The sequence below is a fragment of the Vibrio sp. YT-18 genome (assembly GCF_033337345.1).
In the GTDB taxonomy this organism is placed as follows: domain Bacteria; phylum Pseudomonadota; class Gammaproteobacteria; order Enterobacterales; family Vibrionaceae; genus Vibrio; species Vibrio alginolyticus.
In genome coordinates, this window is record NZ_JAWOQO010000001.1 from 168,938 (window position 1) to 226,608 (window position 57,671).

The 57,671-nt window shown below is 42.9% G+C and carries 42 protein-coding genes and 3 pseudogenes (1 of these 45 cut by a window edge); 40 read left to right on the forward strand and 5 right to left on the reverse strand.

Going from position 1 to position 57,671, the window contains the following annotated elements; genetic code table 11:
* The 13 genes and pseudogenes from R7M72_RS00690 to R7M72_RS00755 all read left to right on the forward strand — a co-directional run.
* Positions 1–1,233 (forward strand): tandem large repeat (locus R7M72_RS00690; RefSeq protein WP_318055980.1); only part of this gene is annotated, 1,233 nt, incomplete at its 5' end.
* Between the two features lie 768 nt (positions 1,234–2,001).
* Positions 2,002–3,715, forward strand: a pseudogene (locus R7M72_RS00695) (hypothetical protein).
* 3 nt (positions 3,716–3,718) lie between these two features.
* Positions 3,719–4,798 (forward strand): hypothetical protein, encoded by a 1,080-nt coding sequence (locus tag R7M72_RS00700; protein WP_225472972.1) that lies wholly within the window; start codon positions 3,719–3,721, stop codon positions 4,796–4,798.
* A 740-nt stretch (positions 4,799–5,538) separates the two neighbouring features.
* A complete protein-coding gene (locus R7M72_RS00705; RefSeq protein ID WP_017635776.1) occupies positions 5,539–5,967 on the forward strand; it encodes a hypothetical protein in 429 nt (142 codons plus the stop codon).
* Between the two features lie 325 nt (positions 5,968–6,292).
* Entirely contained in the window at positions 6,293–7,537 is a 1,245-nt protein-coding gene (locus tag R7M72_RS00710; RefSeq protein WP_017635775.1) for a tetratricopeptide repeat protein, read from the forward strand.
* Positions 7,537–8,961 carry a toxin-antitoxin system YwqK family antitoxin gene (locus R7M72_RS00715; RefSeq protein ID WP_053304432.1) on the forward strand — a complete coding sequence of 475 codons (1,425 nt, stop codon included), beginning with the start codon at positions 7,537–7,539 and terminating at the stop codon, positions 8,959–8,961. The genes R7M72_RS00710 and R7M72_RS00715 overlap by 1 nt, the downstream gene beginning before the upstream one ends.
* 56 nt (positions 8,962–9,017) lie before the next feature.
* Entirely contained in the window at positions 9,018–9,995 is a 978-nt protein-coding gene (locus tag R7M72_RS00720) for a toxin-antitoxin system YwqK family antitoxin (protein ID WP_225472974.1), read from the forward strand.
* A gap of 443 nt (positions 9,996–10,438) precedes the next feature.
* Positions 10,439–11,104: pseudogene (locus R7M72_RS00730) on the forward strand (hypothetical protein); the annotation flags it as partial.
* Positions 11,105–11,107: 3 nt separating this feature from the next.
* Positions 11,108–12,544 (forward strand): hypothetical protein, encoded by a 1,437-nt coding sequence (locus R7M72_RS00735; RefSeq protein WP_318055981.1) that lies wholly within the window; start codon positions 11,108–11,110, stop codon positions 12,542–12,544.
* Between the two features lie 12 nt (positions 12,545–12,556).
* Positions 12,557–12,739: a hypothetical protein gene (locus R7M72_RS00740; RefSeq protein ID WP_318055982.1), complete on the forward strand. Its 183-nt coding sequence runs from the start codon at positions 12,557–12,559 to the stop codon at positions 12,737–12,739.
* Between the two features lie 204 nt (positions 12,740–12,943).
* The gene (locus tag R7M72_RS00745; RefSeq protein ID WP_318055983.1) at positions 12,944–14,611 is read left to right on the forward strand and encodes a hypothetical protein; all 1,668 of its coding nucleotides are present in this window, start codon (positions 12,944–12,946) and stop codon (positions 14,609–14,611) included.
* Positions 14,612–14,614: 3 nt separating this feature from the next.
* Entirely contained in the window at positions 14,615–16,057 is a 1,443-nt protein-coding gene (locus R7M72_RS00750) for a hypothetical protein (protein WP_318055984.1), read from the forward strand.
* 12 nt (positions 16,058–16,069) lie between these two features.
* Positions 16,070–20,695: an OmpA family protein gene (locus tag R7M72_RS00755; RefSeq protein ID WP_318055985.1), complete on the forward strand. Its 4,626-nt coding sequence runs from the start codon at positions 16,070–16,072 to the stop codon at positions 20,693–20,695.
* A gap of 70 nt (positions 20,696–20,765) precedes the next feature.
* Here the strand turns inward: R7M72_RS00755 and R7M72_RS00760 are convergent, their stop codons facing one another.
* The gene (locus tag R7M72_RS00760; protein ID WP_318055986.1) at positions 20,766–22,397 is read right to left on the reverse strand and encodes a sigma-54-dependent Fis family transcriptional regulator; all 1,632 of its coding nucleotides are present in this window, start codon (positions 22,395–22,397) and stop codon (positions 20,766–20,768) included.
* The gene (gene tssH / locus R7M72_RS00765) at positions 22,384–25,062 is read right to left on the reverse strand and encodes a type VI secretion system ATPase TssH (RefSeq protein WP_021035954.1); all 2,679 of its coding nucleotides are present in this window, start codon (positions 25,060–25,062) and stop codon (positions 22,384–22,386) included. The genes R7M72_RS00760 and tssH overlap by 14 nt, the downstream gene beginning before the upstream one ends.
* A 456-nt stretch (positions 25,063–25,518) precedes the next feature.
* On the opposite strand from tssH, the gene R7M72_RS00770 reads away from it, so the two are divergent.
* The 13 genes from R7M72_RS00770 to tssG all read left to right on the forward strand — a co-directional run bounded on the left by R7M72_RS00770 (position 25,519) and on the right by tssG (position 41,045).
* Complete coding sequence (locus tag R7M72_RS00770; RefSeq protein ID WP_005373415.1) at positions 25,519–26,037, forward strand: Hcp family type VI secretion system effector; 519 nt, start codon at positions 25,519–25,521, stop codon at positions 26,035–26,037.
* A gap of 72 nt (positions 26,038–26,109) precedes the next feature.
* Positions 26,110–28,188, forward strand: coding sequence for a type VI secretion system tip protein VgrG (gene tssI / locus R7M72_RS00775; protein WP_042523523.1), 2,079 nt, complete (start codon positions 26,110–26,112; stop codon positions 28,186–28,188).
* Between the two features lie 2 nt (positions 28,189–28,190).
* Complete coding sequence (locus R7M72_RS00780; RefSeq protein ID WP_025767908.1) at positions 28,191–28,673, forward strand: hypothetical protein; 483 nt, start codon at positions 28,191–28,193, stop codon at positions 28,671–28,673.
* Positions 28,674–28,767: 94 nt separating this feature from the next.
* Positions 28,768–30,093 (forward strand): hypothetical protein, encoded by a 1,326-nt coding sequence (locus R7M72_RS00785; protein WP_262629861.1) that lies wholly within the window; start codon positions 28,768–28,770, stop codon positions 30,091–30,093.
* On the forward strand, positions 30,074–31,066 hold the full coding sequence (locus R7M72_RS00790) for a DUF2169 domain-containing protein (protein ID WP_262629862.1): 993 nt from the start codon (positions 30,074–30,076) through the stop codon (positions 31,064–31,066). The genes R7M72_RS00785 and R7M72_RS00790 overlap by 20 nt, the downstream gene beginning before the upstream one ends.
* A complete protein-coding gene (locus R7M72_RS00795; protein WP_017633759.1) occupies positions 31,059–32,003 on the forward strand; it encodes a hypothetical protein in 945 nt (314 codons plus the stop codon). The genes R7M72_RS00790 and R7M72_RS00795 overlap by 8 nt, the downstream gene beginning before the upstream one ends.
* A 237-nt stretch (positions 32,004–32,240) precedes the next feature.
* Positions 32,241–34,241 carry a serine/threonine protein kinase gene (locus R7M72_RS00800; RefSeq protein ID WP_053307564.1) on the forward strand — a complete coding sequence of 667 codons (2,001 nt, stop codon included), beginning with the start codon at positions 32,241–32,243 and terminating at the stop codon, positions 34,239–34,241.
* On the forward strand, positions 34,228–35,802 hold the full coding sequence (gene tssA / locus R7M72_RS00805) for a type VI secretion system protein TssA (protein WP_137282738.1): 1,575 nt from the start codon (positions 34,228–34,230) through the stop codon (positions 35,800–35,802). The genes R7M72_RS00800 and tssA overlap by 14 nt, the downstream gene beginning before the upstream one ends.
* A gap of 26 nt (positions 35,803–35,828) precedes the next feature.
* Positions 35,829–36,335, forward strand: coding sequence for a type VI secretion system contractile sheath small subunit (tssB, locus tag R7M72_RS00810; protein ID WP_318055987.1), 507 nt, complete (start codon positions 35,829–35,831; stop codon positions 36,333–36,335).
* Between the two features lie 8 nt (positions 36,336–36,343).
* Positions 36,344–37,819, forward strand: coding sequence for a type VI secretion system contractile sheath large subunit (gene tssC, locus R7M72_RS00815; RefSeq protein WP_005373378.1), 1,476 nt, complete (start codon positions 36,344–36,346; stop codon positions 37,817–37,819).
* Positions 37,820–37,880: 61 nt separating this feature from the next.
* A complete protein-coding gene (tssE, locus tag R7M72_RS00820) occupies positions 37,881–38,291 on the forward strand; it encodes a type VI secretion system baseplate subunit TssE (RefSeq protein WP_005373376.1) in 411 nt (136 codons plus the stop codon).
* A 10-nt stretch (positions 38,292–38,301) separates the two neighbouring features.
* Positions 38,302–40,050 (forward strand): type VI secretion system baseplate subunit TssF, encoded by a 1,749-nt coding sequence (gene tssF, locus R7M72_RS00825; protein ID WP_017820373.1) that lies wholly within the window; start codon positions 38,302–38,304, stop codon positions 40,048–40,050.
* Complete coding sequence (gene tssG, locus R7M72_RS00830) at positions 40,047–41,045, forward strand: type VI secretion system baseplate subunit TssG (protein WP_017820372.1); 999 nt, start codon at positions 40,047–40,049, stop codon at positions 41,043–41,045. Before tssF ends, tssG begins: the two co-directional genes overlap by 4 nt.
* A 54-nt stretch (positions 41,046–41,099) precedes the next feature.
* Here the strand turns inward: tssG and R7M72_RS00835 are convergent, their stop codons facing one another.
* The 3 genes from R7M72_RS00835 to R7M72_RS00845 are packed head-to-tail and all read right to left on the reverse strand — an operon-like array spanning position 41,100 to position 46,314.
* Positions 41,100–41,552 (reverse strand): Lrp/AsnC family transcriptional regulator, encoded by a 453-nt coding sequence (locus R7M72_RS00835; RefSeq protein ID WP_005373369.1) that lies wholly within the window; start codon positions 41,550–41,552, stop codon positions 41,100–41,102.
* Positions 41,553–41,583: 31 nt separating this feature from the next.
* Positions 41,584–44,973: a type VI secretion system membrane subunit TssM gene (gene tssM / locus R7M72_RS00840; RefSeq protein ID WP_318055988.1), complete on the reverse strand. Its 3,390-nt coding sequence runs from the start codon at positions 44,971–44,973 to the stop codon at positions 41,584–41,586.
* Between the two features lie 27 nt (positions 44,974–45,000).
* Positions 45,001–46,314, reverse strand: coding sequence for a type VI secretion system ImpA family N-terminal domain-containing protein (locus R7M72_RS00845; RefSeq protein ID WP_172563743.1), 1,314 nt, complete (start codon positions 46,312–46,314; stop codon positions 45,001–45,003).
* A gap of 503 nt (positions 46,315–46,817) precedes the next feature.
* Here R7M72_RS00845 and R7M72_RS00850 point away from each other — a divergent pair.
* The 14 genes and pseudogenes from R7M72_RS00850 to R7M72_RS00910 all read left to right on the forward strand — a co-directional run.
* Positions 46,818–47,417 carry a hypothetical protein gene (locus R7M72_RS00850; RefSeq protein WP_017633753.1) on the forward strand — a complete coding sequence of 200 codons (600 nt, stop codon included), beginning with the start codon at positions 46,818–46,820 and terminating at the stop codon, positions 47,415–47,417.
* A gap of 9 nt (positions 47,418–47,426) precedes the next feature.
* A complete protein-coding gene (locus tag R7M72_RS00855; RefSeq protein ID WP_318055989.1) occupies positions 47,427–48,920 on the forward strand; it encodes a type VI secretion system-associated FHA domain protein in 1,494 nt (497 codons plus the stop codon).
* Complete coding sequence (gene tssJ, locus R7M72_RS00860) at positions 48,913–49,413, forward strand: type VI secretion system lipoprotein TssJ (RefSeq protein WP_005386118.1); 501 nt, start codon at positions 48,913–48,915, stop codon at positions 49,411–49,413. The genes R7M72_RS00855 and tssJ overlap by 8 nt, the downstream gene beginning before the upstream one ends.
* A gap of 11 nt (positions 49,414–49,424) precedes the next feature.
* On the forward strand, positions 49,425–50,750 hold the full coding sequence (gene tssK, locus R7M72_RS00865) for a type VI secretion system baseplate subunit TssK (protein ID WP_054576088.1): 1,326 nt from the start codon (positions 49,425–49,427) through the stop codon (positions 50,748–50,750).
* Positions 50,747–51,538: a type IVB secretion system protein IcmH/DotU gene (icmH, locus tag R7M72_RS00870; RefSeq protein WP_005373354.1), complete on the forward strand. Its 792-nt coding sequence runs from the start codon at positions 50,747–50,749 to the stop codon at positions 51,536–51,538. The genes tssK and icmH overlap by 4 nt, the downstream gene beginning before the upstream one ends.
* Positions 51,539–51,685: 147 nt before the next feature.
* On the forward strand, positions 51,686–53,173 hold the full coding sequence (locus R7M72_RS00875; RefSeq protein ID WP_258457347.1) for a PAAR-like domain-containing protein: 1,488 nt from the start codon (positions 51,686–51,688) through the stop codon (positions 53,171–53,173).
* Positions 53,174–53,187: 14 nt separating this feature from the next.
* On the forward strand, positions 53,188–53,994 hold the full coding sequence (locus R7M72_RS00880; RefSeq protein WP_017633750.1) for an AHH domain-containing protein: 807 nt from the start codon (positions 53,188–53,190) through the stop codon (positions 53,992–53,994).
* Positions 53,991–54,560 carry a hypothetical protein gene (locus R7M72_RS00885; protein ID WP_053304698.1) on the forward strand — a complete coding sequence of 190 codons (570 nt, stop codon included), beginning with the start codon at positions 53,991–53,993 and terminating at the stop codon, positions 54,558–54,560. The genes R7M72_RS00880 and R7M72_RS00885 overlap by 4 nt, the downstream gene beginning before the upstream one ends.
* Before the next feature lie 50 nt (positions 54,561–54,610).
* A complete protein-coding gene (locus R7M72_RS00890) occupies positions 54,611–55,027 on the forward strand; it encodes a hypothetical protein (protein WP_158173438.1) in 417 nt (138 codons plus the stop codon).
* A 116-nt stretch (positions 55,028–55,143) separates the two neighbouring features.
* The gene (locus R7M72_RS00895) at positions 55,144–55,296 is read left to right on the forward strand and encodes a hypothetical protein (RefSeq protein ID WP_157632379.1); all 153 of its coding nucleotides are present in this window, start codon (positions 55,144–55,146) and stop codon (positions 55,294–55,296) included.
* An 88-nt stretch (positions 55,297–55,384) separates the two neighbouring features.
* Positions 55,385–55,932, forward strand: a pseudogene (locus R7M72_RS26285) (hypothetical protein).
* A 9-nt stretch (positions 55,933–55,941) separates the two neighbouring features.
* Entirely contained in the window at positions 55,942–56,433 is a 492-nt protein-coding gene (locus R7M72_RS00900) for a hypothetical protein (protein ID WP_130546333.1), read from the forward strand.
* A gap of 295 nt (positions 56,434–56,728) precedes the next feature.
* Entirely contained in the window at positions 56,729–57,289 is a 561-nt protein-coding gene (locus R7M72_RS00905) for a hypothetical protein (protein ID WP_158173439.1), read from the forward strand.
* On the forward strand, positions 57,270–57,671 hold the 5' portion of the coding sequence (locus tag R7M72_RS00910) for a hypothetical protein (protein WP_228010135.1). The gene runs 36 nt beyond the window's last position; the window shows 402 of its 438 coding nt (coding positions 1–402); the start codon lies at positions 57,270–57,272; the stop codon falls past the right edge of the window. Before R7M72_RS00905 ends, R7M72_RS00910 begins: the two co-directional genes overlap by 20 nt.

The following is a 57,671-nucleotide window of genomic DNA, read 5'->3' on the forward strand; positions in this document are numbered from 1 at the left end:
CTGGCGCAGTCTCTGCCAACGCTGACTAACGTGACGTTTACGCCTGAGCACCAAGCCATCGGCCAAAGCGTGACGGTAACGCTGGAATTCGATAAAGAGCTGCAATCCGCAGCGGCGGAGTTAGGTGGCACGACGATCACCTCATTAATGGCAACCGCGGACCCAAGTGTTTGGACTGGTGATGTGATGGTACCAAGCACGTCGGATCTCAAATTGGGGTTGCTTGTTCGTGACTACCAAGACTTCTCAGGGAATACCGGAAGTCAGAACACGGCTTACTCCATGCCGATCACGCCGACCTTAGCCATCACGCCAGTGGGCAGTGTGGATGAAACGCTTGCCGCCACGCTACAATTCGAAGGCACGTCGACACGTTTTGACGGTCAGTCCTTGCGTCTTGAAGTGAAAGCACAAGGCAGCGCGACGGTATTGAAAAGCAGCAGTGCGACGGTACAAGCTGGTGGCACTTGGACCAGTGACGCGATGGATATGAGTCACCAAACCAACGGCACTTATACCGTGATTGTGACAGGGACGAACTCAGCCGGCATTGAAGTAAGTGAAAGTCAGAGCTTTACACTCGAGCAGTCTCTGCCAACGCTGACTAACGTGACGTTTACGCCTGAGCACCAAGCCATCGGCCAAAGCGTGACGGTAACGCTGGAATTCGATAAAAATCTGCAATCCGCCGCAGCAGAGTTAGGTGGTACGACGATCACTTCATTAGTGGCAACCGCGGACCCAAGTGTTTGGACTGGTGATGTAGTGGTACCAAGCACGTCAGAGCTGAATGTGGCGTTGCTTGTTCGTGACTACCAAGACTTATCAGGAAATACCGGTAGTCAGAACACGGCTTACTCCATGCCAATTACACCGACAATACACCTAGACGTTATCAACGATGTTACTGGAGTGGAAAGCGTGACAGTAAGTGGTAGCAGTGAACGATTTGAAGATGGTGAGTTCATAGATATCAAAGCAGTCGACGCTGATGGTACAGAAGCCACAGGCATGGCAACCGTGCTTTCAGACTCATGGACAACTGATTTAGATCTTTCAGGACTGAAGGAGGGGGTAGTGACGATTTATGTAAATGGTACCAACAAGCTTTCCGCCTCTGCCGAAGAGGCTCAAGCAACATTTAACTATGATCGTTTCGCAAGTACAGCCTCCTTAGGTGCTGTTTACAACCGATATTTTAGTGATAACAAAACTTTAAAAAATGCGGCATAAATAAAGCGAGCGTTTAGCTCGCTTTATTTCTTTTGGACTTTTTGTGATATTTATCAAAATAATTGCCTTTATTGATAAGTTACTCGAATTAATTAATCGTCTTAATACAAGGCTGAATAACTATAATAACTAGGCCAATGTTGCTTTTAGGTGTGTATGACGTGATTGTGATGGTCACTCGGCAGGAGCTGTGGTGAATGTGTCGCGTTGAAAATCTTTTTAAATATTATATATTTACGCTCGTTTCTATACTCTGAGTATAGTGTTCTGCATGAGGTCGATGGGTAATACCTCACCTCTTTAACTCGCGATGAAGCAAATTTAATCCTAGCAAGCTTCAGAGCAGTTACTTTTGTGAGTGCGTAATGCGCTCACCTTTTTATTTAAACTTCCTCAGTAACAGTCAATTTGTTGTTTGTTGCTGAGGAGGGCACCTCATAAACTTCTGAATTTCCTCGTGCTTACCTGAAGCGCACGTTACTACGATTTTTGTTAACTTCAGTCCATAAATTAAATTTTTTTAGATAGTAAGATTTTACCATTTTGACAGAGTGGGTGATGTTACTGGCTTTTATTGTGGTCAAATCGCATGTTTTAATAGTAAAAATCACCATTTTTTTTGGTGTTTTTGATTTCGGGCGATTTTTCTATCTCGTTGAAAATAAATGGCTAAGTAAGTAGGATACGCAGACCAAATCGTACTTGTAAGCCTTATCAGCTTAATTGTCACCGCAGCCATATTTACGATGTTGGTTGTGGAGAATTCAAATGCATTTAGTTTGCAAATTTATACCTAGCTCGAAGCTATCCTCCAACGAGCTATCTTATGTTCTTACACCGGACGAGTGTATAGGGCAGCTTTCGCGTTTGCGAAATTCAGATGACATCCTTAGAAACCTCCCTAAAGAATTGGCGCAAAAGATTTCCATCTCTGCCAAAAAAAACGACCAGCGCATTGCTAGCTGCTATAAGAATCGAATTGGGAAAAGGCAATTGGGTGTCATTATCTACCGTTGCTCGTCGGTCGCCATTGACGGACTCTCAGCTGCAAAGCTTCCCTAGACTTAAATCACTCGTTGACTCTGTATCTGCTTCGGATGAAAGCAAAGCTTTTAAAGCGGGTTATAAGCAGGTTACTGACGATGTTGCTTTAGTTCGTAGTTACACGCATGTCCCCTCTGAGCCAAGCCCAGATCAAAAAATCGTTGTCGAGTTTGCAGGGAAATGGTCTAGCAACGCGGCATGTTTGATGTTGGGAAAAACGGAAACTCAAAAAGAAAAAGTGACTGTAGGCAAGGCTGATACAGAAAACAAACACCGCAGCCTCGCGACATTTAAAGATCTCGAAGCTGAGGGCAAAACGCTCTATATCAAAATCCCTTGCATTGACCCGCCTCAGCCAATCCTGCTTAAACTCGCCGAAGACCTGCAACCCGTTGATAAAGAAACTCAGATGGATGAGTGGGATAACGTGTTAGTGCCTGTGCTACCTATGCTAGAGGGCACAAATGGACATGAGTTGGTTGCAGAAGGTTATTTCTATGTAATCTGGAATAACAAAGTTTGGCGAGAGGTTGAAGTTACAACAAAAGGCTACTTTGCTGATGTCGATTTAGAGTACTACAGAAATAATGATCCTGAATCCTCGATGAAAACACGACATGTCAACATTGATGGGGCAAACCTTGTACCAGACTACTATATTGGCGAAGAACCATTTGAGATTTATCAATCCGGTCAGAAAGTGTATTCGGGACATCTAAGCCTTGATCAAGGTGCTAGGGTATTCCGCCTTGTAGATGAGGAAGTAGATGTTGTTTTTCCAGAATTAGATATTGATCCTATCACTGTTAAAACGGCGCTAAGCCCTTATAAAGCTGGCAAAGATGGTTTGCGTATTGCACAAGGTGTTCCTCTACCGCATATTTGGGTGCCATATAAAGTCGCGGGAGAAGTACAAGAATGTTATATCCATTATTCCGAGTTGGCTTTGACAAACACGGAACTGTCTGAGCTAGAGAGTGATCCTGCTTCAATTGCTAAGTCTCTTTCAGAGTTGCAAATATACTCCTCATCCCAAAGCTTTGATAATGCGGGTGAGAATATTATTCCAGTTTCCGGTACCGCATCGACAGGGACTGGCAGTGGAATCATCAACGAACATAAAGAAAGCAATATCGCGGGGCTTAAGTTGGCTCCAAGAGGCGCTTTGCCTTCTATACGTTACCTTCACGAGCCTTTGACAGATCAACCGGACGATTTCTTTGGGCTTCGTAACATAGAACACGATTGGATTCACAAATCGTACTTTCGTTCAGCGATGAAAGACGACGATGGTTATATGACGCTGCGTTTTGCATTCCCGCCGGCAGAGGTCAAGAACGTCGATATTGTTCGAGGTGTTCATTCGAGCCTCTCCACCGGTAGCCAACGTCTTGTTGTTGTAGAAGAAAATGTACCCATTTCAGAATTGCTAGGTTAAACCATGAAAAAAATACTATTACTGTTACTTACTGCTTTATCGATAGCGGGTTGTAAAGATGACGGCCGCACTTACGTGGGTGAACATAACTACTACACCATGGAGCAGAGCAAGGTCCGTAAATCTGGCTCTGCGACTTATCAACAACGTGACTTTCCTCGTTACTTTATCCATCGTGCCAAAGAATGGCCAAGGGAAGATTTAAACGACGCGAGTTCTTACGATTTGCCACGCGTTCAGTTTACTTGGGCAAACTTATCAGACGATCAAGGATATGGACCAGACCCAATGTACGATGAGTACGAAGGGCGTGTAAAAGTTTGGAGTATGAAGACCGATGGTACGGACCTGCGTTTGGTGACAGATTTACCCTATCTTGGAAAGGCATCCAGCACTCGATACAAAACCAGTCGCTCACCAAATAATCGTTACGTTGCACTGAACTCCGGACCTGACATACATCTTTTTGATTTAAAAGAGCAAAAATTAATTGACTTGCCGCATCGTTTAGCTGGTATTCCGGGTTTCCTGTGGGCGGAAGATAGCAGCTACGTTTATTACCGCACGGGTAAGGTGGGGCGTGTGGTGTATAAGTGGGATATTGCTAAAGGTGAGGCGGAAAAAACGGATTTACAAATATTCGGTACAGGATTTATAAAAGGCGGGTTGATTTATGAGGTGGGAGATGTTGGAGCTGGAATCATTGATGAAAAGACTCATGAGCTTGTAAAATTGGTTCAATGGGGGAAAAAGTTACCTGTTAATAAAGCAAAAGCGCATTATACGGCGATCAGTCCAGAAGGGGACATCGTTTGGGCGGCTAATCGCAACTATCACAATGTGTTTGTTGTTGATCTAGCAAATGGTCAACAGATTGAGCGTGATGGGGCAATGCAATATGCCATCGGTCTAAAAAATCGTTTTTCTTTGACGAATTATAACGCGATGCTGATGTCAGTACAGAACAACCAGACAAAACAAGCGTGGAGTTGGTCTCCGTTGGGTTACAGCCGCACGTTAGACCCCGCCATTGTGTATAACCTCTCTGCAAATCATGGCAACTGGTTTAAGGAGGCTAAATAATGGCCAGAACCTACGATGATGAAATCTACTTATTTGGCGCTTTATTCTACAGCTACAATACGGATGAAGGTCGAATATTTGATTGGCATACAAAAGCTGGGTTTGGCGTAAATTTTTGATTTAAAGGCGAAAACTTCAGTTTCGCTAGCTCTGGTAAGGTTGGGTACTTTAGTGTCTGAAACGAATTGATGGCAATATAGATAGCTGAGCCGTTACGTTAGATTACAATAGCTCTAAAGGATTTACCCTGCAAACCGTTTTACGTTACCGAAGCTTTATGAAAGTCAAAAATAAAAGTGATCGATTCAGTGTATATCACCGTTTGCCCCCGTATAACAGTCGTCGAGCGTGAAAGACGGATAGGGTGGCAATGGTATATTCTACTTACTGGCGAAATAGGCATTGACTTCAATATAAGTTTGTATGTTGGGCTATCGAATGATGGCTTATGATTTAGTGGAGCAACATAGCTTGTCACCAAAGGACCTGTATCTCAAGTTACTATTGTGCTTCCGTAGTTAGCTGTAGAGTGTTGCAAGCACCTACTGAAGGCAGTCTTTTCTGGCTCCAGTGAGGCTTTATTACCTAGGCTCAGACGCAGACGTTTGTCTTCCATATAGAATATTCGAGCAAGATCACGGAAGTCCGGAAAGCGACTTATTCGCTAATATTTTAGTAAAACTGAAAGCTGAATCGTCAACTGATATAACGTAAAGTGTCTCATTTTTATGGGAGTACTAATGAATAGTTACGTTATTTTACATCGGGATAAGATTGCGGTGGCGATTGACCTAATGAGTGCAACATCGTCATCTGATATCAATAGGCTAAAAACGGAAGGCTTTTTCGTTGAAGAAGAAATGATTGATGCAAAGACAGATAGTGAGGCTATCAGAGTGTTTCAGTCTAGTGAAAGATGTCCGTGGAAGACTCTCCCTAGAAATAAAGTTCAATTGTGGTTGTTATACCTCTTTATTGCCCTTGGCGTGGTTATTAACGCCGCTGTTGGTGATTATTCTGAATTAAGAGAGGCTTGGGGCAGTACTGAGGTGTTACTTTACACCCAATTAAGTCTATTGGCTGCTATAGCGATGTGTCTAATTTATATGATTTCTAGATGTCTGAGAATACTGAAGGGACAAAATGATAAGGTCCTTTTAACTGATTAACCTCAAATTTTTGTCAACCATTCTTTGTCTGCGTCCCACAAGTCAGAGCTGGGAAATATACTCATATTTTTTAATCTGTTGGGGGCGTATTTGCCATGGCAACCCAATTAAAGAATGGATTAAGAATGAAAAAGAAAATATTACTCAGCTTGGGTTTGACGATTATAGTTGTCTCCGCTGTCGGCTACACCGCAACAAAATCCAACTTTGATGGAGCAATTTGTCGGACTAACTGGAGAAGCAATAATAGCTAGTTGTAACAAACGAATCGATAGCATTCCTTAAAAGTTACTTCCAGTAAATAAGATTTTAAAACAGAGTTCAAATGAATAATACATCAATCAAGCTTGCATGCCTTGCTTTTGCAGCAAGTTCATATGTCTATGCTCAAAATGAGCCGTTTGTTTATACCGATATTAAAGAGAAACGTGTATCCAGTGACACTGAAGGCATTGTCACCCATGGTTATACACCTGATGCGAGCATTTATTACGCATCTACGGTTGAAGAAGATGATAATGGTAACGTGCAAGTTCAAGGCGCGAGCTATATCGGAGACCCGGAATTCGACTGGGAAGTTGCAGACGGTTTCTATGCTTTTTGTGATGGCCATAAAGTGCAATTTGGTATCAACAAGTCATACATGGATTTCTACCTTAAAAATAGTGATTATTTGTTCACCTTTGGAGATGGAACTCGTCATTACTACCGTGTTGAGCATGGCGAAAATGCAGACCAGTACGCACCAACTATTGCTGCTAACAGACAATTTTTTCAACCTAAAGCGGCGTTCATTGATGCACTCAAAAGCAACAGTGCTGTGCATGTTGAGATCAATACTAAAGGTCAACTCAGCCAGATGACTAACGACTTTGACGATGATTTCCCTGTTAGTGGTCTCGCTGAAATGCTAACCCGCGTAATGAATCATTGCTCTGAAACTGCGCCTGAACTAGATATCACTTCATTGAGTAAGTCAAAGCAGTTGGTTGCCAAAGCTAAAGCGTTGACCAACACACGCTATTACGATGAGGCGAAAGCGTTACTAATTAAGGCATCTGAGATGGGGGACGGTGAAGCAAGTGCACTATTAGGCGATCACTATCAACTTTATGAAGAGGGCGATGCGCGCTGGAAATTGGCGCGTGAAGCAAGACGGTTGGGCGCAAAACAAGGTGACCCAGGCGCAATGTGCGCAGCGGGCGTTGACTATGTTCGCCTTGAACACAAGGACAGTGCCAATGGTGAGAAAGGCTTAGCTTTGTTACGACAAGCCGAGGCTAAGGGGGAAAGCTGTGCGTATTACAACTTAGGTTACATGTATTTAGAAGGCATGGTAGTTGAGAAAGATCGGGAGCGAGGGATTGAGTATCTTAAACTTGTTGCGAAAGAATCCGCATCAGCGCTGAACATGTTAGTTCAAGTGTACCAATACATGCCAAAAGAGCGTGATGCGGAAGTGTATCCTTGGGTCAAACTCATGATCGAAAAATATGATTTTGATATGAATATGAAGCCCATCATCTGTAACCGTAGCCCTGAAGTTTGTAACGAAGAGGATAAACGATAATGCTGTTATTAGGCTCGCCTTATAAAAAAGCCTTGTCATTAAGCATGACAATAGCACTAATGAGTCAGTGCTTACTGTTTTCATTGTCGGTATCGGCGACTCCATTCAATGACCTTGAGTTTGAACGTAATATACGTAATCGAAACGATGTGACGGCGCTACTAAAGGTAGATAAGAGCCCTTATACCGGGGTTGCAGAGTCTTTTTATGATAATGGGACTAAGCGTGCTGAGGCTTATTACTTAAATGGAAAGCAGCATGGACCAAGCTTTAGTTGGTTTGAAGATGGTCGCTTAGAATCAAAAAGCCATTGGCTTAATGGTAAGAAACACGGTACTGAACAAGAGTGGAAAATAGATCGTTCTGTTAAGAATGACCAAGGCCAGCCAAGCTATTACCTCGAAGAGCTCAATACCTATCAGTATGGTATTTATAACGGCAAACAGAAGTTTTGGCGTGAAGGTCGTCTTTATCGCGAGGTGCAGTATGTAAATAACAAATACCAAGGTGATAAAAAGCAATGGGATATTGATAAACAAGGCAATCGATATCTTTCTAGCGACGAACAATACGTTGACGGTACCAGAGCGGGGTTAAGTCGCAGCTACTTTGCTGATCATCGCCTCAAAGGAGAAGAGTATTTCAATCGCGGAAGGGAAGACGGCATGGTGCTCGATTATGATATCGACATGATTGATGGTGTTGCGCGATACAATGAGAGGTCTTTTTATTTTAGAGAAGACGGCAAATACGAAGGGATTAAGTGGGAACATTACAAAGGTAAGATTCGTTCGATATACAGTACCCGTGATGGGCAGAACTATGGTTTTATCCAAAGTTATAATCCTCAGGGTATATTACTGAGTATGAGACCGACGCTGACTGGCAAGTGGCTTCGATATCATCGAAACACGAACTTACTTTCTAGTGAGAAGTATACCTTTGGTGGTCACTTTGATGATTTGCAATATACCTGGTATGACTCAGGCAGTATTGAAACGATAGACCGCCTTGATATAAATAAAAAGGGACCTTATAAATCAGCTTATATTGGTATGGCTGAATGGTATAAAAATGGTAATCAAAAACATGAGATAAAAGCGACTAAGAATCCGGAGAGGTATTCAAAAACATCTTGGTACGGTAACGGGCAGATTAAAACACAAGGTATTATCGTTCGTGATGGCGAAATTGGTACACATAAGGCGTGGTACAAGGATGGCCAACTAAAGAGTGAACTAAGTTACGTTATTGAAAAGAATAGGTGGGGTAATCGGAGTGTATTGAATGGTGAAGCAAAGCAATGGTACAGCAATGGTCAACTGAAAGAGCAAGCTCACTATGTTAAAGGTCAGCTCGTTGGCAAGCAGACAAAATGGTTGGATGACGGAACGTTGCATTCAGAAAAATCATGGAGTCTGTAATCATAATGGATCTAATACAGAGTATTAAAAGCGTTTATATGTTGGAAGAGACAAGTATGTACGATGAAGCACGCCATTTTATTAAACATGGATTGCTGGCCTTGTGTTTAATTCCGCTGGTTGCTAATGCAGCTATTCTTGAATTTAAAGGTGAAAAAGAAATGCTTGCTTATGAGCGAGGTCATACAACACCTTTCACGGGCACTGACTTACAGTACTTTATGGATAAAGATGAGCCTGAGCAATCTTTGAATAAGCTTAGTGAAATCACCTATGTTGACGGTAAAAAGCACGGTGAAGAGAAGTTTTGGACTTATTCTGGTCGCCCTAAAATGTTGAATACTTATGAGCATGGTGTGTTGAATGGGCGCGCTGCTATCTGGTACACACACCTGATTAATCAGATGGCATGGGAAGGTCAGTATCTCAATGGTAAAAAACACGGATTAACCAAATACTGGGACACATATGGCCGTAAGCAATGGTTCATCAATATGAATCAAGGTGAGCGTCATGGGTTAACACAGGGTTGGGACGGTAATGGTACGCTGATATTCAGCGGTGAGTTCGTAAATAACCGACAGCAAGGTACGCAAACTTGGTATTACAGCAATGGCAAGCTGAAACAGCGAACTACGTTTACTGTCGGTGAATATAACGGTAAACATGAACACTGGTTTGAAAATGGCAACATTGCTGTCCAAGCCAAATATGTTAGTGGGAAGCTTGAAGGTCGGGAACGTTATTGGTATCCGAATGGTCAACTGAAAAGTGACGTGACATACAAAGACGGTCTTAAGCAGGGCAAAGAGTCAATTTGGTATAAAAATGGGCAATTAATGCGCACTGCTGAGTATCAAGCTGGTTTGAAACAAGGCAAGCAACAAACTTGGTACAAGAATGGTAAACCGCAGTCAACCAGCCACTTTACCCAAGGTGAGCTTAATGGTGAAGAACTACTTTGGACTGAAAACGGTGTAAAAACTCAGTTCATCTACAAAGATGGAGAAGTCACTGAGTTTACAATGCTATAAACGATTTGAGTTTGTAAGTTTGAATGGGAAGGCTCCTCAGTTTTTACGCTTTTTAGTAGTAGGGACGGGTAAATAAACATCCTGTTTTTACTTCGATTGGATGTGTGATTTATAAACACCCTTTCAACTATACTGGTTGCTTATTGGAGTTTTGTTGCTTAAATCGATGGAATTAAATCAATAAGCTGCGATCTGAACGAATTCCAAGGGTCGTCGTAGATTAATGCTTAAACCTCGAAACAAAACAGTTATATGGGACCAGTGTAATACAGCCCTAATCAACCTTTGCTCTCTGATCTTTTGGATTGATGAGAGCCATAGTCGAATGGAAGAAAAACAAAGAAGGAAAGTACTCTAGGCCCAATTGATTCAATGATTTAGCTATTGTTACGGTATTAATGTTCAATTACATCAAAAACTCAATTTACGACTAGCCTGAGCCGATCAAGGTCATCCTCTCACCAAAGCAAAAGCGCTTTGCTCAAATTGAAGCATTAGAATCGGATGCTGCTTTGCTAGATAAATCCAGCACGCCATTAGATGAATTAAGCAGTTACAGTGACGGGCAGTCATTCAGTGCACAAGAATTCACCCCCGATGTAGACAGTGCAGTCATCCACAAAGTTACTGAAGACGACATGCCATGGCTGAGTGACCAACAAGCCATAGTTCGCAGCTATGACCAAAGCAACACCGTGATTGCCTATGTGGATGGAAAAAACAGTGGTTTTCAATTGTCAGTTGAAACCGGGCTGATCGATTTTAATACCCCTGTCACTCATTATGCGGTGATATCTGATAGTGAAAGTGATTGGGTCTCGAGTGAAGCGCTTCAATATGACCAAGAAAACCCACATTTTGCGACGGCGCAGCTCGGTGGTTTTCCCCAAAAAGGAAAATTTACTTTACAGATCACCTCTCCAGGTTATACCCATCACTCGGAACTTGTTTTTCAAGACTTAACTCTTGAGCAAGTACAGAATTGGTCGACTCCGAGCCAAATGGCCGAAAGGGTAGAACCCGAGCCAGAGCGTAGCGAACAAGAGCTGAATGCAGAAGATAATCTCAGCCAATATATGTCGCTGTGGAAACAAGAATTAGGAATGTAAGTTATGAATAAAAAAGTCTTATTTGGCTTGTCCGCATTTGCTATTGCGGGCGTCGGGGTAGGCAGCGCCTTTAGCCCACAAGTTCAGCAATGGTTAGATGAAAGAGCTGCTGCACAAGCGGAGCAAGAAAAATATAACAAGGCGTTAAACACGGTTGTTTCCTCGATGGGGCTCTTTGTTGATAGGACGTCAGAGCGAGCTGATTGGATATTGGAAGTCGCAGACCCACGCACCGCGCCGTTGGCTCAGTGGGACAATCCCGGAGACAAGCCGCAAATCATCACGCAGATTTATCGTGCTGAAAACCGCAAACAAGCTGGTTTATACACCATGAATTTAGACGGCAGCAACCTGCAAACCTTGTTGACTCCAGAAGAAGTTGGCAGCCTAGTTGGGTTTACCAAAAACTTGCGCCCGCAGCGCTCACCAAATGGTCGCTTCTTATTTTTTAACATGGGGTTATTCGCATCGTTAAAAGGTTGTGCCGTTGCAGACCTTAAAACCCGCCAAATCGAACGCTTCGGGGGTGATTGTAACTTTGGTGGCTGGTTGCCTGACAGCAGTAAAGCTTACATGTCGAAACTCGGTAAGGCGTATGAATTTGATACCAACAGCATGGTTATGAGTGATCTGCCGTTGGCTTTACCTAATCCAGATTCTCCTGAACTGAGAAAGAAATGGCTGGATGGTAACGAGCATGCTTATGATGAACCTATAAGAGTGCAACTTTTGAATCAAGGAACACAGCTACTAGTAACAGCAAGAACTTCCCATAACAAAATTGTATTAGGTAGGGCCGATGAGGAAACCAATCTTGCCTATCAAGTTGGCGACTGGCAACATTACAAGGAGGAGCGTTATTACCCTAAGGAATGTTATTTAGCCGAAGAGCGGAGAAAGTACAATGCCGTTGCAGATTATATCTACTGGCGGGAGGATGGTGGTGCGTTTACTTGCAACACCAAGGATGGTTATCGTTCATTTAATACTCGAGCAACCGACAAAGCCATACCTTTAGCTAACAAAGACAGTCGCTACACGTTGCAACTCGGCGTATTAAGTGGCGATGATGCGCCTACCCCGAGATTGTATAGAGCGCGTCAGGCAGATGAGAGCTCACCGATTGATGAACTCGCTTACCAGTATAAACTGCCTGAAGACGGCGATAGTGTTAATGGCTTCTCCCTTTATGTTCCAGCGAGTTTGCAGCCTGACTTTTCTGATTATGATTTACGTCAGGAATTCCCTGCCTTACCAGACCACGCTCAATACAAACAAGCTTTCGCCCGTTATCAGGAAGCACAGCAAGAAAAATGTAAAGAAATAGATTATGGAAAATGGACATCACTTGAAATCCGACGTTGTGAGCGCACATGCCAAATTGAAAGACAAGGCGATCATTTTGTGACGGCACACTGTCACTCAAATAAAGCTAAATAAGGAGTAAACTTCATGGCGAAATTAAACCTTAAAGTCAGTGGTGTTTACCTCCTGGGGCAACTTTTTGATGACAAGGGACCAGTACCAAATAGTCGATATTTCCCCCTGCGTAATAATGAATTTGTTAACTTCTGCTCAAAAGTAAAAAAAACTGTTTTTCTTAAAGCCTTCTTTTTGAATAAGTGCGGTAGGTAATATGTCCAAATTTCCAGTTAAAGTGACTTTGTTGGCTGTTAATCTGTCGGCTTGGGGCGTTTGGGGTTTTTCTGCAGATTTTTCTATCTCGTTGAAAATAAATGGCTAAGTAAGTAGGATACGCAGACCAAATCGTACTTGTAAGCCTTATCAGCTTAATTGTCACCGCAGCCATATTTACGATGTTGGTTGTGGAGAATTCAAATGCATTTAGTTTGCAAATTTATACCTAGCTCGAAGCTATCCTCCAACGAGCTATCTTATGTTCTTACACCGGACGAGTGTATAGGGCAGCTTTCGCGTTTGCGAAATTCAGATGACATCCTTAGAAACCTCCCTAAAGAATTGGCGCAAAAGATTTCCATCTCTGCCAAAAAAACGACCAGCGCATTACTAGCTGCTATAAGAATCGAATTGGGAAAAGGCAATTGGGTGTCATTATCTACCGTTGCACGTCGGTCGCCATTGACGGACTCTCAGCTGCAAAGCTTCCCTAGACTTAAATCACTCGTTGACTCTGTACCTGCTTCGAATGAAAGCAAAGTTTTTAAAGCGGGTTACAAGCAGGTTACTGACGATGTTGCTCTAGTTCGCAGTTACACGCATGTACCTTCTGAGCCAAGCCCAGACCAAAAAATTGTTGTCGAGTTTGCAGGGCAGTGGTCTAGCAACGCGGCATGTTTGATGTTGGGAAAAACGGAAACTCAAAAAGAAAAAGTGACTGTAGGCAAGGCCGATACAGAAAATAAACACCGCAGCCTAGCGATATTTAAAGATCTCGAAGCTGAGGGCAAAACGCTCTATATCAAGATCCCTTGCACTGACCAGCCTCAGCCAATTTTGCTTAAACTCGCCGAAGACCTGCAACCCGTTGATAAAGAGACTCAGATGGATGAGTGGGATAACGTGTTGGTGCCTGTGAGACCATTGGCTTACTTAGATGGCAGCAAAGACAAAGCAAAAGCTTCTGACCTCCGCGGTGGTTTCCTTTATGTGTTTTGGAAAGGGAAGCTTTGGCGAGAGATGGCCATAAACGAGAAAGGTTATTACCAAGATGTTGACGTCGAGTATTACCGTACCCTAGAGCAAGAAGAAAAGAAAAAGGACACGCCTCAGGTAATACAAAGAAGCGCAAGCGGCTTTGCCATGGCACATTTCTGGGCACCTTACAAAATATCGGGTGAAGTCCAACAGGGAGAAAATGGACTCAAGATCATTTTCTCACCAAAGCAAAAGCGCTTTGCTCAAATTGAAGCATTAGAATCGGATGCTGCTTTGCTAGATAAATCCAGCACGCCATTAGATGAATTAAGCAGTTACAGTGACGCACAGTCATTCAGTGCAAAAGAATATACTTCCGATATAGACAGCGCAACCATCCACAAAGTTACCGAAGACGACATGCCATGGCTGAGTGACCAACAAGCCATAGTACGCAGTTACGACCAGAGTAATACGGTCATTGCTTATGTGGATGGAAAAAACAGTGGTTTTCAATTGTCAGTTGAAACTGGGCTGATCGATTTTAATACCCCTGTCGTTCATTATGCGGTGATATCTGATAGTGAAAGTGATTGGGTACTGAGTGAAGCGCTTCAATATGACCAAGAAAACCCACATTTTGCGTCGGCGCAGCTCGGTGGTTTTCCCCAAAAAGGAAAATTCACTTTACAGATCACCTCTCCAGGTTATACCCATCACTCGGAACTGGTTTTTCAAGACTTAACTCTTGAGCAAATACAGAATTGGTCGACTCCGACTCAAATGGCGGAAAGGGTAGAGCCAGAGCCAGAGCGTAGCGAACAAGAGCTGAATGCAGAAGAGAATCTCAGCCAATATATGTCGCTGTGGAAACAAGAATTAGGAATGTAAGTTATGAACAAAAAAGTCGTATTTGGCTTGTCTGCATTAGCTATTGCAGGCGTTGGGGTAGGCAGTGCCTTTAGCCCACAAGTTCAGCAATGGTTAGATGAAAGAGCGATTGCACTGGCGGAGCAAGAAAAATATAACAAAGCGTTAAACACGGTAGTCTCTTACCTAGGGCTAGCTGTTGGTGAAAAATCAGAGAAAACTGATTGGATATTAGAGGTTGCAGACCCACGCACCGCGCCGTTGGCTCAGTGGGACAACCCCGGAGACAAGCCGCAAATAATCACGCAGATTTATCGTTCTGAAAACCGCAAACAAGCTGGTTTATACACCATGAATTTAGACGGCAGCAACCTACAAACCTTATTGACCCCAGAAGAGGTTGGCAGCCTAGTTGGGTTTACCAAAAACTTGCGCCCACAGCGCTCACCAAATGGCCGCTTTTTGTTTTTTAATATGGGCTTATTCGCTTCATTAAAAGGTTGCGTCGTTGCAGACCTTAAAACCCGCCAAATTGAACGCTTTGGCGGCGGTTGTAACTTTGGTGGCTGGCTGCCTGACAGCAGTAAAGCTTATATGTCGAAACTCGGTAAGGCGTATGAATTTGATACCAACAACATGGTTATGAGTGAGCTGCCGTTGGCTTTACCTAACCCAGATTCTCCTGAACTGAGAAAGAAATGGCTTGAAGGTAATTGGGGGGATCTTGCCTATGACAAAATTAAAAGAGTTAGGCTGTTAAATGATGGGAAAGAGCTTCTGGTTAAGACAAGTACCTCACGTAGCAAAAAAGTTTTAGGTAAAGCCGATAAGGAAACTAATCTCATCTATCAAGTTGGCGAGTGGCAACATTACACTGTGGAGCGCTATTACCCTAATGAATGTTATTTACTCGAAGAGCGGAGAAAGTACAATGCAGTTGCAGATTATATCTATTGGCGGGAGGATGGTGGTGCGTTTACTTGCAACACCAAGGACGGTTATCGTTCATTTAATACTCGAGCAACCGACAAAGCCATACCTTTGGCTAGTAAAGACAGCCGCTACACGTTGCAACTCGGCGTATTAAGTGGCATGGATGCGCCTACCCCGAGACTGTATAGAGCGCGTCAGGCAGATGAGAGCTCGCCGATTGATGTACTCGCTTACCAGTATAAACCGCCTGTGGAAGGCGATAGTGTTAATGGCTTTTCCCTTTTTGTTCCAGCGAGTCTGCAGCCTCATTTTTCTGATTATGATTTACGTCAGGAATTCCCAGCCTTGCCAAGTCATTCTCAGTTTAAAGATGCCTATGCTCGCTACCTCGCATCTCAGGAACAAAAGTGCAAAAAAGTAACTTACGAAAATTCTTCTGGTGAAGATATCTTTCGATGTGAACGTACATGTCAAATTGAAAAACAAGGCAATGTTTTTGTGACAACACATTGCGACTCAAATAAGGTCAAATAAGGAGTAAACTACGTGGCGAAATCAAACCTTAAAGTCAGTGGTGTTTATCTCCTAGGGCAACTTTTTGATGACAGGGGACCAGTTCCAAATAGTCGATATTTTCCCCTACGCAATGTGTGCTTCGCGCATAAAGACGACAGTGAAGGCAGGACTGTCAGTTATGATGGCAAAGGTCACCAAACTCAAACACCACCAAAAGCGGCGCTACTGTACAGTGATGCACTCGGAAAAATTACCTATTTTAACGCGCCTGAATCATTAGATTTGGGGCAAAATTTGCCATTGCAAGGTAATCCTGCATCCGCAACAACGTTTGCCTCTGGCCACTCTCGTTTACTATTTTTTCCGCCTTATTTAGCGCCAATTCACCTTATGAGTGAAGAGGGCAAAGACGGTAAATGGCTGGCGAATCTGTATAATTCGCTTATCTCGGGAGCAGAAACTAAGCCTTTAGAAAATTATTATCAAGTTTCTGAACAAAGTGATTATTCCATCTCTGAACTATTACCAAGTAAAGAGGTCGGTGATAAACACTATGCTGCTGCTATCGGTAAACTTGAGGACTCGATAGAGAAAAAGCAGCTGAGTACGCTAAAAGCCATTGTATTACCTCAGAAATATACGATTGTGGTCCACTTCTCTGATGCCAACTTCGTTCGCGCGACGGTTACGCTGTCGAATTTTCCTTCACAGTTGCGAATTACAGGGGATGCAGGTGGCAGTAATTTAACCGCTGTGAGCACTGTTAAAGAAGTCAAATTCAAAGATATCGACGGCCAAGAAAAGAACATTTATAGCGCTACGTTCTGGGTAAGTTCTGATTCGATATTTAAACTCGACGAGGCGAGCCAGCATTGCCGTTTTGATATTGATCTCTCTACTGTGGACAGAAATGCAACAGCTTATTGGTTAAGGAAAGACTTTCAAAAAAAATACAGTTTTTGCGAACGAGTATTGCACTTACCAATCTCAACCCCGCTTGGGCGCAGTGCTTTGGTGAACGGTAATCCCATCTCGGTAGAGGAAGCACTGTTCAATCAAGCCTCTCACCTTTACCCCAACTTACTGGAAAAACTGAAACAAAGCCCAACTGATTTGCCTGAAAAACTCGCCAGTGAGTCAAAAAACGCAATTGCTCCTCAGATATGGCACAGTGTACAAAGCAATAAAGCGTACATTGAAAGTGCAGCCCAAACGATGCAACACAAGTTAAGTTGGCAAACCGTTGCCAAGGTTGCTGCGGCTTCTGTTGGTGGCAGTGCTGATAGCGAAATGAGAAATATTGCGGGTGCGACAGAGGCTTGTTTGTCCGTTATAAGTAAAGCTAATGATCTTTCAGCGAATACGGCTGCATTTGGCCAGAGTCAAATCGATATGATTAAGTTGTTCGGTGACAAAGGCAATATCTTATTTGACAAGTTGAAAGATAAGATCAATTTGATTGAAGTGCCTTCGCAGTGGCGTCAGTTATTACAAGATACTCAAATAGCGGAAAAAATCGGTAAAGGTTTCACTTTGGCTGATGTCATCATTAAAGGTGGAAACTTAGTCGAGGCTTACAACAAAGACGATAAGGCGAGCAAAAGGCTTGATTCTGTTGTGCTTGAGTACCTTGCGACTGTACAGCAGCCTGGAATGAAATCTTTGGCTAGTATTGGTGATAAGGCACTTTTGGACGCAGAGACTAAGGCACTTGAACAACTCAAAAACCTACTGCCCAAGCTTGGAGACAACGATGAGCTTTCATTAAATACCGAGGTTAAAAAAGGGCGACACATATTCGAATTAAGAAGCACGACGTTTGCTTTTGACCGTAGCGACTCAAATAACCCTAAAGCTAGAGCCAACTTAATTGAATTAGGGGGGATACTATCGCAAATACATCGCCCGATTCCAATTACGATAAAAGGTCACACTTGTTCGCGTGGGTCGATCGAATACAACCAGACTTTATCAGAAGAGCGAGCGAGTTATATACGAGAATGTATATTAGAAGGGATTACGTCTAACCAGGCCGTTTGGAAAACGTGCATACGTGCCATTGGTCTAGGTGAGCGAGAACCGCTTGTCCCCAATGATTCTGAAGATCAACGCCGACGCAATCGTCGCGTCGACTTACTGCTTCATTTTGAAGCAATCTTAGATTACCCAGTTTCTCGCGGTGGACTAACTGTCGTCGAAAAATCCCGTCAAATGATGATTGCTAATGAGATGCAGCTTGACGCGGCCACTTTAGATGCAATAGAACTTGCCCTTGATACTGCCCTTGATGTGGCTTCAGTAACGCCTTTGGGAGCGACTGCTAACTTTATTTATACGGTGGGCAAGGCAGGTTCTTCGCTGTTCTCAAATCTTTATGATTTTATTACTGAAGAAGCAGACACTTTAAAGCTACGAAATAATCTTGAAAAAATACAATACCAAAATATTGTCTCTCAAGAACAAATATTGTCATTTGGTTCAGAAAGTCTCTCTGACGAGATGAAGTCAAGTTATTACAAACGTGCTCACGCGCTGAATGGCTTGAGTCGATTATTGCTTGAACGAAACTATCAAGAAATGTCAGGCGACCATAGCAACGTTTCGATAGAAAATATTAATGATTACATTAAACTTTTTTTGCTCAACGATCAGTGGCAACTTAATGAAAATGGTTTTGGTATGGTCCACCTTGATGAGTTCTTTATGGATTCAGACTATGCACAAGCAGAGCTATCACTCCTAAAAGCCAGCACTTATTCTGCTTACGCACAGCTAGGGGCAAGTATTGCGGGCAGACAGTTGAGCGATTGGTACTCCGACGCTGAGGATAGTGAAAGCCCAAGACCATTTATGGAATACAGCCCAATTCACTACATGGCATCCGCTAATACTCAAGCGCTTGTCAAAATGTTTGAAGTTCCCTTTAAAACTGAAGATCTGGAAGCGCTGTACAAAGGAGCTAAACAGTCAATATCTGTTAAAACGGCTCGTGATGGAGCACCAAAAAAATGGATAGCAATGGATGAGTTCCTAGCAGAATATGGGTCTTTGTCACCGTTTGATGAGGTTAGGATTATCGTCGTCTTAGCTAAAGAAGCGGTCGAGTCATTAGAGCCAGAAAAGCGCCGCTTTTTACATCGAGTGGGAATTGAGGTTCAAGCTCGCTGGAATTGGTCGAATTACTCAACTAAGACAGATGCGGTGATGGAAGGGTCCAAAATCGTCAATAAAAGCTCAGAGTACCTGCGAGATATTAAGCCGATAGTTGATAATTTAAATTTGACTTCTAAAGAACAAGCGCTGTTTAACCAGAAATCTGATGATGAAACTTGGGGCGTGATTATCGAACCGTCTTTTGTTTTTGGAGTCAACAAAATTAAGGGAACAAGACCGTGGATTCCGTCCGATTCGCCGAAAAACATATATTTGAACCGCTTGTTTGAAGAAGAAAATAGAGAATTACGCACCGGTGAGTTACCTCTACAGTATGAGTACCTGGCGGGCATCAAAGGGGTTAATGATTCATTTGAACCTATTAATTATGATTTTTGGGCTGCATGGGGGATTTCTACATTCGATCTTTCATTGAGTCCCTCTCGACTTTATCAATTTGGTAAAAATAAAGACATTAAACATGCTGATCATTTATTAGTTTCAGAAAGCTTCCTGTCAGCGCCAAAACCGGATGCAGATCAAGGTAGTTTCCCTAAAGTGTTTGATGATCCGACTGTTGAACTCCACATAATGCAGCAAGGTCTTGAAGGTAAATACTCTGATTTTGCGCGGTACTACAAGGAGGAGGTTGAGGATTTTGATTGGAGTAAGTGGGTCAATTGCCTAGCGGTCGTTAAGACTAAACACTGTCCTGATACACATTTCAGTAACCTAGGATTTGCGCCTGGTAAAGTGATAGGTGTTGAGGCCAAATTGCGAGCGGTTGAGCTTACCAATAGTATTGATTTTCTACCTGTTGTGTCAGGTGGAACTCACTTCACTTTGGGTAAAGGGGAGTTATATCGAATAGGTACCATCGTTGAAAAAGATAATGAATGGCAGTTTGACGTAATGACCTCACAAAAGCATGGAGCACCATTAAAAACTGAGCTCTCCACTCAGCTTGAGAGCTTACGTCAATCTTTTTCAAGAATGAGTTCGAATGAACTTAAAAGTCATGCTATCACCAACTTTGTTGGATTGCGTCAGAAGACGGATATCTATGCACAGATTTTCAAGCCTGAATATGTCAATGTATTAGGTTCAAAAGTAGCTGGGCTTAAACCATTTAAGAGAGTTGAGAAGCTAGTTGATAATTTTCACGAATATATTGACCTTCAACTTGAACTTATTGGGCCTATTGGATCAGGTTTACATGCGCAATCAGAAAAGTTAAAGCTTAATATACATGCCGTTGACCGTGAAGACATTCCAGTAACTTGGTACAAATGTAAGGATGAGCTCATCAAAGGAGCCGAAGAAATTCTGAAAATAGAGGACAAAAGAGACTTATTTTCGAAACGAGAAATAGCAAAGCGCTACGGAAAAACCTACTCTGATATTTCACCTATTTTAGAATGGTTGGCAGCAGGCGAAGCTAAGCCAAGTAGGCTAAGTGATCGCCAAATTATATTGATAAACAAATGGATTTTAAGTAAATAAAAAAACCGCCTTCGGGCGGTTTTTCTTTTCTTACCAATGGAAACTGAAGTAAGGTTTTCTCGCTTCTCGCTTAACCCGCTGCAGAAATATCGTATTTCTTCATCTTATGGTTGAGGGTACTCATTGGCAGCGCCAATTGCTCGGCAGCTTTCTTGGTGTGCCAATTGCAGGCATTTAAGCAATCGATGATTACTGTACGCTCGTATTGGCTGACAACGTCCTTAAGGCTCTTTGAAACGTCTTCTAAATCCGCTTGTGCTTGCTGCTCGTAAGCAGGTTGCTCTGGGGTAGGTGAAGCTGCTTTCATGTCGATACTTGGTACATCTTCTGGGATTTGTTCGCCAAACTCAATGTGAGTAATGGTTTCAAAATCGGACAGTAGCACCGAGCGCTCAATGATGTTCTTAAGCTCACGCACGTTCCCTGGGTATTGGTAGGCAAGCAGCTGTTTACGTACGTTGGCACTTAACCCTGGCGCTTGCGGCAAACCTAGCGTGTTGGTGGTGTGTTGCACGAAATGTTCGGCAAGGGGAATAATGTCTGACTTGCGAGCTCTCAATGGTGGTAATGTAATAGGGAACACATTCAAACGATAGAACAAATCGGCACGGAATCCGCCATCTTTGATTTGCTGCATAAGATTACAGTGGGTTGCGGCGATAACGCGAACGTCGACTTCAATCTCTTTGCTGGTACCGATAGGGCGAACTTTGCGTTCTTGTAGTACACGCAGTAACTTTGCCTGCAGTAGCATTGGCATATCGCCAATTTCATCTAGGAAAAGCGTGCCGCCGTTGGCTGCTTCAAACAAACCGACTTTGTCTTTGTCCGCGCCAGTGAATGAGCCTTTCTTATGGCCAAAGAGTTCCGACTCTAATAACTGCTCTGGGATTGCGGCACAGTTCTGTACGATCAAAGGCTGTTCTGAACGGTTAGAGTTTTCGTGAATGTATTTCGCGATCACCTCTTTACCAGCGCCCGTTTCACCACGCAATAGAACGTCTACAGGGAGAGATAACACCTTATCAAGACGATTCAAGACATTGAGCATTTCTTCGCTCTCTGCAATAGGACCCTGATAGGTTTTTTGGGTACGCTTTTTGAGTTGAGTGTTCTCACGCATTAGGGCGTGATTGTCTGCATTGAGATTTTTAATCACTTGCCCGTATTGCTCTAACCACACAGCTTGGCGAATATTACTCGCGGCCATACGACAAAACTCAGTCAAGGCTGCCTCGTTGTCGATGACGTTCAAATCGAGTAAGACTAACAGTCCAATGGTTTTGCTTTCGCTATCAATCAAAGGCCAAGCCAATAAGTTCTCGCTTTTTAATCCCAGTGTCTGCTCAGTTTGATAGATGCTTTCGCAGTCATAGCCGTTGTACTTATACAACTCGTTAATCAACACCACTTCACCATTACGAATGGCAAAGTTGAATGGATCGTTCTCACTGGCTGAGTCTAACTGTAATGCTTCCCAAGGGTGGGAAACGATAGTTTTATCGTTATGGTGAGCGGTACTTGGAATCAACGCCTGCCCAGTCTGGTCCAAAACATAAATGATGCCGTGCTTTGCGAGGGTCATTTGTCTCGCAGCGGTCAACACGGCATCCAAGGTTTGGGTAAGCTGGCTGCGATCAGCCAAAGACTGACTGATCGCAAGTAGGGCGTTACTAAGTTCGCTATGGTTAGCTGAACGCATAGGTTAGTGTTCCTTGCTCATCGACAGACACTTCGATTTGCGTATGTGAATCATCCTTGTCATGCACTAGTAGCTGAGTCGAGAGCTGAGGCAGTAACTGACGGTTGATAACCGCGTCGATGTTACGCGCGCCCGTTTCAGCAAGGCGACAGTTACCTAGTACGAACTCAACCAAACTTTCTTCGTAGCTCAGAGACAATTTGTGATGGCTCTGTAGACGCTGAGAAACTTTGTTCAGCTTGTGGTGAATAATTTCTGTCATTGCTTCATCAGACAGCGGAACAAATGGTAGTACTGACATACGTGCCAACAGCGCCGGCTTGAAGTGTTGGTTCAAAGTAGGGCGAATAGCTTCTGCGATGATGTTCGCATCGATGTCTTTTGATTGATGAACCAAAGATTCGATCTCATGCGTCGCAAGGTTACTGGTCATGATGATCAGCGTGTTCTTGAAGTCGATTGTGCGGCCTTCGCCGTCGTTCAGCGTGCCTTTGTCGAACACTTGGTAGAACAGGTTCAATACTTCAGGGTCGGCTTTTTCCACTTCATCAAGAAGAACAACAGAGTATGGACGTTGACGAACCGCTTCTGTCAGCATGCCGCCTTCACCGTAACCTACGTAACCCGGAGGTGAACCAATTAGGCGTGATACCGTGTGCTTCTCTTGGAACTCAGACATGTTAATGGTCGTCATAAAGCGCTCACCACCAAACATTTGATCTGCGATCGCACGGGCCGTTTCGGTTTTACCCACGCCACTTGGGCCAACCAGCAGGAATACGCCTGTTGGTGCGTCTGGGTTACCTAGACCAGCTTTCGCAGTTTGAATGCCTTCAGACAGTGCATCGATAGCGTATTCTTGGCCTTTGATGCTTTGTGTTAGGCTTTCTTTCAGTTTTAGCGTGGTTTCTGCTTCGTCTTGAAGCATCTTACCCATAGGAATACCAGTCCAGTCCGAGATGACGTGGCTAACTTCATCTGGGCCCACTTCAAAGTGAACCAGTGGGTTGCCATTGCGGATTACATCTAGCTGTTCTTGGCAGGCCGAAATGGCAATGCGAACGGCTTCTTCATCCATTTCTGCATATGGAGAAACGTCTTGCTCTTGTTCTGAATCTTCGTCTGCAACAAGCTCTTCTTCATTTGTTTCTCCAAAGACCAGTTCATGTAAGCGAGAGCGTAGAGCAATCATCTCTTGGATCTGCTCTTTTTCTTTGTGCCATTGCGCTTCTTGTTCTGCTAGCTCTTCTTTCGTTGTTTCCATTGCCAGTTTTAGGTCTGGAATGTTAGCAAGGCTGTGCTTGTCGCCAGTTTGCTGCAGAGCATCACGCTCAAGTGCTTCAAGCTCGCGCTGTTGAGCTGCAAGTTCTTGTTGCAGAGTCTCAACAGAAGCAGGAATGGCATTAAGGCTGATGTTCACTCGTGCACACGCCGTATCTAGTACATCGATCGCTTTGTCTGGCAGTTGACGACCAGAGATGTAACGAGCAGAAAGTGCTGCCGCAGCAGTGATAGCATCGTCACGCACGTAAACGTTATGTGACTTCTCGTATGCTGGGCGCAGACCACGAATGATCAATGCTGCTTGCTCAGGAGACGGTTCGTCGAGTTTCACCAATTGGAAACGACGCGCAAGAGCAGGATCTTTCTCGAAGTACTTCTTGTATTCCGACCATGTTGTCGCAGCGATGGTTTTCACTTCACCACGCGCTAGGGCTGGTTTTAGCAAGTTTGCCGCGTCGCTGCCGCCCGCTTGGTTACCACCGCCAACAAGGGTGTGTGCTTCATCGATGAAAAGAATGATAGGGGTTGGCGAGTTTTTCACTTCATCCAATACTGCGTTTAGGCGTTTTTCGAATTCGCCTTTTACGCTTGCACCAGCTTGCAGAAGACCCATGTCCAGGCCGTAAAGCTCAACACCTTTGAGGTTGTCTGGTACGTCACCTTGTACAATCTTAAGTGCCAAGCCTTCTACTACTGCGGTTTTACCAACGCCCGGTTCACCAACAGCAATAGGGTTGTTTTTACGGCGACGAGCAAGAATGTCCACGATTTGGCGGATTTCTTGGTCACGGCAGAAAACAGGATCGATTTCGCCTTTGCGTGCTTTACCAGTGAAGTCTGTCGTGAACTTGCTCAGTGCTGAGCCATCCTCACGAGCTTGTGTTTTCTCTGAATTAGCAACTTGCGCCTCAATAGAGTGGCTTGTTAGTTCTGCAAAGTTACGCTTAAGGCTGTCAGGATTTACCGCCTCAAGGATAGAGGCATAACCATGTTGGCCGTAACGGAGAGGATTGCTAACAAGAGTAAGGAGCAGGGCGCCAGAGCGGATTTGTGTTTCGGATAGATCTAAAGAAGAAACCAGCCAGCTTTCTTGCAACCATTCGATTAATAAAGCAGAAAAAACAGGTTTGCTGCCATTTCCTTTGGCGTTGGTGTCGAGTGTGGATCGAACCGATTGTCTTAATAAGTTCTCAGAACAATCAAAATGACTTAATAAGACGTCAAAATCACTATTTGGCCTTTCTAATAGACTCAGTAAATAATGCTCAATTTGAACTTCGTTTGCTTTTTCAGAGACTGCAAGTGCAGCGGCGTCTTCTAATGCTACTTTTGCAATCGGGTGTAGACGCTGAATTAATGAAGAAAGGTTTATATTTATCATAGCCATTTTATTCTTTAGAGGAAAAGAGGTAGCGGCTATTATACTAAAAGTGATTGCGTTCTTTTTTTATCAAGATATTTTGACTATCGTTTGTTGGTTATTTTTAATGATTATTGTGACATTAATGTTTGTGGTTATTTTAATGGCGTTGTTATTCTAAATTAATTGATAGTAAAAGTGTCGGATTTATTAGTTTTAATGACTTTATTTACACGGTTTTATATGGTTATTTTCACTTTTTAAAGTTAGAACAATTTATTATTATCTTAATCCAACTTTTTGGTTTTTTATCCAATAAATTGTACTCAAGATATTAGTGAATAATGTCTTTATTTGTTTAAATTGTTGTTTTTATTGCATTTTTAAAGTTGGCACGGACTTTGATTATACCAAGTAGTCGCGGTGATAAGCGATTTGGTGATTTAAACAAAACAGATTTTAGAAAAGGAAATAGCGATGCCAACTCCAGCATATATGTCTATCCAAGGTGAGACTCAAGGCCATATTACTAAAGATACTTACTCTGCAGATTCAGTAGGTAACACATGGCAAGAAGCTCACGTTGATGAGTTCCTAGTACAAGAACTTGATCACGTGCTAACTGTTCCACGTGATCCACAAAGTGGTCAGCCAACTGGTCAACGTGTACACCGTCCACTTGTTGTAACTAAAGTTCAAGATCGCTCATCTCCACTACTATTCAACGCACTAGTATCTGGCGAAAAACTTCCTGAGTGTGTGATCCGCTTCTACCGTACTTCAGTTCAAGGTAAACAAGAGCACTACTATTCAATCAAATTGATTGATGCGCTACTTGTCGATATCCAAACTCGTATGAACCACTGTCAAGACGCAGCAACAGCTGACCGCGTGACAGAAGAAGTGCTTAAGTTCACTTACCGTGCGATCGAAGTAACTCACGAAAACTGTGGTACTGCGGGTAACGACGACTGGCGTGCTCCACGCGAAGCTTAATTGCTCGTCGCGTAAAGATTCAGGGCCAACGATTGTTGGCCCTAATTCGATTATTTGTATCAGGTAAAAGATATGGTGAATGACGTAGAATTTAAATTTGAAGTGCCTGGATGTGGGCATGAATTTCGGGTTGAGAGCTTTCATGTTCATGAAGAGTTATCTAAGCCTTTCCACATCAATCTCTCATTACTTTCACTTGATCCAGATATCTCGTTCGATGAGTTAATACGTAAAGCAGGAACATTGACACTTTACGGACAAGGTGTTGGGGCTGCGCGTGTGTTCAACGGCGTGGTGAATGAAGTTCGTTACTTAGGGACTGGACGTCGTTTTTCTCGTTATCAATTAGTCTTGGTTCCTCAAGCTTGGTTCTTATCTCAGCGCCAAGATTGTCGTATTTTCCAGCAAAAGTCAGCGCAAGACATCATCACAGAAGTACTCGATGATGGGGCAGTCACCGATTACCGATTTGAAGTGTCGGGTACTTATCCTCCAAAAGAATACGTTCTGCAATACCGTGAGTCTGACTTGCACTTCGTGCAGCGTATGATGGCTGAACACGGTATGTGGTATTACTTTGACCATAGCGATTCAAATCATACGATGGTCATTGTCGACAGTAATGACGCGATTGCACCTTTGATAAGCTCGCCACTAAATGCTTCTTACATTGGGCCGATTGTTTATCATGCCGATGGTGGCGGTGTTGCCGATCGCGAACATATCTCTGATCTCGAGTTAGTTAACCGCGTTAGAACGGGACAGGTTACGTACACAGATTACAACTACGAACACCCTAAAATTCCACAAGAGATGACACAGGCTGGCGAGCTAGACCAAGATCTCAAGCAGTTTGATTATCCTGGACGATACGTCGACCCGCTGATGGGTCAGGTGAGAACCACGGAGTGGATGTCGGAACACATAGTCGATAATCAACAAGTGGAAGCAACGAGTGACGTAATGCGCTTAGCATCTGGTTACAGCTTTAACGTCAGTGACCACCCGCGTTCTGAGATTAACCGCGATTACCTCATGTTGTCTGTAATGCACACAGGTCAAGATCCGCAAGTGCATGAAGATGAAGCGAGTGGTATGCCAACCACTTACTACAACCAGTTCTCATGTATTCCACGTGATGTGGTATTTAAAGCGCCTAAACTAGCAGCACCAGTGGTTGATGGCCCTCAAACGGCGGTTGTTGTAGGACCAGAAGGTGAAGAGATTTACACCGACAAGCTTGGTCGAGTGAAAGTACAGTTCCATTGGGATCGCTACGGTGATAACAACGAACATTCAAGCTGTTGGATTCGTGTAAGCCAATCCATGGCGGCGCCAACATGGGGCGCAGTTTATTTGCCGCGTATTGGCCATGAAGTCGTAGTGACTTTCCTTGAGGGGGATCCAGATCGTCCGTTAGTTACGGGCGCAGTTTACAACGGTTTGCATTTCCCACCGTACTCTTTGCCAGAAAACAAAACTCGTACCACGTTCCGTACGCAAACGCACAAAGGAACAGGTTACAACGAGTTGAGTTTTGAAGACGAAGCGAACCAAGAAGAAGTCTATATTCACGCTCAAAAAGACATGTCGACCAAGGTGCTCAACAACCGTTACCGTGATATCGGTCAAGATGAATTCTTGAAGGTTGCACGTCACCAAACGAATGAAGTTCATGGTGACCATAAAGAAACCATTCATGGACATAAAACGACACAAGTAAACAGTACGTTTACCGAGACAGTCGAGCAAGACGTTACCGTCACATACAACGCGAACGAAGCCCAGTATGTGAAAAACAATTCTGACTTAGAAATTGGTGATAACCGTACGACTAAGATCGGTAAAAATGATGACTTAGATATTGGCGAAAACAGTAACCTTACTATCGGTGCGTCTAAGAGTTCAGATATTGGTGCGGATGATAACCAGACGATTGGTGGCAACTTAACGGTATCAGTGAAAGGGAACACCGCTTATAAAGCTGATGGTGCAACGCAAATTATCAGTGGCGACAAGATTGTATTGAAAACGGGTGGTTCCTCTTTAGTGATGAACAGTGATGGTTCAATAAAGTTATCAGGCTCGGCTATTACGATCGAAGGCAGTGACAAAGTCGTCGTGAAAGGTGGCAACGTAGTGGTTAACTAACAATGGAAAAACAACCTCTTACAACAGAAGTAATATCAGAGCAGCAAGCCGAATCAACGGCTTGCTTTTCGCGTTTTGGAAGAATAGTGGCTATCAATGAGTCTACGGGCAGTGTGCGAGTTGATTTTGATGGTAACCCATTTAAGCAGCCACTCACTGCGAGACTAGGACGTGGCTTTCGTCGTTCTGAGCTGCAAATGGCTATCGATAATCGATTAAGTTGTCGAGTTGAATTTTTGAACGACGACTTAAGCTTGCCTCTTGTGACGGACATTTTCTTCTCCATTCTGGATGACTCTGACGAGTTTGTATTGCGAGCGAAGAAGATGGTTATCGAGACAGAACAAGAGTTGGTAGTCAAAAGTGGTGAGACAGAAACTCGCTATAGCGGGCGCGATGGACGAATTACCACTAAAGCGAAGTACGTCACCTCTCAAGCAGAAAAAGCACAAAAAATTCAAGGCGGAACGATCGCAATTAACTAATTACCTAGCATTAGCTAATTTACGTCGAGTTAGCTAATTACTTTGTATTAACTAATTGCAATCGCGTTATGGCACGCTAATAACGGATAACTAGATGCGACAAAGAATCGGTGTCGAGCACCTAAAGGCACCCATAACCAATCAAGAAGTCGAAGGCGCGTTAGCAAAAGCTGAGCGCGCTGTGAACGACCTTTCCCAATTGCCAGTAACATGGCTGGATTTCTGTAATGAAAAGCTGTCCATTGCTTCTGAAAGTATCGGTTTTTTAATCAGGCAGCGAGTTCAAATTCACAAAAGGGGTTATCCAAGTCGTGAGTTGGCGTATCTCAAGCTGATTGAACGCCAAATTGAAGAACTGAAGCAGGTGTACTTGTCGTTTTATCGGTTAGCACCGGGGTTGATTCATCAATTAAGAAGCAAAGAGCCAGAAATCTACAGCTGGCTGATGCTACAAGGCGAGTTGGGCTCAGCGTTGGATAACCTTTTGTGCGGCTTGAGTTTACTCGAAGATATTGACGCTAAAACCGCAATGGTCATTGCCGTACAATCTCCGGTTGAATCTATGGATAGCACGCTTTCGGAGCTTATTGAGGGTAATGCGACATCCAGTGCGTTTTACTTTGAATGCTTACGTGTACGTCAAACATTAAGTGTTTCTCTCATCAAGCGCTGGCACAAAGCCAGCATCATTAGCTCTCATGTTGCTTTGCCACTGCTCGCTTTACAAGACGTGAAAGAGGGGATTGATTGGCTCAATGACAATGCAGGCAGCGAACAATATCTATTTGAACGTTTGATTACCAAACGTGACAGAGGCACTTGGTTCCGTCAGTGCTTTGGCATCGAACCAAATGGATTACCATCAGCGCAAGTGCTCACTTATGCCAAGTTACTTGAGTTAAAAGAGTTTGAGGCGTTTGATATCTCTTCTTCATTAGCACCTGTTGATTTTGCGCTGGGTGGTGATTGGAAACTGGTACCCCAAATCATCGAGCACTTGGAAAGTCTGGAGGAAGGTGAAGCTGAGGGTGAAATTTGGCTTCAAGCCTTGTATGTCGTCTACGGAAAGCTTCTTCCTCTGAATCCGCAAGATGTTGGTGTCGAGTATGAATGGGAAGAGATCTTCGATCTGCTCAATGAGTGGGTGGAAGATGAAAAATATATCCAAAATCTACCAAGCCGCTTGGGTTACGCATTGAGCTTCGAGTCTACGTTAGCTGCGATGCAAGAATCTAACGTTGATGTGCTGTTCCGCGATTGGCTATGGCGTCAACTCTGTATTCAATCCAGAGCCTACGTGCCTTGGGATATGGCAATGCCGATTCATCAACAAGACTGGAACTTCAACAATTTAAAGGCCGCACCTTCTGCGAGCGAACGATTCAACTTAAGGAATAGCAATGCAGTTATGGGATATTGAGACGCACCCTGAGCTATCACTTAAAGGTCGTTTTCAACGTGACGAAAACGGCGATGAAGTGTGGGTTGTCGTTGCCAAACGCACATGGCAATTCGATGGTGTGGTTTGGCACGAATTAGGTGAAAGTGAAATCTTCGATGATCCCCAATATTTGGGCGAAGAAGGCTTCTCTGCGATGAAAGTTGACCACGAGTTCGCGTATACCAAAGACAATACAGATGTACTTGTTTACGGTAAAGCGCGCAGTTACGCGAAAAAGCCAGTGACATACCAAGAGTGTCGCGTGTTGATTGATGGTCATATCGATAAGACTCTCGCTATTCACGGGGAACGCGTATGGGTTGAGCATGCTGGTAGTATCACGCTGAGCAATCCAGTTCCATTTATTGCAAAAGACATTGATTACACTTGCGCGGTAGGCGGTGATTTACGTAACCGAATAGGCGGTGGTGTTGCCGATTCCAACAAAGAATTGCTTGAACAGAAAGCACCTTCGGTTTTTTATCCTCGTGAAGACTGGAGTGCCGCCGCGAAAAAACTACGCGTTGCGGGGTTCGGGCCAGTGCCTCCGTTCTTTGAGTCGCGCCAGAAGCTGGCCGGCACGTTCGATGACGATTGGATTGAGAATCGCAAGCCAATGTTGCCACTCGATTTTGATAAGCGGTTCTTCCAAAGCGCGCCTATTGATCAACAGTGCAAAGGCTTTCTTCGTGGGGGGGAGCGTTTGATGATGAGTGGTTTTTGTCATGATGACACGCTTTCATTTCGAATTCCTAAAGAAAAATACCGTGCGATCGCGACGTTCAAAGATCAAAGCTATCAAGCTGATATGGCGATGTACACCTTATTCGTTGATGCGGAAAAGAAAACTATATCAATCAGTTACACCGCTGCGTTTCCTTGTCAGGGCAAGGAGCATTTGTTGGTGTCGACATCGATCACTAAGCTGGAAGAGGTAAGCGAGCATGCATAATTCAACAGGCCGTTACGTGCTAGGGATGGAAGTGATGACGCCAACCGGTATGAATTTAGATATTGCTAGTGCAGTTTCGTATGCTGATTTAGGAAGATTTGATCAATGTGTAGGGGATGATGGTATCGAGCGTTTTACTTACGCCAAAATCGAATACACCAAAGAAAGTGAGCAGTTTGAGAAAACGTGTGAGTTAATCACCCACTTGCTTGATTCATTGTTAGCGCAGTTACCACGTTCATTGAGACCAATACCTTTGCTTATAGCGGTGCCTGTGTCTGTTTCACTAGTAAAGGTGCAAGAATGGCTTGGTGAAAGTAACTATGCTGAATTTCTCTCTGTGGTGAATGCTGTTCATGCCAGTGGGCCCAGTTTCGTTCTCCAGGCCATGAAATCATTGGATAAATATGATGCTATGATGTGTATCAGTGTCGATTCCTTGGTGAGTTCGATGCAAACACTCATCGACGATGCGATGGTAATGAGTACCAATAATCCATGGGGCGTTATTCCGAGCGAGGGTGGGGCGGGTTTAATTCTTTGTCGAAAAAACACCGTAGAAACATTGAAACTTAAGCCTCAAGCGCAGCTTGGCTACATTGATACGGAATTAAACACTTCAGACCGAAGAGGCATGTTTCGACTTGTTCAACGTGCGAGTAAAAAGCTCGATTCATTTGGTGAAGTGTATTCCGATATGACGAACCTGCGCATGCATTCGGAAGATTACGGTTTTGCTCTGGGGGCTAAAGCAGAACGATTCACGAACCCAGAACAACCGCAGCTTATTAATGAGTTGTGGGGCACAATGGGCAGTTGTTCTTCTCTCGCTTTAATTGCCTTTGCGGTCAGAGAGCACCACTTTAAGCAACCAACTACGTTGTTAATGTTCGACTTTCATGGTGACAAAGGAGTTCTCCAATTACTGCAATGTTAGTGAGCACTCATCGATCAAATGGCAATGAAAGTATACTCATATTATTAGGTTGAAGTTTGTAACACGAAAAAGCGTATAACTCATGCAGTGAAAGCGTAAGTAAAAAGGTCTAATAAGTTAGTAATAATAACTAAAATAATAGGCTTACTGTTTGTTTTAAATACCAACCTTGATACAAGTACGTTCAAGAAAATATTATTCAACTCTAATAATATTTATTCTATGAAAGAGTACTAAGTGTCTAATAATCAGAGTACAGCCAAAGGATATATCGATCAGTTGGTTGTTAAAGCTATTGAAAAAAAGAAACTGAATGAGCAAAGGCTAGCAGAAAAAAATAAGCCGAAGCTTGAGTACGTGCTTTTTTCACAGTTCGATGTATTAGACAAGCTTCCTTCTAAAAATGGTAAGACAACGGTTTACCATCTTGCAAAAAAAGGGCAGCCAGAGAAGCAAATCTGTTGCAAAGTTATCAATGATGACTCGCCAGAATTTGCGAGCAAAATGTTGATTAACGAAGCGAGCAGGCTGGAGCTTTCTCAACACCCTAGCGTGGCTAACTTTGTAAAAATCGGCAACGAATTCGAACGCCCATATTTGATGTACGAGTGGATCCAAGGTGAGTCACTGGCAGAAAAAATGGAGCGTCATTCTTCTAAAGGCTTCCGCCACGACCACATCGCTTGGTTGGTGTATCAACTCGCTGGCGCTCTAGAGTTTATGCATACAAGAGGTATCTGCCATCTTGATATTAAACCATCTAACGTATTAGTGAGTGAAGGCGATTACGTTAAGCTCATTGATTTCGGCGCTGCTCGTTACATTGGAGAGACAGAACCTTACGCAGAAGCAAGCTTGAGCTACGCTTCCCCTCTTTATATAGAAACTGGCATCGCGGAACCGCAAGATGATGTTTACTCTCTCGCTTTGCTCGCTGGACATCTATTTTTAGGCTCAATATTTGGTGATGCTTGGAATAAGCAGTTAAAAGACCGAAAGCGTCCGGCTTTGATCCCGGTTCATATTTGGAAATTGCTGAAAGAAGTCATCAACAAACCAAGAGGGCATGGCTATACCGCTATTTCTTTTGCTCAACAGTTAGCGCGAATCGATACGCAATCAATTAGCTCAAATTCTAACGCACCAATTTTCAGTAGCTTGCGTAACGCGGACTTGCTGCTTACACACTGTAAGCCAAATGATAAAACGGCGTATGGTCGCTTTAAAATATTAGAGGCGAGCTTAGTGTTGAGTGTGCTGGCAACAGCAGGAAGTTATTTGTATCAACAGAATAAAGATCAATTGGATGCCATTTTTTCCCGAGGTGTCACTACTGTAACTCACGTTATTACGCCCTCTGAAACGGCTTCTTTTTTGGCTCAGCCTCCATGGAAAATCAAAGAAGAATTGTCTCAAGCTACTCAGAGTATTGATATGACAGTAGCTTATCGAACAGCATATCAAGCTCAGCAGTTAAGCCTCTCGAATTTATATGAAGAAAAACAGGCTCAGTTAACGTCGTATCAATCGTTAGCGGATGGCTTACCAATGGCATTAGTCGAATTACGTAAGGAGCTTGTCACCTTGCGAGAAACCCTTGTTCGTGACGGTGCCCTGTTTCCATATGCGGATGAGGCGTTGACTAAAGTGATGTCTGGATTAAATGTCGCGTCTATCGATTCCATGAAAGTATCTGCCATAGCTGGCAGTCGAGATAAGCAGATTGCTCGCTTAATTTTAGATGGTGAAGCTAAGCTCGCAGAAAATGAAATGAAAGAGGCATGGTTGTTAAACCAGTCACAAGCCTATTTCTACAACCAAATCTTACCAAAGGCTGTGATGGAAAATATTAATGACTCCATCGATAAACATGCAGAGGCGCACTTTTACACCAAAGCAATTGAAGAAGCTGAATTAGCCAAAGCCTACTTCGGTAATACGCCAGAACTAGACAAAAAAATAAAGGATTTAATCGTCGCAAGAAGCGAATTTATTTTGTTTAGCACCGTGATGGAGCAATCCGTTTACGACAAACAAAAGCTACATGAATCCCTTGCCGATTTAGAACGGAATGCACCAAGTAAATTTACAGAAATCACGAAAATTCTAGATAGCATGGCGTCGGATGCGATAGAGCAGAGCCATCGATTATCTAAGCCAGCAAATGGCGCAATTGCGGTAGCGCGTGCGTTGAGAGATTACTTGACTGAAGGAGACGTGAATTTTGTCCAACATTGATATCGACCGTCTGCTTAATCCTATTTCTGATGAATCTCCAGTGGGAAACGATGCCCGTTACGAGTTTTGCTATGAAATGATGGAGTCCGAAGTGAAGAAATTCGGTTCCTTGTTTGGCGAAACAGTAGATTGGAGCGTGGTAAAAACGCACGCGACCGAAGTTCTAGAGCACCACAGCAAAGACTTAAAAGCCATTTGTTACCTCGTTCGCGCGCTAACAGAAGAGTTTGGTCTGCAAGGCTTTGAACAAGGTCTAAAGCTGCTTAGTGAGGCGTTAAGTCGCTTTGGCGTTGAATTGTATCCTTCCCGAAAGCGGGGTCGAGATGGCGCGGTCGAATGGTTGAACCATCAGTTTAAACTGGTCAGCAGCAAGTTAGCGGAAAGCGCTCAGTCATGGGATTTGGTATCAAACTGCATTTCGACTATTGAAGAAGTGCAGCGTCAATACGACGAGGTTTATCAAGACTCAGAAGCGGATTTCTTTGAGATTCGCACTCAACTCAATGTTTTATCTCAACAAGCGGCGGCTGATGAGCAGAGCGATGATGCAGTCGTTAACGTCGAACAAGCGGCGCCTGCACCAGCTACGCAGCCTGCTGCCGCAGAAACGCCAGCGCAGAGTGAAGTGCAAACCGCACCGGTGAAGGCGGTTCCGCCGGCCCCTAAACCTGCGCCAGTTAAGAAAGCGGTAGCAAAAGAAGTCGATGTCGATACGGACTTCTCTTCGCCGACGGCTTCTAAGCGCACCTTGAAGAAGGTTGCGGAAGTCATGCTTCATGCGAACCCAAGTGATCCGCTGGCTTACCGGATTTATCGTCATCTGACTTGGGATGACATTGATGGTCTACCCGACCACCAAAATAATCAAACGCCTTTGAGCTTGGCAGTGTCGTCCGATCAACAAGCAGAATACCGAGATAAAGCTGACCAAGAAAGCGACATCGACACCATTAAGCGTTTGGAGCGCACATTAACGGATGCGCCGTTTTGGCTGACGGGCCATTACTTCGTGTATTCGATGCTTAATAACTTGGGTTTTGATGATGCAGCGCTTGCTGTGAAACAAGAAGTGACGCGTTTTGTTGACTCACTAGAGGGCATAGAGCACCTCTCATTTAAGAATTCTATACCATTTGCAGATGAAGCGACCTTGAGCTGGTTATCGACTCAAGATACTACTTCTTCGACTTCTCAACCCGTTGTTCAAACGGTTGTGATTTCGCAGGAAGACTCGCTGCCAATGGAGGATATCACTCTAGAAAATCTAGGGGAATGTGCCGCAGAGCTTGCCCGTAAACTTGAGCTGGATAGCTCGGGACGTGGGCAGTTCATGCTGTATTTACAATTGATAGCAGCTTACCAGTCTGTTGGATTATACCCGTTGTGTTTGCCGTATCTTGAGAAGGGGTGGGAAGTACAAAAAGCGTTTAATCTCGCGAGCTGGGAACCCCACTTATCGTCACAGTTAGAAGACCTAATTCGAAAAACACTCCATCGGTTATTTGGAAGCAAGGATCTTCTACCTGAGAAGTATGAAGAGTGGAAAGCAATTTACGACTAATTAAAGAGTTAGATAAGGAACGAATTATGTCACGTGACGGCTCGGTGGCTCCTAAAGAGCGAATTAATATCCGTTATGTTCCAGCAACTGGCGATACGCAAGAAGACGTAGAGCTGCCGCTAAGCATGATGGTAGTTGGCGACTTTACTGCGCGTGCAGATGAGACACCAATTGAAGAACGTACTCCAATTAACATCGACAAAGACAACTTTAACGAAGTGCTAGAGGGCATGTCTCCAAACGTTAAAGTCAACGTTGAAAACCGTCTTTCTGATGAAGAAGGCGGCCAGATTGGTGTTGATCTGACGTTCCAAAACATGAAGGACTTCTCTCCTGAAGCGATCGCGAAAAGTGTACCTGAACTAAACAGCCTACTTGAGCTTCGCGAAGCCTTGGTTGCACTTAAAGGTCCTCTAGGAAATGTTCCTGCGTTCCGTAAGAAGATCGCATCGGTTCTTCAAGATAAAGAAGCGAGAAAGAAACTGTTGGATGAACTAAGCATTGGCAACGACCAAGACGCGAAAGAAGAGTAAGGGATATCATGTCTGCAGAAGCACAAGCGCCAGAACAAGAAGCAGCCTTAGTTGAATCAGGCTCACTTCTGGATAGCATTCTTAACGAAACACGTTTAAAGCCAAGTGATGAAGGTTTTGACGTTGCAAAACGCGGCGTAGAAGCATTCATCAGTGAGCTACTAAGCAGTTCGAACACAGAGAAAGTCGACCAATCTCTGGTTGATCTGATGATCTCTGAAATCGACCAAAAATTGTCTAAGCAAGTTGATGCAATTCTTCACAACGAAGAAGTTCAAGCGATTGAATCAACGTGGCGTGGCCTTAAGTACCTGGTTGATCACACTGACTTCCGCGAGAACATTCAAATCGAACTGATCTCTGCGAAGAAAGACGAAGTTCTTGATGACTTCGAAGACGCTCCAGAGGTGGTGAAGTCTGGCCTGTACAAGCAAATCTACACACGTGAATACGGCCAGTTCGGTGGTAAACCTGTTGGCGCCGTCATTTGTGATTACGCTATGTCAGCTTCGTCGCCTGACATCAAATTGATGGAATACATGGCTAACGTAGGTGCAATGTCTCACGCACCATTCATCACGTCTGCATCGGCTAAATTCTTTGGCCTAGACAGCTACGAAGAGCTGCCAAACCTAAAAGATCTGAAGTCTGTATTCGAAGGCCCACAGTACGCGAAATGGCGTGGTCTGCGTGAGCACGAAGATGCACGTTACCTAGGTCTATGTACGTCTCGCTTTATGCTACGTACGCCTTACTCTGTTGAAGATAACCCAATCAAGGCGTTTGACTACGATGAGCAAGTGACAGACAGCCATGATAACTACCTATGGGGCAACTCAGCGTACGCGATGGCGTCCAAGATCAGTGAATCATTTGCTAAGTACCGTTGGTGTCCGAACATTATTGGTCCTCAAAGCGGTGGTACTGTACAAGATCTACCGGTTTACAACTTTGAAGCTATGGGTCAAATCGAGACTAAGATCCCAACCGAGATCCTGGTTTCTGACCGTCGTGAGTATGAGCTAGCAGAAGAAGGTTTCATTGCGCTAACCATGCGTAAAGGTTCTGACAACGCGGCGTTCTTCTCTGCAAACTCTGTTCAAAAACCAAAAGTGTTTGCGAACACGCCTGAAGGCAAACAAGCCGAGATGAACTACAAGCTAGGTACTCAGCTTCCTTACATGTTCATTATCAACCGTTTAGCGCACTACATAAAAGTGCTACAGCGTGAGCAAATTGGTTCTTGGAAAGAGCGTTCTGACCTAGAAATCGAATTGAACAAGTGGATTCGTCAATACGTTTCTGACCAAGAGAACCCGCCAGCGGAAGTTCGTGGTCGCCGCCCACTTCGCGCTGCGAAGGTTGAAGTATCAGACGTAGAAGGCGATCCAGGCTGGTACAAAGTATCGATGTCTGTACGTCCTCACTTCAAGTACATGGGCGCAAGCTTCGACTTGTCTCTAGTTGGTAAGCTAGACCAATAACCCATTACTGAAACCATCAAGCAGCCAGTGAAGACTGGCTGCTTTTTTCGTAGGATCGCATATGGAAAAAGGTTACCGTCTTTTAGAGCGGATCGAGCTAGGAGAACCAAAAAACTGCTACGAGAAAGTGGTGTCTCATAAGCATTTGATTGAATCCATTCACTCGCATCTCGCTGACTTGTTGAATACGCATTCCGGCAACGCAATGATCGACAATGAGTATGGTCTGCCAGATTTTAACGACGTACTTTCTAACAACACGAACCTCGTTCGCCATATTCAAAAAAACATCACGTCAACCATAGAGCGCTTTGAGCCCCGACTGCTGAATGTCGAGGTTCATTACCGTGAAGACCACCATAATCCATTACAACTCGGCTTTGGTATTCGCGGCGAAGTTTCCCATAACGGCGGTAAAGTCCCAATGTCGATCGATGTCTACATGGGAACCGACGGCCAATTTAACGTTTAGTAGGTGCCACTTGAGTAACAGTAAATACTTTCAAGATGAACTCACGTATTTACGCGAGTCGGGTAGTGAGTTTGCCAAATATCATCCGAAGTTAACTCACTTTCTCTCTGAAGGAACTTTTGATCCAGATGTCGAACGATTGCTGGAAGGTTTTGCTTTTTTGACCGGACGCATCCGCGAAAAGATTGACGATGAACTGCCTGAGCTTACGCAATCTCTGATGACTTTGCTGTGGCCACATTACATGCGTTCGATTCCGTCTTTGTGTATTAGCGAACTAAAACCGCATACCGGAAGTGTTACTGAGAAAACCGTGGTGAAACGTGGTGCGGAAATGGCCAGCGAGCAGGTAGAAGGCACGCAGTGTTTGTTCCGTACTTGTTATGACGTCAATCTATACCCAATTACGATTACTAACATCGAACAAACTAACAGCCGCACCAGCTCGATGATTGATGTGACGTTATCGACGGAGCATGGCCTTGAGCTGTCTCGGATAGGTTTAGACACGCTGCGATTGCACCTGCATGGTGAGATTCATATTACTCGCACTGTCTTCTTATGGCTGTTCCGTTATCTAGATCACGTCGAGTTGGATGTTGGTGGCGGCTACAAACATCGTTTAGGGCCAGAATACGTTAAGCCAGTCGGGCATGAAGAGGACGAGGCGCTGTTGCCTTACAGCAAAAATTCCTTTGCAGGCTACCGTTTGCTGCAAGAATTCTTCTCTTTGCCAGATAAGTTCATGTTTTTCGACATTAAAGGCTTAGAGTGGCTAAAAGGCATTCCACAGCGCAGTACGGTCAAAATCAAATTCCACTTTAAGCGTGCTTTGCCTTCAGAGGTGGTGCTTAAAGATAAACACTTAAGGTTGCACTGCACACCTGCCGTTAACTTGTTTGAAAAAGACGGCGATCCAATCCGTTTAGAGCATCGACGAAACGAGTACAAGGTGCGTCCACAAAGTAACACTCAAGAGCATTACGAGGTTTATTCCATTGAGCAAGTGGAGAGCTGGAGTAAAGACGAGCGTCGCCGAAAACCACTGATTGAATTTGAATCGTTTGAGCACCAAATCAACCAGCGTGATAAGCGAGAGTTCTACAAATCCAAAGTGGGCGAGCGAGTAAGCGGAAGAGGGTTAGAGCGCTATATCTCATTCCATACTCACAATGGCGACATCGCGGATTTAGGGACTGAAACCGTATTGATGAAACTGCAATGCAGTAACGCAGACTTAGCGGAGCGCCTGTCAGTAGGAGATATCACGTACGCGACGCACAAATCGCCAACGTATGCGACGTTTAAAAACATTACTAAGCCAACACAGTCAGTAAGTCCTCAGGTTAATGGTGAACTTCAATGGCAGTTGATTGCCAACATGTCGCTTAACTACTTGTCTTTAGCGAATATCGATGTGTTGAAAGTGTTGCTCTCGACTTACGACTTCCATTCTCGTGTTGATAGACAAGCCCACCGCGCGTCGATTCATCGACTTGATGGCATTATTTCTTCAGAGATGAAACCAATCGATCGCGTATTTCGTGGTGTATCTGTGCGTGGTAACCAATTCAAGCTCGTGACGGACTCTAAGTTCTTCGTAAATGAAGGCGATATGTTCCTTATGGCCACGGTATTGAATGAATTTATCCGTTTGTATTCGAGTGTGAACTCCTTTACCGAACTAGAGGTGTTCGATGAAGCGACGGGCGAGGTTTACAACTGGGCAAGCCTAATCGGGCAGCAGACGATACTATGATTAACACACTTTCTGATAAGTCGAATGAGTTTAGTTTCTACCAAGCAGTGTTGCTGTTAGAGAAACACTACCAGCTGGAGCCAAACTCAAACTTTGTTGCCGTGGGCGAGAACAAATACTTCCATCAAGAGCGAATTGAGTTCAGCGTGTCGCCAAACCTGTGCTTTCCAAAGAGTGATATGGATTTTATTACTCATATGGAAAGAAACGGACAGCAATATTCACGTATTGAGACGAACTTTCTTGGCTTGCATGGTTCAAGCTCGCCCCTACCTGCGTCTTACACTGAGAAACTCGTCGGTCGTGATCCCGATGATAACCCAGTGAAGGACTTCTTCGACTTTTTCCACAACCGCTATACAAGCTTACTGTATCGTGTTTGGAAGAAATACCGATATCACGTGCAGTACAAAAGCGGGGCGAGCGATGCGTTTTCTGGGCGCATACTGCATTTGGCTGGTCTGTCAAGCGTTATGCAAGATTGTGAAGTAGCGGAGTTAGATCGAGCGAAAGTTCTGTCTTACGTGAACCAGTTATCTACGCGTACACGCTCACCCAAGCTTATTTCCGGTATTGTTTCGCACTACTTTTCACTGCCGAATGTGCGAATCGAAGAATGGGTTTATCGGCGGGTCGAGATTGCAGAAAGCCAACGTAACAAACTCAACCGCTCCAATTGTATATTGGGGCAAAGCTTACACTTGGGACAAAGCATTGCGGATTTGAACGGCAAGTTTAACTTGTGTATCGACAACATTGATTTTGAAACGTTTAAGCAGTTTTCCTACGATGGTGAGTTACATAAGACGCTGGTGGGCTTGATGCGCTTTATTCTGCGTGACCCAATGTCGTGGGACCTAAAGTTGACAGTTAACCTAGACAGTATTCCAGAAAACAAACTGGGTAATGGAGAAGGGAACCAACTAGGTCAAACGTTCTGGCTAGGAAACCCAGGTGATAAAGACGCCAAAATTCGACTTATCGGAAGCATATAAGAAAGCCGCTCAACGAGCGGCCCTTTATGTTTTCCTCAAAGAGGTCAGAAAAGCTTAACGACTGATCGGCTGATGCAGTACAACGGTAGTATCAAGCCTTTGAATGCCGTTAAATGATTCAATTTCATTACAAAGATGATGAATAGACTGCAGGTCGGGCGCTTCAATTAGGGCAATAATATCAAAGTTGCCACCAACAACGCTCGTTAAGCGAACCTCAGGGATTTCTTTAAGTGCATTCGTTACATCATTCTTCTTACCCTTTTCACAAGAGATCAGTAGATAACTAGCGGCTTTTCGCCCTTCATTTTCTACACGAATCTGTGCGGTATAGCCTTTGATAATACCGGTCTTTTCTAAACGATTAATTCTTTCTGCTACTGCTGTTCGAGACAAACCAATGTTTCGGGATAGATTTGCAATCGACTCTCGCCCATTCGACAATAGACTTGAAAGTATTTTTCGATCTAATTTATCTAAACCTTGTAAAGTCATGTTTGAAATCATGTGTTCTGCCTATTTTGTTTTTATATTGTTATTAAATCGACTCAGGGAGCGTAAAGTTATACAGCTCAGCAAGAGTGAATGGGTTTTTCTGTGTCAACGGAGTGATGCGTAAGCTCAAGTCCCTCCCTGACACTTTTATGTCACTGACAAAGCTGCCGTTATGAGTGTTTGTCAAGGTCGAGTCACCTAGCAATCTGTATATCGCCCATTGACCACTCTTATTTAAAACGTGCTGTCTGCCTTCATCGGTTACATCCTGGAGTGTGATACTAATATTGAAGTCACCATTTTGCGGTGGCCATGCCATTTCACGAATGCGGCTTGGACCGTGGTAGTAACTTATATTGGTATCTGCAATTTTTAAGCTCGCTCTAATCGCACTAGAATCAAGATCGAGTACTCTTGCACTAAACGGAATATGAACGCGGTTAGTGCTTTTATTAATTAATGTGTCTCGAATAACGTTATAGTTACGCAGTTGCACTAACAGAGCCGGAGAGATTGGCATCGTCTCGCCATCCACCTGTTTTGGCGTCCACAAATTGGTATCGTAGAACGGTGCAAAATTTTTCTGAATAAATGTGTCTAACAAGCCACCTGAAGCAAACAGTAATTCAAAATCTTCAATTGAGATTTCCTCGGTCGCTGTTAGATCAAATGGGTATCGTCCCAGCCCTATCTCTTTAAACTTGGTGTAAATCTCGCTGTACCATTGGGTTTGAATGCCTTTAGCGGACTCTTTAATCATGACTGACCAGCTTTGTTGAACCACATCTAACAACCAGCTACGAACGGGTTCCGGTGATTTTTGGGCAATCTGTTTAAGTTTGATTAATGGGTCAGCTTCACTGCTGTTCATTCGATGCTGAGCTGCCGCTAGCGCCGCCATTTGCGGGTCAGGTGCATCAGCGATGTCTTTCATATACGTGCGAACACGGCTTAACGCAGCTACGGTCTCATCCCAAGGAGTAGGGGAGTTTGGTGTTTCACTGACCTGAAGTTGGTTTAATAAGTGAAAAGCTTGTTCAACACGTTTCATCAACAAGTAATCAGGCTTAACTACTTCCTCTACTGCGTCTGATGCGGAGTCTGCCGCTGCCACGAGTTTCGGGTCTAGCTTAGAAATCAGAGCATTTTTTTCACCAACGGGTGAAAATTGTGTGTTGGCATAGACCTGCTTCAGTACGGTTGTCATTGGTGAAGAAGGGCCCGAGATTAAGTCTATCGCGTTCGTTAGATCGCCGACATTGTCATAGTTCTGGACTTTTAGTTCACTCAGCGCATTGCGCCAATTACTGATGTAGTCGTCAGTATATTTTTTACGTACTTCCTCTTTGAAGGCTTCTTGTTCTTCACTAGTAGGAATAACGTGTTGTGACAGACCTAAAACCCAGTTGTCACTGATGACTTGTTGTGACATTAGGTCCACGCGTGGTCGATAAAAAGTGCTAAAGCCAGTGGAGGTATAGATCTTATCTACGATCAAGCGTTCACTATCGATTGGTGTGTTGAATACATTGCTAAACTCAAAACCCACAGCTCGTTGCAGATCTAGGGTTCCTAAATCAATCGAATTTGCTTCGTTTAAAATGCCTGCATAAACGAGATCAACATTCGAATTTGCTAGCAATGAGCGACGTGTTGCGCGAACAAGATCCATATTGATATCAATTGGATCAAACTGCGTGCGAAAGTAAGCGTCCAAATAGCGCATCGCCTGATTGACGACGTCACTTTGGTTGCTTAAATCGTTCATCATTTGGAGAGTTTGATGACGCAAAAAACGGATATCACGCTTTGTTGGATCGTTTAGCATTAGATACCCCTTCAATAGAGGTAAAGCGCGTGTAAAAGTGTTCTGATTTTGTGTCAGTTGTAGACGGTAACCTTTCTCAATAAGAGGTATTAACTGTTGAGCAACGTCCTTAAGTAAAGCTTCGTAAGCGATGCGAGTGCTTTGATCCAAACGGCTAATGTTGAGTGGTAATATCTCTTCATCCAAAGCCTTAGAACCTTTAAGCCACGCCCCATAAGAAGGCTCTATTGCTTTCGTCGCCTTCGCTAAAAGCTCATTGAATCTTGCATCTTGCTCTACTTGTGATTTGTCATCGATACTCAAGAGTTGATTCATCACATGTAAGTTACTGTCTAATGTCGTGAAAAAGAAGTAACTGCCCCCAGTAAGCAGGATAATAGAGCCGAGTATTGCCAAACGGCTTTGCCTCTGAATTAGACGAAGATACGTCTTGTTTTCGCCCGCAAAGTCGCTTTCCGGCAATATTTGTGAATCAATCAGAAAACGAGAGAAATAAGGCGTTTCTGTTAACTGAGTATGCTCTGACGCGATAATAGGTAAGTTGAAGTAATTACTACAACTTTTTGCAAGTAAATTGTACTTGCGACCGCCTTGCAGACTCGAACTAAAGAAAATCTCACGGATGTCTAGTGAATAGACACCGTTGTTAACATCACATAGACGCTCAAGCACATAGCTGACTTCAGACTGACATAGCTCAAACTGCTTAGGGAAAGCGAGTATTGCTTGTTTCTCATCAATGTCCGTTGAATTAGCGGATGCATCTAGCGCATTACTTTCAAGCACTCTCACTAGATTTCGATAGCTATCGCGGTAGTACTCTGCAAATACACCTTTGGCTTCTTTTAGTGGGATAGAGAGGAACTCAACACGTGTCTTGAGAGAGCTAAAGTGCATGTATTCTTTAAAGCCATCTAACTTGTCTAGCTTTGACATAATCAAATAGATTGGCAATGCCGAAGACGTTTTAGAGTTGATGCTACTCAAGCGCGCCAATAACGACGAAATGGTGTACTCTTTTTGCTCTGGCTCAGAGACGATCATGAACTCGAAATCGGTGAAGAATAGACAGCCTGAAAATGGCTTTCGAGGTCGATGATGAATAACTTCTTCAATGAACGTATTCCATAAAGAAGCATCACTGCTTGATACTTCCTGGAACACTAAGCGTTGGTCTGGTTTGATGTATACAGCGCTGTCAGATTCGTACCATTCAAAAAAGTCATTCTTAGCGGTTCTAGTGCGATCCATCGGTTTGATTGCACTAGAATTAAATAAAAATTGACGTCGCCCTGACCCTTTATTACCAAGCATCAGGTAAATTGGTTTCTTGCCTGAGTTAGCAAGAAGAGGCTGGATAACCATAGAAAGTGCTTCTTCCTCGGTTTCCAAATGTTGAGCTTTAGCGTTGTTCTTTTTCTTCAACCATAATGTGAATTGAAAAGTGACGTAAACAATGGCGATAGCACCAAGGGTCAGCCAAAGATAAAGTTGATCGATTTCGTCAAGAAAAAGCAGATAAATAGTGGTGATAATTGCAGCCACTAAAAACATCAATATAGTAGAAATCACCACTGGATTTCTAAACAGTTTTTGTTTGAACATAAGCCTAAAACTTCTTTAATTGTATTGTTATTTATTGTCAGTTTTTTCAGCTTGTAGCTGACTCAATTTATATAGGTAGATGTTCAGTAAAAGGGTTGCGCGGTCAATTTCCTTTTGCTGTGAATACTTTTCAGCGTATTCAATACGACCTAAAAGCGGGAATAACGAGTTACTGTATTCGTACGCCTTTTCAGAGTTCTTATCTACATTCTGTCTAGCTACGTTGGCAAACACCGTTCTTGCGTCTGAGAATCGCTTATAAACATCCATAAACTGGTCTTCTAAATGGGCGCTCTGTGTCAAAAAGTTCTGACGTAGTTGCTGTGCAGAAGACGAATCCGGATAGATCGCGATTAATTCATTGGTCAAGCTATCGAGCTCGCTGACGTTACTTACTTTTGCCGAGTCTAAAAACCAGTTATTCATCATAATATCGACACGATTAATGGCCTGCGTTTTCAATGACTGAGCATATTTTTTATTTTCGTAATCTAACGAGGCGACCAAATTTACAAGTTCATTAAGTGAAGCTTGATTAATTTTTTGTTCCAATGTTCGATAACGTTGTTGCTCGTACATGAAATGTGAACATATCGCAGTAACAATCAAACCAATAACGAAGTAGATCATAAATCGACCAGACTTTGCCGGTGATGCTTTCTCTTGGCTATTTAGGTTGGGTGGTGACACCGGTGCTGGAGAGGGAGACACATTCACTTTAATTTCAGGTGCCTTCTGCGTTGCTGCAGGAGCGCTAGTGTTGGCTTGTTTTTTCTCGCGTAACTCAGCCGCAATCTGTTGTTCTTTTATCTGCTCAATCCATTGATTCAAAATACGGCGAATGCGACCTAATGACGGCGCTTCAATACCGTAATGAAGACGAAGCTCTTCCTCAATCCTCAAGCATAACTGATGTGCTGCCTCTATCAATGGAAGCTCTTCTGGTAACGCTCGATGCTTATTAATTCGTTTTTCAGTATGCTCTACCATCCATTCAATAGCGCTCATTCGTGCCTTTGACTTTGAATGCTCTGGATACGCGTTGAACCAATATACGACACACACATCAAGTATTGAGTTTAACCCTTCAACAAGGCCTCTTAAGCCGTCGTTATAGGTTGACGCAACGGTAAAGTAACAGCAACAACGTAGGTCTTTCGCTTGGGTACTCAAGATCTTTTTTGAGAGTGTTTGAACCGTTTTCCACGAGACTCTCCCTGTGACTTTATTCAGGTTGTTTATTTGACGTTTAATTTCGTCAAAATCCTCAGAACCATTAGGATTAGAGCCGCTTGGGTTATTTTCATCGATTGGTCTTCGAGCGAAGTCGGTAAAAAACATAAGGAAAGTTCCAACTGATCATATAGAAGTATTAAGTTATATAGGATTTCACTACTGTTATATTAAATTATAAGCAGTGCACATCTGCCGCAATTCTATAGACAAAATAAGCGGATTAGATAATAAAAATTCATTAAAAGAAATTAAATTACTTTTAGTGTGATCTTTGTTCATAATATTAATATCAATAGTTAAGTCTATTTATAAGAAGAAACTTATATATGAAGATGAGAACGTTGATTAAAAAGTAACTAAATTGTTATCGGAGATTACGGTTTGTTCAATTAGCAATCAAATTCTGTGACTTCTATTTAAATAGAAAGATTTACTGTCTCGTCACTTAATCTGTAGTCGGTTCTTTAGTTTTTGTTTGTAGGTAAAACAACCAACCTGATAGTTGAAATGTATTAAATTATAGGTGTTTTTTTAGGCTTATTGAAAAAGAGAATATAATTGATATCTTTCGCCTCTAAGTAGAATATCGGTTTTCCTAGAGGGACGAAATGCTAAAACCAAGTCAAATTGGGCTGATTTCAGCCATGTGTCTATTTTCTTCTGTTGCAATGGCAAAAGGGGAGCGATATGGACTCTCTACCAGTATGTTGACTATCGATAGCATTAAATACGATGAAGGTAAAAGTGGTGAGCAGGATACGCTTAGGTTCGGCTTGGTTCATACTCGTCCTATTGATGAAAACAATAACCGTTGGCGTTGGTGGTTAGGGCTAAACTATCTAGCAGAAGATATTGAAGCGCCAGCAAACGGCTTATATCAAGAAGCGACGAACTATGAACTTCGTGTTGTTCCTCAATATGCGTTGACTTCTTGGAGTGTTTTCACGCCATACGTTGGTGCGGGCTTGTCTGTCGGTTACTCGCAATATTCTAATCGCTGGCAAGTAGACCAAGAGGGCTATCGTTATGAGAGTGTTGAAGACATCGACCAGTTTGAGTTAGGTGCGGTTGTGACCCTTGGTACTGCTATAAAGTTAGGCAGTAATCCTGACGCCCATATACAAATTATCCCGCAGGCCTCTTATATCCTTCCGGTTGTAAATGATGGAATTGGTGGGCTTGAACTATCAGTTTCTTTGCTCTTTTGAGGTTCGTAAATGTACTCAAATCAGCTAGTTTTATTTATCTCAAAGTGTCCAGAGGAATACACCGGTGCAAAGCATATTGAAATGCCTGAAAGTGGTGGTTCGATAGGTCGTTCCCCAAGCTGTAGCGTGTCTTTAGCCGATCACAACCGCTTTATATCGGGCACTCATTGTTTGCTCAGCGTGTATGGAGATACCTATTATATAAGTGACGTATCAACTAACGGCACAATGGTAAATGGGAATAAAATATTAAAAAATCAACCCGTTGCGATAGTTGATGGCGACATCATTTCTTTAGGGCAATATGAGATTGGTGTTTCTCTTGAGCACGTTACCTCAACACTAGACATCGCCGCTGATATTGCTCCTGAGCGAGTATCTAGCGATCCTCTGGTTAGTCTAGGAGATGCGGTTGTCGAAGAGGAAGAAAAAGTCGGTGCCTTAGAAGATTTGTTTATGGAGACTAAACAGGATGACATTGATTGTCATGATCCTGTTGCTCACCTTAACTTTTCGATGCAGCGAGATGACGATTACTTAATTCGTGATAATGAGCGTACAGAATCTGAACAACCTAGAACCGTGGAAAGCACACGTCAGGTGGTCGATGACAGTTTCAGTATATATTCCGAATTTGATCAACCAAGCCTAATCCCTGAAGACTGGATGGCTGTGGAAACCAAGAGTAACGCATCAGTCAATGATGCATTAGCGCCAGAAAGCGGTAAGGTACATAGAGCCGATATTGCCTCAGCTGAGGTGATGCAACCTGGCACAGTAGCCCCAGATAGCACGATTCAAAGACAACATCGTACGCCTAATGTTACTGAGATGGTCGTAGAGCAGGCTAACACAGGGTCAAAATGGGAAGAGATGACCCAATCTTTTACGCCTTCTCCTAACACTAATCAGCAACTTCAAATACCTACGGCAGAGCACGCGATAAACAGTACGACGAAAGCACAAGTCGATACTGATGCGGCCGTTTGCTCTCAAGATATAGCGCAAGCGTTTTTTGATGGTTTGGGTATTCGAAACTCAGAGTTGATGACAAACGAGGCGCAGTTATTCAAGCAAATGGGCACTTGCTTGCGTTTATGTATTGATAACCTACAGAAAGAGTTGCACGAAGTGGAATCGTTAAAAGATGAGCAGAGTGCGAGTGAGGCTAACTCGAACATTGCAGAGCTAATGCTCACTTTGAATAGTCAGCAATTACTGGCTCCAAATGAACTGGTTGAACAAATGCTCGATGAGCTGAACGACCACCAAGTTATGTTTAACAAAGCACTGAATGAGCTCATTTTAGAACAGTCAGAAACGAACGATCCCGTAGCATTTGCTAACAGGGTCACTAGCCAGTCTTTGTTCTCAACTAAGTCAAAGCTGTGGACCGAATACCTAGATTTCTACACTAATAATCGTCGCCTGCTTAATGAAACATCCTTAAAAGGGCTGATTAAGAAAAACTATAACAAAGTGATTAAGGGAAACCATGCGTAGTATCGCCGTATTACTCGGATTTGCCATGTTGTCCGGTTGTTCCATGTGGGATCAATTTAAAGAGTCCACTGGTATCACACCAGAAACTTCGTCGATTGAATTGGTTATTGAGGCATCACCTGTACTCAATGTAAGAAATGGGGGCCAGTCATCTCCAGTTATTCTCCGTCTTCACGAATTAAGTTCGCCAGTATTGTTCCGAAGCTTAGATTTCTTTGCCTTGTTTGAGAGCGATAAAGCGTCGTTGGGTGATGAGTACATCAAACGTTACGAATATCAAATACAGCCAGGTGGAAAAGTTCATGAAATGCTAACGCTAGACCCTGACACTCGTGCCGTCGGTTTTTCAGTGGCTTTTCGTGATATTGATGGTTCGTCATGGCGAAAAGTGGAAGTTATTGAAGAGAAGAGCGAGTACTACATCAAGCTCAAGTTAGAGGGCAGTGAGTTAATTTCTGATAACACTCGCGGCATTGAACAGGTTTACTTTTAAGGGATAGAAACATGTCTTTATACAATCCAGTTGTTTGGCAAGATGGAATGTTCATGAAGCCGCAGCATTTTCAACAACTCGATCGTTCGCAAAGTAAACTATCGAGCCTACTGAGTGCCAATGCATCGCCTTTGCATTGGGGAGTTAAACGTTTAGAAATCAACTCTCAGTTACTAGCACTGGGTAAAATCGGTATTACTCGTGCTGAAGGTATTTTACAAGACCGGACACCATTTGAGCTTCCGTTGCTTGCCGAGCTGCCTGAAGTGAAAGATGTAGATCCTTCGATTGCCGATAAAGTCGTTTATTTGTGCTGTCCGTTACCATCGGAACGTTCTGAGTTGTTTGGTACCAAAAAAGACGGTGCGCGCTATACGATGGAATCTCAAGAAGCGGTTGACGCTTGTTATGATTCGGAAGACATGGCAAATATCGTCGTCGGTAAGCTTAACTTTTGCTTAATGTACGATCATGAAGATAAGAGTGCTTATACGTCTGTTCCGATCTTAAAGATCTCAGAAGTGAAGCCTGATGGCAGCGTGATCTTAGATGATAGTTTCATTCCTACCTGTATCGATATTCATGCGTCGACAGTACTGAGTAAATTTGCGACCGAGTTTGCTTCTATGTTGAAGCATCGCGCGGAATCGATAGTTCAGCGATTAGGGGTGGTGGATCAACAAGGCGTATCATCGGTTTCTGACTTTATGCTATTGCAAGCGCTCAACCGATACGAACCCTTGTTTTGGCATTTCGCAAGCACAGAAGCTGTGCATCCTGAGTCTTTGTATCGAATTCTTCTTCAGGCAGAAGGTGAGCTTTCGACGCTGTGCTCAACGACACGCCGACCTATTGAGTTTACGAAGTACAATCATGGTGATCTTACTAGCTGTCTTTCTCGTGTCCTAGACAGTGCAAAAATGACATTGAGCGTGATGTCTGAGCAAAGAGCAATTCCACTGACCTTAAAAGATCAGAACTATGGCATCAGAACGGCAGCAATCCCTGACAATAAGATCATTGATACGACAACCTTTATCCTCGCAGTTAAAGCCGACGTGACCTTGGATGTTCTGCATACCCAGTTTGTCAGCCAAACGAAGATCGGTTCTATCGATAACATACGTGACTTGATTAACCTTCAACTGCCTGGGATTGAGATCAAACCAATGCCAGTTGTGCCACGCGCGCTGCCGTATCACGCTGGCTACACCTATTTCGAGCTCGATAAAACGGGCGAAGAGTGGATGGCATTGAAGAACACTGCTGCGATTGCGATTCACGTTGCGGGCGATTTCGCTAACTTATCATTGCAACTTTGGGCCGTTCGTCTATGAGTTACGCAGAAACCGACGTCACCGTAGTCTTATTCCAACCAGAGCCTGGCAAACCAATGGAGGTAATGCCAGCGCCTGACTTGTCGAGAAACATCGCAGTACAAGATCTATCTATCGATAACATGGGTATTAACCCGCTAGTGGACCAGTTCTCATGGTTGATCGCTAGTCTGTCTTGTATGTCTTCGATCCCTTGGCTTGATGACCCGATGCCATTTCGTGAACAAGTGGCACGTGAGATTCGAAAAGGTGAACGAAAACTTAATGAAATGGAGCTCGATCGTGCTTCGGTTCTTGTTATTCGTTACTGCTTGTGTGCGGCGATTGATGAATCTGTTTGTCGGCAAGAGTGGGGGGCAAATAGTCACTGGAGCCAGAACAGCTTACTGTCTGAATTCCATAACGAAACATCTGGTGGTGACAAGTTTTTCGTTATTCTCGACCGCTTAAAAGCCGACCCTCGCAAATACCGTCACGTTATAGAGTTTCTCTATTTATTGCTTCAACTTGGTTTCCAAGGCAAGTACGGCCGTGAAGAGCGTGGTAATGAAAAGTTAGCGGAAATTGGCAGCACCATTTATCGATTAGTGCGAGATGACCGCCTAGCAGAACAAGAAAAAGTTTCTTTAATCAACCTTAAAGCTAAATACCTAAAGAAGCCGTTAAAAAGGGTAATTTCACCCAAGCTGATCTTAAGTCTTAGTGCGATGACGTTTGCGCTTATGTATGCGGCAACCTACATCGTCATAGACTTAAAATTTCAGCAACTGCTTGAAATGTATAGATAACCAGAGATCTAAAATGAGATCTTCTGCCAGTTTTAGGGCTTATTGTGAATATCACTGGTCTTTTAGTGAAATTCACTAGTTATTTAGAGAGATTGCAGTTTGCGATCTCTTTTATCATTCAATCAATAAAATTCAAATGGATTGGTTATGGGCGTAACAGTTGGTGCGAATGGACTTTCGATAGTTCATAAAGGCTCAGGTGGTGAAGCGAATGCAACGCTCCCAGATGTTTGTTTAACTAAGGTCGGCAAGCCAGTCGTCCCTATCCCTTATGGCAACAATGCTAAATCAGCAGACCTTGCTGGTGGGACTACGACAGTCTCTATGGATGGCGGTAACAGTGTCGCTATCAAGGGCAGTACGTTCTCAAAAAGTACCGGCGATGCGGGCGGTGACAGAAAAGGCGTTGCCTCAGGCACGATAGAAGCCGAAGCAAAATTCATTTCAGCCTCACCAACGGTTAAATTTGAAGGTAAGGGCGTATGTCGCCTGTCCGATCAAATGACCATGAACAAAGCCAACACTATGTGTTTGGGTGGGGCACAAAACCCATCGGTTTCTGTTACGGAAGATCAGGAAGGGACGTACACGGTTGATTTGTACCTCTCTTACTCAGACGGCGAACCCGTTCAAGGCGCAACTTACACTCTCACAGATCAATCTGGCGCCGTATTTGAAGGAACATTAGACAACAACGGTAAAGCATCGGTTGGTGGTGTTGCTCCGGGTGAGTTTGCCATAGAGTATGGTGAGGACAGTCGCGATTTTATGCCAAATGTTCCAACCAAGACTAACCCGAACTTTGATCCAAGTGCAAACGCGCAGCTAATTATTGAAGAAGCTAAGCGTGGAGAAGTCGGTTTCTGGGAGAATGCGTGGAAGAGAATGTCTGGTGCTGCAAGCTGGGTTTGGGGCGTTATTCTTGGTGACTTTAACGATGATGCCTCCGTAGAACAGATCATTGCCAATACGGCCCTGACCATGATCCCTGTTGTCGATCAAGCAGCAGATGTCCGCGATTTATCAGCGAACATTATGACGTTGTTGAATGAGGAAGAACGTGAAAAGTCGGAAAACTGGCTAGCTCTTTCATTAACGCTTATCGGTTGTGTCCCGACATTTGGTAGTGCAGTCAAAGGCACTTGTAAAGTTGCGTTAAAAGGCGGTAAAGGAACATCAAAAGATACTTTGCTTGCTGTTTTAAGAGGCATGGGTAAAGGCGATCCAGAAAAATTCCTACGCACGTTAGATTGGATGGATTATGCAAAACAGACCAGCCAGATTGTTAGCGATGTTCTAAAACCTTGCATTGAAGTGGCAACTGAGTTGGCTTCATACGCAAACAGAATGGGTGCAGATGAGCTCGGTACGTATTTCTTGAAATTAGCGGATGAGGTAAAAATCATCGATAAGATGGTACCGGATAAGCTTAAAGAAGCGATGGGCGAGTTTGATGACCTTTTTGCTCGAATTTTAGGTAAGAGTGAGAAAACTTACCCAGCAAAAGTAAAACATAATACTGGCGAGTCTGCACAGTCAGGAAAGAGTTCTGCGAAGGCAAATGAGGACAAAGATAAAAAAGACTTTGTCTGTCCCGTTTGTAAGAAAAAACCAGAAAAATGTGATGCTTATTAGGGGTCAATACCATCATGGCTAAAAACTCAACTGCAAAAACACATAGTCTTATAAAAGGTTCAGGGCCTGCTTTAGCAAAAGCAATTAAATCTAAGCACTATAAGTCGGGCTTCAATGAACATTTATGGGCGGATGGACGTTTGAAGGGGGATGACGGACAGTTCGGACTTCAGGCTCACCACATCATAACAACTAAAAACTTAGATACTCCAGAGTGGAAAAAATACAGAGAAGCATATGAGTATGATATAAACACCTGGAAAAATGGGGTAATGTTCCCTTCCAAAACGGATATCGCTTGTCAAGTCAATACACACGTCCATAAGTCTGGCCATGGTGGAGGTTTGGACTTCAAGACCGAGCAAGAACAGTTTTGGGAAACAAGTTCAGATCTTGAAAGTGGTGAACTTACATCAATTCCGGTAACAAAGGTTCCTGACCCCGTAGCATCTAAGTTGCGGCTGGATGATATAAAGTATATAAAGTCAGTTAATCGAGATATTAAAGGTGTAAAAGAAAGTGCAAGAAGAGGCTATTATTGCAAATCAGGGAATAAAAGGCACTTTCAGTCTGATTTAGACGACGTCTCTGAAGACGTTTTAGTGTGTTTAGATAGCTTTTTATATACAATTTCGACTTTTGGTCATGATTACTCTCCGGCAAGTGACATAGGTTGTGCAGGCGAGAGTAATATAGAAAGCAAGAATAAATCAAGAAGCGCATGCCCAAGTAGATCTTCCAAGCTACCGGAAGAAAAACACAATATAAAGAATGTAAAAGGTAAGACTATGAAACCTAGAAAACTTGAGGTTGGAAAATGAGTGAATATTTTTTTGCAAGAGAGTGTGTCAATTCCCCAATTTATTGTTTTCCAGATGAATACATTGATTCCGTGCCCTTAACGAGTTTTACTTACCCTAAAGCACCTGTTCCCTTGATAGTCGAATTTCTTCCACAAGATGATTATGAAATCCCAGATATACTTGAAATGCCAAATTTCTCGATTAAGAAAAATGAATTTTCGAAATTAGATTTTAATAACATTTTTGGGGTTAATTGGGTCGATATTAAACTTCATGATAAAGGCGAACATGATTTTCTTATGCTACAAGTTGTCAACGAGATTAAGTTGATTGATAGATCTGAAAGTAAGATCAAGAGGTACCGAAAGGATTCTAATGGTGATGAGATGATTAGTGGTATTCTTAATCTTATATTAGATGAAAAACTAATTCAGACTATACCAGTAGATAGAAGACAGATAGTGATAGATCCTGGTTGGTTGAAGTGTGTTTTTTTCCATAAAAGTTTAGTTGAAAAAATAAAAAATTCTAAGCTAGTCGGTGTGGAATTTATACCGGCAGACGGCTATTCAGACTTTAGATAGATGAAATTAAATTTAAATGACTTTTATGTAAATAACAATCCTAAAGTAATATGTATATTAAGTTTATTAAAGAAAATTTAAGCAATATTCTACCAGAAAAAAGACCAGGTATGGTTTTTTCTAACCCTGACTTGTTTATTATTTTTGACAATACTATCCGATTCGTAATTTGGGAAGAAATTTTAGAAAAGTTAAATGAATTTTGGTTAGAAGGAAAAGATACTTGGGATAGTCATTTTGATTTTGGTAGTAATCCCGACGATTATGATAGACAGTTTGATGATTATAAAACAATTGAACTTTTACAATTCCCAACCCTGACAGATTTAGAAGTAGAAGAAAAATATGCTTTTGTTTTTAACGAGAATAGTGAATTATATATTAGTGAGAACTTCGTTAAAGACTTGAAGTCAGCTGGATGTGTCGATGTATGGTATGATACCACAGCTCCATATGGCCGTTATTAGACTGCCAGCATTGAAAAGCGTCTCATGGCGCTTTTTCTTTAATACTACGATTGAAGCACCGCTGATGCCTGTTGAATTAAAGAACAAGAATAAAATAAGAACGTCAGAAGTTGTAAATGAGCGATTATTACTTTGCTAGAGAAATTGTTGAAACACCACTTTATGATTTTCCGGATGAATTTTCTTATTCGGTTCCATCCAACGTATTAACATATCCTAATCAGCCAATTCCGCTTGTAAAAAGGTTTGCTCCTACAGAAGATTATTGATGTGTTTTTAATTCCTTCACTAGTAATATCGCCTTATGAGTGTAAGAGAGCAAAGCAAGATAATTACCAAACAATAAAGAGGTATAAGATGGAGTTTTCGGTAATCTCTGAGGACTATATGAGAAGTTCAACGGTATTCCAATGTGTGGATGATCGTGAATTTCTATATAGTACAAATAATTTTCACCCAACGAGTTCGGAGAGTCCAATAAGATGGGAGGATAAAAATGTAACTTCCTCCATGGTTCACCCCATTTCGGACAATGGTGACATATGTGTTACTAAAGAATTTGCAGATCTTGTAATGAGCTTTGATCCTTATGGTGTAGAGTTTTATCCAGCATCACCGATCGATATATACTAGCTCTGAATAACATTCAAGACGTTGTCGACTTTGAACGAAGTGTTGTAGAAGTATCACCAAACAATGGGGACCTGATCGTCCACCGATTGTTTCTAAGCCCAGAGAAAATTTTAAAGATCCCCTTCCATAAACGGGTGGTTTATAGGGCTAAAGGAGCTGATACTGCAGTATTTTTCGCTCCAGAAATCTATGATTTGATTAGTAATGATTCAAGATTTTCTCTAGTTAGGAAAATGAAGAAGAATACATCTATGCGTGCACCTAAATTTTAGGGGAAAATAATGAAAGAAGACTATATTATTTTAACAAAGCAAAACTTAACTAACTTCCCATTCCAGCAAACCCCTAAACCAATAGTGCCAGTAGAGCCTGATCTGCTTTTGGAAATGACTTTTTCTCCGAAGCTATTTATCATCAGTGATATTGCGTCAAAAGTAGAGAAACTGGTCGTACACGGAGTAGAGTGGTTAGACGCTCGCGTGGATTGTTCTCCAAGCCAGCCATCTGATGATGAAATTAAAGTTTACGAAGATTATCGTATGCCTTATATCCATCAAACTTATAAATTGACGGACAAAGAAAAACAATACGGTAAGTTGAACTGGTTAGACATTGAATCAACAGAGTTTGATTTTTCTAAATTAGAAAATATCCCCTTAGAAGAACGATTAATATTTAAACTAGAAGAAGATTTTGGTTTAGTTTTCATTCACCAAAGTGTGATTGACCTTCTTAAAAAAGACGTCAAAGACGTTTGGATAAGAGATGTATAATAAGCGCCGAAAGGCGCTTTTTTCATATCAGCGAGATTAAAAAAAGAGTTGAGAAAAAATATTACTGTAAAAAAGAGTTTACTGAGGACTTAGATGATGCTGCGGAAGATATAGTGGATAAACTAAACAGCTTTCATTGGACTCTGTCCAGGTTTGGTAAAGACTATGCTCCGGCTCAAAAATTGGATGCGGAGGTGGTAACGTTGAATGCGACAAAAAAAGTAGAGAAGCGTGTCCTCATAGGCTTAATGTTACTGGAACTAGGCACACTATTCGGAATAAACTAGGCAGGATCATGAGTGATTATTTCTTCGTAAAAGAAAATCAAATTACACCAATTTATGCAGTTCCTGAGGAATATGAAGAAGCAGCATACAGTACAAGATTTACCTTTCCATGTAAACCCGTACCTGTTTTAGCAAAATACAAACCAGACGAACAGTATAGAATACCAGATGTTATTATAGAGCCTGAATTTGCTATATCTAAGGATATATATAATAGCTTGAAAGTTGAACAGTTATATGGTTCTAACTGGATACATATCAAATTAATTGATAGAGGTGAACATGATTTCATGATGTTACAGTTAGCAAATGAACTAGATGTCATCTGTCATGAACAGAGCGACTTTAAAAGGTTCAAACGAGGAAATATATCAGGAATGAAAAAAGTCGTTATTGATCCTCAGAAAATTTCACCGATTCCGCTTCAAAAAAGGCTATTTTTTAGAGATTCAGCTTGGGGGTTTCACACATTCTTTCATAAAAGTATAGTAAAAGAAATTGAATCAAAAACTCCAAATGGCGTTGAATTTGTACCAATAGAGCACTTTAATGAAGCGTGGGCTGGTTGACATGTATATCAAGTTTAATAAAGAAAATATTAGTAAATTATTACCTGAAAAAAGACCAGGTATGATTTTTTCTAACCCTGATTTGTTTATTATTTTTGAAAATAATATTCGATTTGTAATTTGGGAAGAGATTTTAGAAAAGTTGAATCAATTTTGGCTAGAAGGGAAAGATGCTTGGGATAGTGATTTCGATTTTGGTAGCCATCCTGATGATTATGATAGACAGTTTGATGATTATAAAACAATTGAACTTTTACAATTTCCAACCCTATCTGATTTAGACATAGAAGAAAAGTATGCTTTTGTTTTTAACGAGAACAATGAATTATATATTAATGATAATTTCGTTAAAGACTTGAAGTCAGCTGGATGTGTCGACGTT

Coding starts and splice junctions, on each gene's coding strand:
- tssH (WP_021035954.1), bottom strand. CDS start 25,062: ATGATAAATATAAACCTTTCTTCATTAATTCAGCGTCTACACCCGATT.
- R7M72_RS00750 (WP_318055984.1), top strand. CDS start 14,615: ATGAACAAAAAAGTCGTATTTGGCTTGTCTGCATTAGCTATTGCAGGC.
- R7M72_RS00790 (WP_262629862.1), top strand. CDS start 30,074: ATGCAGTTATGGGATATTGAGACGCACCCTGAGCTATCACTTAAAGGT.
- R7M72_RS00880 (WP_017633750.1), top strand. CDS start 53,188: ATGGCTAAAAACTCAACTGCAAAAACACATAGTCTTATAAAAGGTTCA.
- R7M72_RS00795 (WP_017633759.1), top strand. CDS start 31,059: ATGCATAATTCAACAGGCCGTTACGTGCTAGGGATGGAAGTGATGACG.
- R7M72_RS00855 (WP_318055989.1), top strand. CDS start 47,427: ATGTACTCAAATCAGCTAGTTTTATTTATCTCAAAGTGTCCAGAGGAA.
- R7M72_RS00900 (WP_130546333.1), top strand. CDS start 55,942: ATGAAAGAAGACTATATTATTTTAACAAAGCAAAACTTAACTAACTTC.
- icmH (WP_005373354.1), top strand. CDS start 50,747: ATGAGTTACGCAGAAACCGACGTCACCGTAGTCTTATTCCAACCAGAG.
- R7M72_RS00735 (WP_318055981.1), top strand. CDS start 11,108: ATGAATAAAAAAGTCTTATTTGGCTTGTCCGCATTTGCTATTGCGGGC.
- R7M72_RS00710 (WP_017635775.1), top strand. CDS start 6,293: ATGAATAATACATCAATCAAGCTTGCATGCCTTGCTTTTGCAGCAAGT.
- R7M72_RS00885 (WP_053304698.1), top strand. CDS start 53,991: ATGAGTGAATATTTTTTTGCAAGAGAGTGTGTCAATTCCCCAATTTAT.
- tssB (WP_318055987.1), top strand. CDS start 35,829: ATGTCACGTGACGGCTCGGTGGCTCCTAAAGAGCGAATTAATATCCGT.
- R7M72_RS00700 (WP_225472972.1), top strand. CDS start 3,719: ATGAAAAAAATACTATTACTGTTACTTACTGCTTTATCGATAGCGGGT.
- R7M72_RS00835 (WP_005373369.1), bottom strand. CDS start 41,552: ATGATTTCAAACATGACTTTACAAGGTTTAGATAAATTAGATCGAAAA.
- R7M72_RS00705 (WP_017635776.1), top strand. CDS start 5,539: ATGAATAGTTACGTTATTTTACATCGGGATAAGATTGCGGTGGCGATT.
- R7M72_RS00895 (WP_157632379.1), top strand. CDS start 55,144: ATGAGCGATTATTACTTTGCTAGAGAAATTGTTGAAACACCACTTTAT.
- R7M72_RS00720 (WP_225472974.1), top strand. CDS start 9,018: ATGTACGATGAAGCACGCCATTTTATTAAACATGGATTGCTGGCCTTG.
- tssC (WP_005373378.1), top strand. CDS start 36,344: ATGTCTGCAGAAGCACAAGCGCCAGAACAAGAAGCAGCCTTAGTTGAA.
- R7M72_RS00770 (WP_005373415.1), top strand. CDS start 25,519: ATGCCAACTCCAGCATATATGTCTATCCAAGGTGAGACTCAAGGCCAT.
- R7M72_RS00715 (WP_053304432.1), top strand. CDS start 7,537: ATGCTGTTATTAGGCTCGCCTTATAAAAAAGCCTTGTCATTAAGCATG.
- R7M72_RS00890 (WP_158173438.1), top strand. CDS start 54,611: ATGTATATTAAGTTTATTAAAGAAAATTTAAGCAATATTCTACCAGAA.
- R7M72_RS00875 (WP_258457347.1), top strand. CDS start 51,686: ATGGGCGTAACAGTTGGTGCGAATGGACTTTCGATAGTTCATAAAGGC.
- R7M72_RS00850 (WP_017633753.1), top strand. CDS start 46,818: ATGCTAAAACCAAGTCAAATTGGGCTGATTTCAGCCATGTGTCTATTT.
- R7M72_RS00785 (WP_262629861.1), top strand. CDS start 28,768: ATGCGACAAAGAATCGGTGTCGAGCACCTAAAGGCACCCATAACCAAT.
- tssJ (WP_005386118.1), top strand. CDS start 48,913: ATGCGTAGTATCGCCGTATTACTCGGATTTGCCATGTTGTCCGGTTGT.
- tssE (WP_005373376.1), top strand. CDS start 37,881: ATGGAAAAAGGTTACCGTCTTTTAGAGCGGATCGAGCTAGGAGAACCA.
- R7M72_RS00740 (WP_318055982.1), top strand. CDS start 12,557: ATGGCGAAATTAAACCTTAAAGTCAGTGGTGTTTACCTCCTGGGGCAA.
- R7M72_RS00780 (WP_025767908.1), top strand. CDS start 28,191: ATGGAAAAACAACCTCTTACAACAGAAGTAATATCAGAGCAGCAAGCC.
- tssG (WP_017820372.1), top strand. CDS start 40,047: ATGATTAACACACTTTCTGATAAGTCGAATGAGTTTAGTTTCTACCAA.
- tssI (WP_042523523.1), top strand. CDS start 26,110: ATGGTGAATGACGTAGAATTTAAATTTGAAGTGCCTGGATGTGGGCAT.
- tssK (WP_054576088.1), top strand. CDS start 49,425: ATGTCTTTATACAATCCAGTTGTTTGGCAAGATGGAATGTTCATGAAG.
- R7M72_RS00760 (WP_318055986.1), bottom strand. CDS start 22,397: ATGCGTTCAGCTAACCATAGCGAACTTAGTAACGCCCTACTTGCGATC.
- R7M72_RS00845 (WP_172563743.1), bottom strand. CDS start 46,314: ATGTTTTTTACCGACTTCGCTCGAAGACCAATCGATGAAAATAACCCA.
- R7M72_RS00905 (WP_158173439.1), top strand. CDS start 56,729: ATGAGTGATTATTTCTTCGTAAAAGAAAATCAAATTACACCAATTTAT.
- tssM (WP_318055988.1), bottom strand. CDS start 44,973: ATGTTCAAACAAAAACTGTTTAGAAATCCAGTGGTGATTTCTACTATA.
- R7M72_RS00745 (WP_318055983.1), top strand. CDS start 12,944: ATGCATTTAGTTTGCAAATTTATACCTAGCTCGAAGCTATCCTCCAAC.